This is a genomic window from Streptomyces sp. NPDC104814 (assembly GCF_055583185.1).
In genome coordinates this window covers 343,650-399,696 of record NZ_JBVJOL010000001.1, presented here as the reverse complement: position 1 = coordinate 399,696, position 56,047 = coordinate 343,650, and the positions used below count along the sequence as shown (strand labels likewise).

General features: G+C 74.1%; 50 protein-coding genes (1 of these 50 running past the window's edge). 17 read left to right on the top strand and 33 right to left on the bottom strand.

Annotated features, from left to right (window positions below; genetic code table 11):
• From rfaE2 to ACZ64A_RS01580, 9 genes are all read right to left on the bottom strand, one after another.
• A protein-coding gene (gene rfaE2 / locus ACZ64A_RS01620) for a D-glycero-beta-D-manno-heptose 1-phosphate adenylyltransferase (protein ID WP_469807515.1) crosses the window boundary here: on the bottom strand, window positions 1-960 show its 5' portion. It extends 438 nt beyond the left edge of the window; the window shows 960 of its 1,398 coding nt (coding positions 1-960); the start codon lies at window positions 958-960; its stop codon lies beyond the left edge, outside the window.
• Window positions 961-967: 7 nt separating this feature from the next.
• Window positions 968-1,558 carry a D-sedoheptulose-7-phosphate isomerase gene (locus ACZ64A_RS01615; protein ID WP_469807513.1) on the bottom strand — a complete coding sequence of 197 codons (591 nt, stop codon included), beginning with the start codon at window positions 1,556-1,558 and terminating at the stop codon, window positions 968-970.
• A gap of 98 nt (window positions 1,559-1,656) precedes the next feature.
• Entirely contained in the window at window positions 1,657-2,877 is a 1,221-nt protein-coding gene (locus tag ACZ64A_RS01610) for a glycosyltransferase (RefSeq protein WP_469807512.1), read from the bottom strand.
• On the bottom strand, window positions 2,874-3,806 hold the full coding sequence (locus ACZ64A_RS01605; protein ID WP_469807511.1) for a glycosyltransferase: 933 nt from the start codon (window positions 3,804-3,806) through the stop codon (window positions 2,874-2,876). The genes ACZ64A_RS01610 and ACZ64A_RS01605 overlap by 4 nt, the downstream gene beginning before the upstream one ends.
• Entirely contained in the window at window positions 3,803-4,789 is a 987-nt protein-coding gene (locus ACZ64A_RS01600) for a glycosyltransferase family 9 protein (protein WP_469807510.1), read from the bottom strand. The genes ACZ64A_RS01605 and ACZ64A_RS01600 overlap by 4 nt, the downstream gene beginning before the upstream one ends.
• On the bottom strand, window positions 4,786-5,367 hold the full coding sequence (locus ACZ64A_RS01595; protein ID WP_469807509.1) for a D-glycero-alpha-D-manno-heptose-1,7-bisphosphate 7-phosphatase: 582 nt from the start codon (window positions 5,365-5,367) through the stop codon (window positions 4,786-4,788). The genes ACZ64A_RS01600 and ACZ64A_RS01595 overlap by 4 nt, the downstream gene beginning before the upstream one ends.
• On the bottom strand, window positions 5,364-6,368 hold the full coding sequence (locus ACZ64A_RS01590) for a glycosyltransferase family 2 protein (RefSeq protein ID WP_469807508.1): 1,005 nt from the start codon (window positions 6,366-6,368) through the stop codon (window positions 5,364-5,366). Before ACZ64A_RS01590 ends, ACZ64A_RS01595 begins: the two co-directional genes overlap by 4 nt.
• The gene (locus tag ACZ64A_RS01585) at window positions 6,365-8,014 is read right to left on the bottom strand and encodes a carbamoyltransferase family protein (protein ID WP_469807507.1); all 1,650 of its coding nucleotides are present in this window, start codon (window positions 8,012-8,014) and stop codon (window positions 6,365-6,367) included. The genes ACZ64A_RS01590 and ACZ64A_RS01585 overlap by 4 nt, the downstream gene beginning before the upstream one ends.
• A gap of 149 nt (window positions 8,015-8,163) precedes the next feature.
• A complete protein-coding gene (locus ACZ64A_RS01580; RefSeq protein WP_469807505.1) occupies window positions 8,164-9,126 on the bottom strand; it encodes an NAD-dependent epimerase/dehydratase family protein in 963 nt (320 codons plus the stop codon).
• 131 nt (window positions 9,127-9,257) lie between these two features.
• Between ACZ64A_RS01580 and ACZ64A_RS01575 the strand changes: the two genes are divergently transcribed.
• Window positions 9,258-10,049 carry a polysaccharide deacetylase family protein gene (locus ACZ64A_RS01575; protein ID WP_469807503.1) on the top strand — a complete coding sequence of 264 codons (792 nt, stop codon included), beginning with the start codon at window positions 9,258-9,260 and terminating at the stop codon, window positions 10,047-10,049.
• Between the two features lie 131 nt (window positions 10,050-10,180).
• A complete protein-coding gene (locus tag ACZ64A_RS01570) occupies window positions 10,181-10,624 on the top strand; it encodes an SRPBCC family protein (RefSeq protein WP_469807502.1) in 444 nt (147 codons plus the stop codon).
• Window positions 10,625-10,645: 21 nt separating this feature from the next.
• Here ACZ64A_RS01570 and ACZ64A_RS01565 read toward each other — a convergent pair whose 3' ends face one another.
• From ACZ64A_RS01565 to ACZ64A_RS01550, 4 genes are all read right to left on the bottom strand, one after another.
• The gene (locus ACZ64A_RS01565; RefSeq protein WP_469807501.1) at window positions 10,646-11,302 is read right to left on the bottom strand and encodes a hypothetical protein; all 657 of its coding nucleotides are present in this window, start codon (window positions 11,300-11,302) and stop codon (window positions 10,646-10,648) included.
• A 382-nt stretch (window positions 11,303-11,684) separates the two neighbouring features.
• Window positions 11,685-11,912 (bottom strand): hypothetical protein, encoded by a 228-nt coding sequence (locus tag ACZ64A_RS01560; RefSeq protein WP_469807499.1) that lies wholly within the window; start codon window positions 11,910-11,912, stop codon window positions 11,685-11,687.
• 82 nt (window positions 11,913-11,994) lie between these two features.
• A complete protein-coding gene (locus tag ACZ64A_RS01555) occupies window positions 11,995-13,461 on the bottom strand; it encodes an NCS2 family permease (protein WP_469807498.1) in 1,467 nt (488 codons plus the stop codon).
• A 221-nt stretch (window positions 13,462-13,682) separates the two neighbouring features.
• Window positions 13,683-14,132 (bottom strand): FAD binding domain-containing protein, encoded by a 450-nt coding sequence (locus ACZ64A_RS01550; RefSeq protein ID WP_469807497.1) that lies wholly within the window; start codon window positions 14,130-14,132, stop codon window positions 13,683-13,685.
• A gap of 334 nt (window positions 14,133-14,466) precedes the next feature.
• Between ACZ64A_RS01550 and ACZ64A_RS01545 the strand changes: the two genes are divergently transcribed.
• Both ACZ64A_RS01545 and ACZ64A_RS01540 read left to right on the top strand, forming a co-directional pair.
• Window positions 14,467-16,143: a PucR family transcriptional regulator gene (locus tag ACZ64A_RS01545; RefSeq protein WP_469807496.1), complete on the top strand. Its 1,677-nt coding sequence runs from the start codon at window positions 14,467-14,469 to the stop codon at window positions 16,141-16,143.
• A 131-nt stretch (window positions 16,144-16,274) separates the two neighbouring features.
• A complete protein-coding gene (locus ACZ64A_RS01540; RefSeq protein ID WP_469807495.1) occupies window positions 16,275-17,045 on the top strand; it encodes a hypothetical protein in 771 nt (256 codons plus the stop codon).
• A gap of 50 nt (window positions 17,046-17,095) precedes the next feature.
• Here the strand turns inward: ACZ64A_RS01540 and ACZ64A_RS01535 are convergent, their stop codons facing one another.
• Complete coding sequence (locus ACZ64A_RS01535; RefSeq protein WP_469807494.1) at window positions 17,096-17,941, bottom strand: class II glutamine amidotransferase; 846 nt, start codon at window positions 17,939-17,941, stop codon at window positions 17,096-17,098.
• A gap of 138 nt (window positions 17,942-18,079) precedes the next feature.
• Window positions 18,080-18,844, bottom strand: coding sequence for a GntR family transcriptional regulator (locus tag ACZ64A_RS01530; RefSeq protein WP_469807493.1), 765 nt, complete (start codon window positions 18,842-18,844; stop codon window positions 18,080-18,082).
• 156 nt (window positions 18,845-19,000) lie between these two features.
• Here ACZ64A_RS01530 and ACZ64A_RS01525 point away from each other — a divergent pair, with 156 nt between their 5' ends.
• The gene (locus ACZ64A_RS01525; protein WP_469807491.1) at window positions 19,001-19,834 is read left to right on the top strand and encodes a (2Fe-2S)-binding protein; all 834 of its coding nucleotides are present in this window, start codon (window positions 19,001-19,003) and stop codon (window positions 19,832-19,834) included.
• Window positions 19,835-20,192: 358 nt separating this feature from the next.
• Window positions 20,193-21,236 (top strand): DUF2637 domain-containing protein, encoded by a 1,044-nt coding sequence (locus ACZ64A_RS01520; RefSeq protein ID WP_469807490.1) that lies wholly within the window; start codon window positions 20,193-20,195, stop codon window positions 21,234-21,236.
• A 94-nt stretch (window positions 21,237-21,330) separates the two neighbouring features.
• Here the strand turns inward: ACZ64A_RS01520 and ACZ64A_RS01515 are convergent, their stop codons facing one another.
• The 3 genes from ACZ64A_RS01515 to ACZ64A_RS01505 all read right to left on the bottom strand — a co-directional run bounded on the left by ACZ64A_RS01515 (window position 21,331) and on the right by ACZ64A_RS01505 (window position 25,438).
• Window positions 21,331-21,807 (bottom strand): ATP-binding protein, encoded by a 477-nt coding sequence (locus tag ACZ64A_RS01515; protein WP_469807489.1) that lies wholly within the window; start codon window positions 21,805-21,807, stop codon window positions 21,331-21,333.
• Window positions 21,808-22,109: 302 nt separating this feature from the next.
• Window positions 22,110-23,852 carry a pyruvate dehydrogenase gene (locus tag ACZ64A_RS01510; protein ID WP_469807488.1) on the bottom strand — a complete coding sequence of 581 codons (1,743 nt, stop codon included), beginning with the start codon at window positions 23,850-23,852 and terminating at the stop codon, window positions 22,110-22,112.
• A 68-nt stretch (window positions 23,853-23,920) separates the two neighbouring features.
• Complete coding sequence (locus ACZ64A_RS01505; RefSeq protein WP_469807487.1) at window positions 23,921-25,438, bottom strand: protein phosphatase 2C domain-containing protein; 1,518 nt, start codon at window positions 25,436-25,438, stop codon at window positions 23,921-23,923.
• Between the two features lie 425 nt (window positions 25,439-25,863).
• Here ACZ64A_RS01505 and ACZ64A_RS01500 point away from each other — a divergent pair, with 425 nt between their 5' ends.
• The gene (locus ACZ64A_RS01500; RefSeq protein ID WP_469809022.1) at window positions 25,864-26,847 is read left to right on the top strand and encodes a helix-turn-helix domain-containing protein; all 984 of its coding nucleotides are present in this window, start codon (window positions 25,864-25,866) and stop codon (window positions 26,845-26,847) included.
• A 60-nt stretch (window positions 26,848-26,907) separates the two neighbouring features.
• Window positions 26,908-27,390, top strand: coding sequence for a DUF456 domain-containing protein (locus ACZ64A_RS01495; protein WP_469807486.1), 483 nt, complete (start codon window positions 26,908-26,910; stop codon window positions 27,388-27,390).
• 332 nt (window positions 27,391-27,722) lie between these two features.
• On the opposite strand, the gene ACZ64A_RS01490 is transcribed toward ACZ64A_RS01495, so the two are convergent.
• The 3 genes from ACZ64A_RS01490 to rsgA form a co-directional block, all read right to left on the bottom strand.
• Window positions 27,723-28,211 carry a methylated-DNA--[protein]-cysteine S-methyltransferase gene (locus tag ACZ64A_RS01490; protein WP_469807485.1) on the bottom strand — a complete coding sequence of 163 codons (489 nt, stop codon included), beginning with the start codon at window positions 28,209-28,211 and terminating at the stop codon, window positions 27,723-27,725.
• Complete coding sequence (locus tag ACZ64A_RS01485) at window positions 28,208-29,599, bottom strand: DNA-3-methyladenine glycosylase 2 family protein (RefSeq protein ID WP_469809021.1); 1,392 nt, start codon at window positions 29,597-29,599, stop codon at window positions 28,208-28,210. Before ACZ64A_RS01485 ends, ACZ64A_RS01490 begins: the two co-directional genes overlap by 4 nt.
• A gap of 154 nt (window positions 29,600-29,753) precedes the next feature.
• Window positions 29,754-30,866: a ribosome small subunit-dependent GTPase A gene (gene rsgA, locus ACZ64A_RS01480; protein ID WP_469807484.1), complete on the bottom strand. Its 1,113-nt coding sequence runs from the start codon at window positions 30,864-30,866 to the stop codon at window positions 29,754-29,756.
• 330 nt (window positions 30,867-31,196) lie between these two features.
• Between rsgA and ACZ64A_RS01475 the strand changes: the two genes are divergently transcribed.
• Complete coding sequence (locus ACZ64A_RS01475; RefSeq protein ID WP_469807483.1) at window positions 31,197-32,732, top strand: N,N-dimethylformamidase beta subunit family domain-containing protein; 1,536 nt, start codon at window positions 31,197-31,199, stop codon at window positions 32,730-32,732.
• Window positions 32,733-32,762: 30 nt separating this feature from the next.
• On the opposite strand, the gene ACZ64A_RS01470 is transcribed toward ACZ64A_RS01475, so the two are convergent.
• Both ACZ64A_RS01470 and ACZ64A_RS01465 read right to left on the bottom strand, forming a co-directional pair.
• Complete coding sequence (locus ACZ64A_RS01470; RefSeq protein WP_469807482.1) at window positions 32,763-34,085, bottom strand: radical SAM protein; 1,323 nt, start codon at window positions 34,083-34,085, stop codon at window positions 32,763-32,765.
• 57 nt (window positions 34,086-34,142) lie between these two features.
• Complete coding sequence (locus ACZ64A_RS01465) at window positions 34,143-34,817, bottom strand: pyridoxamine 5'-phosphate oxidase family protein (protein ID WP_469807481.1); 675 nt, start codon at window positions 34,815-34,817, stop codon at window positions 34,143-34,145.
• A gap of 105 nt (window positions 34,818-34,922) precedes the next feature.
• On the opposite strand from ACZ64A_RS01465, the gene ACZ64A_RS01460 reads away from it, so the two are divergent.
• From ACZ64A_RS01460 to ACZ64A_RS01445, 4 genes are all read left to right on the top strand, one after another.
• Window positions 34,923-36,167, top strand: a complete 1,245-nt coding sequence (locus ACZ64A_RS01460) for an FAD-binding protein (RefSeq protein WP_469807480.1) — start codon at window positions 34,923-34,925, stop codon at window positions 36,165-36,167.
• Between the two features lie 121 nt (window positions 36,168-36,288).
• Window positions 36,289-39,150, top strand: a complete 2,862-nt coding sequence (locus ACZ64A_RS01455) for a glycoside hydrolase family 2 TIM barrel-domain containing protein (RefSeq protein ID WP_469809020.1) — start codon at window positions 36,289-36,291, stop codon at window positions 39,148-39,150.
• 150 nt (window positions 39,151-39,300) lie between these two features.
• Window positions 39,301-39,885, top strand: coding sequence for a TetR/AcrR family transcriptional regulator (locus ACZ64A_RS01450; RefSeq protein ID WP_469807479.1), 585 nt, complete (start codon window positions 39,301-39,303; stop codon window positions 39,883-39,885).
• The gene (locus ACZ64A_RS01445; RefSeq protein WP_469807478.1) at window positions 39,878-40,660 is read left to right on the top strand and encodes an alpha/beta fold hydrolase; all 783 of its coding nucleotides are present in this window, start codon (window positions 39,878-39,880) and stop codon (window positions 40,658-40,660) included. The genes ACZ64A_RS01450 and ACZ64A_RS01445 overlap by 8 nt, the downstream gene beginning before the upstream one ends.
• Here ACZ64A_RS01445 and ACZ64A_RS01440 read toward each other — a convergent pair.
• The 3 genes from ACZ64A_RS01440 to ACZ64A_RS01430 all read right to left on the bottom strand — a co-directional run bounded on the left by ACZ64A_RS01440 (window position 40,654) and on the right by ACZ64A_RS01430 (window position 42,334).
• Window positions 40,654-41,421: an isocitrate lyase/PEP mutase family protein gene (locus ACZ64A_RS01440; protein WP_469807477.1), complete on the bottom strand. Its 768-nt coding sequence runs from the start codon at window positions 41,419-41,421 to the stop codon at window positions 40,654-40,656. The genes ACZ64A_RS01445 and ACZ64A_RS01440 overlap by 7 nt on opposite strands.
• The gene (locus tag ACZ64A_RS01435) at window positions 41,418-41,831 is read right to left on the bottom strand and encodes a hypothetical protein (protein WP_469809019.1); all 414 of its coding nucleotides are present in this window, start codon (window positions 41,829-41,831) and stop codon (window positions 41,418-41,420) included. Before ACZ64A_RS01435 ends, ACZ64A_RS01440 begins: the two co-directional genes overlap by 4 nt.
• 128 nt (window positions 41,832-41,959) lie before the next feature.
• The gene (locus ACZ64A_RS01430; RefSeq protein ID WP_469807476.1) at window positions 41,960-42,334 is read right to left on the bottom strand and encodes a VOC family protein; all 375 of its coding nucleotides are present in this window, start codon (window positions 42,332-42,334) and stop codon (window positions 41,960-41,962) included.
• Between the two features lie 95 nt (window positions 42,335-42,429).
• On the opposite strand from ACZ64A_RS01430, the gene ACZ64A_RS01425 reads away from it, so the two are divergent.
• Together ACZ64A_RS01425 and mmuM are read left to right on the top strand one after the other, a co-directional pair.
• Entirely contained in the window at window positions 42,430-43,320 is an 891-nt protein-coding gene (locus tag ACZ64A_RS01425; protein ID WP_469807474.1) for an MBL fold metallo-hydrolase, read from the top strand.
• A gap of 108 nt (window positions 43,321-43,428) precedes the next feature.
• Window positions 43,429-44,352, top strand: coding sequence for a homocysteine S-methyltransferase (gene mmuM, locus ACZ64A_RS01420; protein WP_469807473.1), 924 nt, complete (start codon window positions 43,429-43,431; stop codon window positions 44,350-44,352).
• Window positions 44,353-44,522: 170 nt separating this feature from the next.
• Here the strand turns inward: mmuM and ACZ64A_RS01415 are convergent, their stop codons facing one another.
• The 4 genes from ACZ64A_RS01415 to ACZ64A_RS01400 form a co-directional block, all read right to left on the bottom strand.
• A complete protein-coding gene (locus tag ACZ64A_RS01415) occupies window positions 44,523-46,148 on the bottom strand; it encodes a carboxylesterase/lipase family protein (RefSeq protein ID WP_469807471.1) in 1,626 nt (541 codons plus the stop codon).
• Window positions 46,149-46,444: 296 nt separating this feature from the next.
• Window positions 46,445-46,711 (bottom strand): hypothetical protein, encoded by a 267-nt coding sequence (locus ACZ64A_RS01410; RefSeq protein ID WP_469807470.1) that lies wholly within the window; start codon window positions 46,709-46,711, stop codon window positions 46,445-46,447.
• The gene (locus tag ACZ64A_RS01405; protein ID WP_469807469.1) at window positions 46,708-47,631 is read right to left on the bottom strand and encodes an isocitrate lyase/PEP mutase family protein; all 924 of its coding nucleotides are present in this window, start codon (window positions 47,629-47,631) and stop codon (window positions 46,708-46,710) included. Before ACZ64A_RS01405 ends, ACZ64A_RS01410 begins: the two co-directional genes overlap by 4 nt.
• A 189-nt stretch (window positions 47,632-47,820) precedes the next feature.
• On the bottom strand, window positions 47,821-50,349 hold the full coding sequence (locus tag ACZ64A_RS01400) for an ATP-dependent Clp protease ATP-binding subunit (protein ID WP_469807468.1): 2,529 nt from the start codon (window positions 50,347-50,349) through the stop codon (window positions 47,821-47,823).
• A 397-nt stretch (window positions 50,350-50,746) separates the two neighbouring features.
• On the opposite strand from ACZ64A_RS01400, the gene ACZ64A_RS01395 reads away from it, so the two are divergent.
• Window positions 50,747-51,145 carry a VOC family protein gene (locus ACZ64A_RS01395; RefSeq protein WP_469807466.1) on the top strand — a complete coding sequence of 133 codons (399 nt, stop codon included), beginning with the start codon at window positions 50,747-50,749 and terminating at the stop codon, window positions 51,143-51,145.
• Here ACZ64A_RS01395 and ACZ64A_RS01390 read toward each other — a convergent pair.
• The 3 genes from ACZ64A_RS01390 to ACZ64A_RS01380 all read right to left on the bottom strand — a co-directional run bounded on the left by ACZ64A_RS01390 (window position 51,131) and on the right by ACZ64A_RS01380 (window position 54,227).
• Window positions 51,131-51,826 (bottom strand): helix-turn-helix domain-containing protein, encoded by a 696-nt coding sequence (locus ACZ64A_RS01390; protein ID WP_469807465.1) that lies wholly within the window; start codon window positions 51,824-51,826, stop codon window positions 51,131-51,133. The genes ACZ64A_RS01395 and ACZ64A_RS01390 overlap by 15 nt on opposite strands.
• A gap of 89 nt (window positions 51,827-51,915) precedes the next feature.
• Window positions 51,916-52,851, bottom strand: a complete 936-nt coding sequence (locus ACZ64A_RS01385; RefSeq protein WP_469807463.1) for an AraC family transcriptional regulator — start codon at window positions 52,849-52,851, stop codon at window positions 51,916-51,918.
• Between the two features lie 200 nt (window positions 52,852-53,051).
• Window positions 53,052-54,227, bottom strand: a complete 1,176-nt coding sequence (locus tag ACZ64A_RS01380; RefSeq protein ID WP_469807461.1) for a YihY/virulence factor BrkB family protein — start codon at window positions 54,225-54,227, stop codon at window positions 53,052-53,054.
• 135 nt (window positions 54,228-54,362) lie between these two features.
• On the opposite strand from ACZ64A_RS01380, the gene ACZ64A_RS01375 reads away from it, so the two are divergent.
• Window positions 54,363-55,997, top strand: coding sequence for an acyl-CoA dehydrogenase family protein (locus ACZ64A_RS01375; protein WP_469807460.1), 1,635 nt, complete (start codon window positions 54,363-54,365; stop codon window positions 55,995-55,997).
• Window positions 55,998-56,047 lie beyond the last annotated feature (50 nt).

Below are 56,047 nucleotides of genomic sequence, written 5' to 3'. Positions count from 1 at the left end.
CACGGCGAAGGGGCCGTCGGGTGCTGCGTCACCGGCCGGCGGGGCGGGGGCGGCGGGGGACGGCGGGGTGATCGCGGTGGCGCCCCCGGCCCCGACGAACGCGGTCGCCGCGGCGACGGCTCCCTGGAGCGCCTCGCCCACGAGCAGCCCGTCGGCTAGGAGCCCGGCCGCGGTGGCGGCGAAGCGGTCGCCGGCGCCGCACGGGTCGCCGTCGTGGGCGGCGGGCGCGGGCACGAGCAGCGGGTGGTCGCCGTACGACAGCAGTGCGCCGCGCACGCCGAGGGTGACGGAGACGGCGCCGACCCGCCAGTGCCGGACGAGGGCGGCGGCCTGCCCGGCGGTCCGCCGCAGCTCCCCGCCCGGCGTGCCCGTCCCGGCGTCCGTCTGCCGGGCGAAGCCCTCCGCCTCGGAGCGGGCGGGCGTGACGAGCCGGGTGCCCGGCACCGGCGGGCCGCCGCGCGGATGCGGGTCCCAGACCAGCGGGGGGCGTTCGGCCAGCGCGTCCCGCAGGGCGTCGGCGGCGCCGCGGCCGTAGTCGGACACCAGCACGGCGTGGGCCGCCCGGAGCGCGGCGCGGGCCTCGTCGGTGGCTGCGCGGACGCGTCCGTCGCCGCGGTCCAGGCGGACCACGGGGCGGCCGCCGGCCAGCACACGGGTCTTCTCGGACAGCGCACCGGTCAGCGGCAGTTCGATCAACTCCAGCTGCCCGGCGACAAGTTCGCGCAGCCGCTCGCTCGCCGGGTCGTCGCCGAGGCCGGTGATCAGGGTGACGGGCCGGCCGTCGGCGGCCGCGAGGTACGCGGCGAGCGCGGCGCCGCCGGGCCGGACGCGTTCCTCGCAGCCGGCGACGACCGGCACCGGCGCGTCCGGCGCGAGGCGGTCGGCGCTGCCGGTCAGGTCCCGGTCGAGCAGGGCGTCGCCGACCACGACGAGGGGGGCCTTGGAAGAGCCGTGCGTCATCGTCCGCTCACCTCCCGTGGATGCGCTCCACTGCCGCGTCGAACGCCTGGCAGATCATGTGCACCGCGACCAGATGGAGTTCCTGCACGGTCGCCGTGGACGCGGCAGGCACGCACAGCGCCTCGCCGCTGCCCGCCATCAGCGGATTGGGGGCCGCGCCGGTCAGCGCCCACACGCTCAGCCCGGCCTCGCGGCCCGCGTCGGCGGCGGACAGCAGATTGGCGCTGGCGCCGGACGTGGACAGCAGCATCAGCACGTCGCCGGGGCGGCCGTGCGCGCGGACCTGGCGGGCGAACACCTCGTCCACGCCGTAGTCGTTGGCGATGGCGGTCGTCGCTGAGGTGTCGGCGTGCAGGGCGATCGCGGAGAACGGCGGCCGGTCGTCGCGGTAGCGTCCGACCAGCTCGGCGGTCAGGTGCTGGGCCTGCGCGGCGCTGCCGCCGTTGCCCGCGGCGAGGAGGCGTCCGCCGCCGCCGAGCACCTTGGCGAGCTGCTCGCCCCACCGCTCGGTGAGGCAGGAGCGTTCCTTGAAGTGGGCGAGCGCGTCGAGGAGTTCGTCGCAGTGCGCGGCCACCGGCGACGGTGCGTGGGTGCTCATGCCGCCCCCTTCCGTGGGTGCGGGGGCGCTCGTGGCGCCGCCCTTCGTGGGTGCGGGGGCGCTCGTGCCGCCGCCCCTGGTGTGTGCGGGGGCGGTCATCACGCCACCTCCGTGCGCAGCCCGCGTCCGACGGCGACCTGGCGGTAGACCTGCTCCACGCCGTCCGCGACCCGGTGCCAGGTGTAGCGGGCGAGGACGCGTTCCCGCCCCGCCTGGCCCATACGGCGGCGCAGGCCGTCGTCGCCGAGAAGGTCCCGTACGGCCGCGGCGACCGCCCAGGCGTCGCCCGCCGGGACCCGGCGTCCGGTGACGCCGTCGGCGACGGAGTCCTTGTGGCCGCCGACGTCGGTGGCGACGACCGGCACACCGCACGCCATGGCCTCCAGCGGCACGATGCCGAACGGCTCGTACACCGGTGTGCACAGCACCAGGTCGGCGCTGCCCATGACGGCGGGCATGTGCGCGGGGTCGACGGCGCCGATCAGCCGCACCCGGTCGGCGACACCGGCCCGTTCGGCGAACTTCAGCAGCCGCTGGGCCTCCGGGTCGGTCTCCAGCAGTCCGGGCGGCGGGCCGCCGGCGATGAGGAGTTCGGTGTCGGGGATCCGGGTCAGGGCGCGGATCGCCTTGTCGTAGCCCTTGCGGCGCACGAGGCGTCCGCAGGACAGGATGCGGTGGCGCTGCTCGCGCGGCGGCACATGGCGGCGGTCGCGGGCGCCGGGGTGGAAGTGGTCGGCGTCCACACCGCACGGCACCACGGACACGGTCTGCGGCAGGACGCCCATGCCGGCGAGTTCGTACACCTCGTCGGTGCAGGTGGCCAGGACGCGGCTGCAGGTGCGGCCCAGCTGCCGCTCGATGCCGATGCGTTCGAAGGGGCTGGTGTCGCGGCGGCCCTGGTGGCGCCGCTTGACGGTGCCGAGGGCGTGGAAGGTCTGCACGACGGGGACGCCGTGGGGGTGGGCACCGATGCGGGCGGCCATGCCGGACATCCAGAAGTGGGCGTGCACGGCGTCGGGCCGCTCGCGCTGCCACGCCCGTGCCAGGTGGGCGCCGAATCCGGGCATGTACGGGAACAGCTCGTCCTTGGGGAGGGGCCGCGGTGGCCCGGCCGCCACGAGCTCGACGACGGTGCCGCCCGGCATGGTCACCCGGTCGGGCAGGTCCGTGGAGTCGCGCCGGGTGTGGACGGTGACGTCGTGTCCGCGCGCCGCCAGCTCCTCGCTGAGACGGGCCACGTACACGTTCTGGCCACCGGCGTCGACCCCGCCGAGCACCGCGAGCGGGCTCGCGTGCTCGGACACCATGGCGATCCTCATCGGGTCACCTCCTTGAGCAGCCGCTCCCAGTCGTCGAGGAAGCGGGTCAGTCCGTAGCGGGCGAGCACCGCGGCGCGTGCGCCCTCGCCGACCGCGCGGGCGTGCAGGGGGTCGGCGGCGAAGTCCCGTACGGCGTCTTTCAGTACGTCGATGCGGTTGGAGACCACGCCGGCTCCCTCGGGCACCGCCTCGGTCACCTCGGTGGTGGCGAGCGCCACGACCGGCATCCCCAGGTGCATCGCTTCCAGCAGGGACAGGCCGAGGGAGGTCCAGCGGACCGGGTGGAGGTAGAGCCGGCGGCGCGCCATCTGCGCGTGCAGGTCACGCTGCGGCAGGTCGAAGGTCGCGACGCCGGGCAGCGCCAGCCGGTCGGTCTTCATGCCGAAGACGTCCAGCGGGGCGGCCTCGGCGAAGAAGGGCAGCAGGTCCGTGCCGGTGGTACGGCCGCGGCGGACGGGCTCGTTGACGACGACGGCGGCGTGCGCGACCTCGCCGGTCCACAGCGGGCCGGGATCGACGATGCCGTGTTCGACGACGGCGGTCGGGGCGCTGCCGTTGTCCCACATCAGCCGGTTGAAGTGGGTGACGTGCACGATCGGGACCGCCGACTGGTCCGCCATCGGGTGCCGGGTGTCGGGCACGTCGCCGTGCGGGGCGTTGTGCTCCAGGTAGACCATCGGCGGGCGGCGGCCCAGCCATGCGTCCACGAGGGCGAGTTCGTGCGGGCGTTGCAGGACGACGAGGTCGATCTCCTCCTCGCGCAGCCGCTCGGGCGCCACCTCGAGCACGCTGTCCGGCCAGTCGAAGGTGCGGGCGCGGCCGAGGCCGTCGGGGCCGCGGTCGGGGGTGACCGGGACGAGGTAGGTGTGCGGGCCCTGGACGAAGGACGTCGTCCACGAGCCGTGCACGTGCCAGATGAGGATCCTCATGCCTGCATCACCTTCTCCGCTGCGGCGACCACGTCGTGGGCGGTCACGGACTGAAGACACGGGTGGCCGGGGACGGGACAGGTGCGGGCCCGGCTGCCGGCGCAGGGCGCGCTCTGGTCGCCGAGCAGCACGTACGGCACGCCGTAAGGGCGCCAGCGCTCGGCCGGGACGACGGGGGCGAACAGGGAGACGACGGGGGTGCCGACGGCGGCGGCGAGGTGTGCGGGGCCGGTGTTGCCGGTGACGACGGCGCGGGCCCGGGCGAGGACACCGGCGAGCGTCGGCGCGTCGGTACGGCCACCGAGGTCCAGGCCGGCCTCCCCGGCGACGTGCGCGGTCAGTTCCCGCTCCCCGCGCCCGCCGGTGACGACGACGCGGTGTCCGGCGGCGGCGAGTTCGCGTACGGCCTCGGCGCAGCGGCCGGGGCTCCAGGCGCGGGCGGGGACGCTGGCGCCGGGGTGCAGCACGACGTAGGGCTGCTCGCCGGTCAGTTCGCGGGTGTCGGGCGGGGGCAGGACGGCGAGGCGTCCGTCGTCGACGCGCGGGAAGCCCGCGGCCTCGGCGAGGTCGAGGGCGGCCTCCGCCTCGTGGGCGTGCGGGGCGCGCCGGTGGCGTACGTCGAGCAGGGAGCCGGGGTGGTCCACGCTGTCGGCGGCGAGGTGGCGGACCCCGGCCAGCCGCAGCAGGAGCGCGGTGGGCAGCGGTGACTGGTGGAAGGACGTCAGGATCAGCCCGGTGTCGGCGTCGAGGGTGTCGGCCAGCGCGTCGATCTCGGCGCGCCGTACCGGCGGTGGTGCGAATCCGGCCCAGGGTGCGTCCCAGACGACGACCTCGTCGACGCCGGGCAGCATGCGGGCGGCGGGCTCGCCGAGCGGCCCGCACAACAGGGTGACGTGGTCGGCGCGGGCGGCGACGGCACGGATCGCGGGCCCGGCGAGGAGCACGTCGCCGAAGCTGTCGAGCCGGGTGACGAGCGCTCTCATCGCGCCTCCCAGTAGGCGTGGGCGACGGGGCGTTCGTCGAGCAGGACCCGGCCCCGCGGCGGCCCGTCGAGGAGGGCGCGGACGGCGGTCTCCAGGTTGGGTGCGACGTGTGCGGCGCTCGCCGTCTCCTCGGGGCGGGTGACCGGAGTCGGGACGAGGATGCCGTGGGCGCCGGCCCGGCGGGCGGCCTCGACGTCGGCGCCGATGTCGCCGACGACGGCGAGCCGGCCGGCGGGTGTGCACAGCCTTCCCGCGGCCCACAGGATCATCCCGGGCTGCGGCTTGCGGCACCGGCAGCCGTCGTCGGGGCCGTGCGGGCAGAACGCGAACACGTCGAAGGGGCCGAGGAGTTCGTCCACGCGCTCGTTGACGCGGCGCACGTCGGCCTCGGTGATCAGGCCGCGGGCGACACCGGACTGGTTGGTGACGACGCCGGTGCGGATGCCGTGGGCGCGCAGCAGCTCGACGGCCTCGCGGGCGCCGGGCACGGGGCGCACCCGGTCGGGGTCGCCGTTGTAGGGCACGTCCTCGACGAGGGTGGCGTCGCGGTCGAAGAGCACCGCGCGGATCGCGGTCACAGCGCCACCTCCCGCCAGGGCGCGGCCCCGCGATGCCGGACCAGGCCGTTCAGCCAGTGCCAGGTGGCCGCGGGCGGGATGAGCACGCTGGTGGCGAGCATGGTGCCGACCTCGTGCCGGGTGCGCGGTCCGGGCGCGATGCGCGCCCAGGCGAACTCGGCGGTGCCGGCCGCCCAGCCCAGCGCGGCGAGGACGGCGGCCTGCCGGTGCCCGGTGAGGGCGCAGCCGACGGCGGTCAGGGCGGCGGCGGTGGTGGCGATGTGGCCGCGGATGCGGCCGCGCGGGGCGAGCGCCCGGTGCCACCAGTCGGGGCCGTGCAGGTACCGCATGAGCGCGTCGTCGGCGTTGCCGCGCTGCTGGCGCAGGGACACCCAGCGGTCGGCGGGCCGCACCGGGTGCCGGGTGGTGCGCCGGCCCTGCCGGATGCGCCATCCGGCGTCGAGCACGCGCAGGGCGAGGTCGGCGTCCTCGCGGAAGGCGCGCCGGAAACGTTCGTCGAAGCCGCCGACCTGCTTGAGTGCCTCGGTGCGGTAGGCCATGTCGGCGGTGATCCAGCGGGCCTGCGCGAGGCCGGCGGTGGCGCGTTCCCAGTCGGTGGGCCGCCGGTGCCCGGGCAGGGGAACGGCGATGACGCCCTGGACCGCGCCGGTGTCGGGGGTGGCCTCTTCCAAGTCCTGCACCAGCTGGGCGCACCAGTGCGGGCCGACCTGGACGTCGTCGTCGAGGAAGGCGACCCAGGGGGCGGTGACGGCCTGGGTGCCGGTGTTGCGGGCGGCGGCGGGTCCGCGTCCCCCGCTGGTCACGACGAGGGTGCGCTCGCGCAGGTCGCCGAGGACGCTGAGCGGGTGGTCCAGCGCCGCGGGGTCCGGGTCGGGGCCGGGCCGGTCGTCCACGACGACGATCTCGTCGGGATACGGTCCGGTCGCGGCGGCGAGCGCGGCGAGGCAGTCGGCGAGCGTGTCGCGCACCAGCGACGGGATCACCACGGCGTAGGCGGTCATGCGCCGTGTCCCTTCGCACAGGCCCGGCCGCGGCGCACCGCGTACGGGCCGATGGCCAGCAGGTCCACGGGCGCGGAGCCGAAGCACTCCAGCGCGTCGCGCGGGTCGTCGACCATGGGCCGCCCGGCCGTGTTGAGGCTGGTGTTGACGACGACGGGAAGTCCGGTTCGGCGCTCGAACGCAGCAAGCATGCGGGCGACGAGCGGTTCGCGGCGTTCCTCGACGGTCTGGATGCGGGCGGTGCCGTCGACGTGGACGACGGCGGGGATGCGGTCGCGCCAGTCGGGGTGCACGTCGTGCACGAAGAGCATGTACGGGCTGGGCAGCGGCCCGTCGAACAGGTCGGCGGCGCGTTCGGCGCGGACCATGGGCGCGACCGGGCGGAACTCCTCGCGGCCCTTGACGTGGTTGAGCCGCTCGAGGTTCTCGGCGCGGCCGGGGTGGGCCATCAGCGAGCGGTGGCCGAGCGCGCGGGGGCCGTACTCGCTGCGGCCCTGGAACCAGGCGACGATGCCGTCCCGGGCGAGTTCCTCGGCGACCGTTTCGGCGATGTCGTCGGGCCGCTCGTAGGGCACGCCGGCCGTCTCCAGCCAGGCGCGCAGCTCGTCGTCGCTCCAGCCGCGGCCCAGGTCGGCGCCGGGCATGGGCTCGGTGTCCTCGGCCTGCGCGGCGAGGAAGAGGGCGCCGCCGAGGGCGGTGCCGGCGTCTCCGGCGGCGGGCTGCACCCACACGTGCCGGAAGGGCCCGCGCTGGGCGATCCTGGAGTTGGCGACGCAGTTGAGGGCGACGCCGCCGGCCATGGTGAGGGCCTCACCGCCGGCCTCCCGGTGCAGCCAGTGCACGAGTTCCAGCAGGGTCTCCTCCAGCACGGCCTGGGCGCTGGCGGCGAGGTCGGCGTGGTCCTGCGTCCACGGCTCGTCCTTGCCGCGGGCGGGGGCGAAGGCGGCCCAGTCGACGCCGTGGGCGCGAAAACCGCCGTCGCCGGTGGCGTGGACGTGCTGCCTGAGCCGGTCGAGGAAGCGGGGGGTGCCGTAGGAGGCGAGCGCCATGACCTTGAACTCGTCGCTGGAGCGCAGGAAGCCCAGGTGCGCGGTCAGCTCCTCGTAGACGAGGCCGAGGGAGTCGGGCAGGGCCTGGGTGTGCAGGGTGTCGAGTTTGCCGTCGTCGAAGCGTCCGGCCAGGTGGGAGGCGGATTCGCCGCGGCCGTCCAGGACGAGGACGGCGCTGTCGGGGTGGGGTGAGGCGGGCCCGGCGGAGGCGGCGTGTGCGACGTGGTGGGGGACGAAGACGACCCGCTCGGGGTCCAGGCCGGGCAGCGCCTCGGCCAGGAACTCGGGGGCGCGGCGGGCGTACTCCAGGCGCAGCGGGTCCCAGGGGTCGTCGAGCCCCATGTCGGCGGCGGGCCGGGCGAGCTTCGGGTCGAAGGAGTACGTGACGGCGTCCAGCTCCTCCGGCCGCAGCCCGGCGTGTTCCAGACACCAGCGCGCCGACAGCTCGGGCAGTTCCCAGGCGGAGAACGGCAGGGGCCGTTTGCCGTGCTTGCGACGGCTGAAACGCTCTTCCTCGGCGGCGGCGACGGTGCGCCCGTCCACGACCAGAGCGGCGGCCGGGTCGTGGAACAGGGCGTTGATTCCAAGGATGCGCATGGGGCTTGCTCCGTCCCGGGAGGCGGTCGGGGGCTCTGGGCTGAGCGGGTGCCGCGGTGCAGCTGACTCAAACACTTGGAGACAGCTACGACCGAAATCCGCTGATATTCCACCCTGAGTAAGGACAAATCGACCCCGCGCAAAGCGGCTCAGGCGGCCACGGACCGCGAGAACCAGCCAATCGTGCGCTTCAGGCCCTCGGTCCAGTCGACCTGGGGCCGCCAGCCCAGCAGCTCGCGGGCGAGCAGGGTGTCGGGGCGGCGGCGGCAGGGGTCGTCGACGGGGCGCTCGACGAAGCGGACGCGGGAGGCGGAGCCGGTGAGGTCGATGATCCGGCGGGCCAGCTCCAGCATGGTGATCTCGTCGGCACCGCCGATGTTGACGGGTCCGGTCTCGCCGGAGGCGGCGAGGGCGAGGATGCCGGTGACCGTGTCGTCGACGTAGCACAGCGAGCGGGTCTGGCCGCCGTCGCCGGCGACGGTGAGGGGCATGCCGTCCAGTGCCTGCGCGATGAAGGTGGGCACGGCGCGGCCGTCGCCGGTGCGCATACGGGGGCCGTAGGTGTTGAAGATGCGCACGATGGCGGTGTCGGTGCCGTGGACACCGCGGTGGGCGGTGACGAGGGCCTCGGCGAAGCGCTTGGACTCGTCGTAGACGCTGCGCGGGCCGTTGGGGTTGACGTTGCCCCAATAGGTCTCGCGCTGCGGGTGCTCCAGCGGGTCGCCGTAGACCTCGGAGGTGGAGGCGAGCAGGAAGCGGGCGCCGTCGGCGTGGGCGCGCTCCAGGGCGAGGCGGGTGCCGGTGGAGCCGACGTCGAGGGTCTCCAGGGGCAGCCGCAGATAGTCGGCCGGGGAGGCCGGGCAGGCGAAGTGCAGCACCAGGTCGAACCGGCCGGGCAGGGCCCGCCAGGCGGCGGGCTCCGTGGCGTCGCCGCGCACGAAGCGGAAGCCGGGGCGGGTGTTCAGCTCGGCCACGTTGGCCCGGGAGCCGGTGGCGAGATTGTCCAGGCAGACGACGTCGCAGCCGCCGTCCAGCAGCCGGCCGCACAGATGGGATCCGACGAATCCGGCGCCACCGGTGACCAGCACCCGGCGCCAGGGGTGTGCGCTCACGGGGTCTCCTCACTCTCGCCATTCACTTGCGTGTCCGCGCGAGTAACCCCGTGAGCACCGTCACATACATGCGATCGGGTAGCGATCATGGACTATACACCCTGCGTATACACGCTATGTATAGTCGCCCCATGCCTTCACTGACCAGGAAGACGACAACAACGGGGGCCGCGTTCCGGGGGGCGGCGATTCTTTCGGCCGCCGCCGCGGTGACGCTGGCGCTGAGCGGCTGCACACGGCTGGACACCACCGCGCCGAGCACCGCCCGCGCGCATCCCACGGCCACCGCCCAGGCGGCCCGGTACGGCGCCGTCGACTGCCGCCAGGCCAGGTGCATCGCGCTCACCTTCGACGCCGGGCCCAGCGAGAACTCCGCGCGGCTGCTGGACATCCTGAAGCAGAAGCAGGTGCCGGCGACGTTCTTCCTGCTCGGCGAGCGGCACATCGAGAAGTACCCCGAGCTGGTCAAGCGGATGGCGGCCGAGGGCCACGAGGTGGCCAGCCACACCTGGGACCACAAGATCCTCACCCAGATCGAGCCGGACGAGATACGCGACGAGCTCAAGCGCCCCAACGACGCGATAGAGAAACTCACCGGGCGCAGACCGACACTGATGCGTCCGCCGCAGGGCCGTACCAACGGCACGGTGAACGAGATCTCCAAGGAGATGGGCCTCGCGGAGATCCTGTGGAGTGTCACCGCGAAGGACTACACGACGAACGACTCCGCGCTCATCCAGAAGCGCGTGCTCGACCAGGCGTCCCGGGACGGCATCATCCTGCTGCACGACATCTACCCCGGCACCGTCCCCGCGGTCCCCGGCATCATCGACGCCCTGAAGGAACGTGGCTACGTCTTCGTGACGGTGCCCCAGCTCCTGGCCCCCGGGAAGGCGGAGCCCGGGAAGGTCTACCGGCCCTGACGCCTCGCGGCACACCACCCCGGGAGGCGCAAGGGTGAGCGGGCGGTGGCCGGGCCGCCGGAGGGGACACGCAGGGGGGTCGAACGGACGGGACGGGCCGCCGGACCGGCCGGGTTCTCTAGGATCGCGACGTGGTCCACTTCCGCCTCGAACGCACGGTCCCGCTCCCCCAGGCGGAAACCTGGCGCCGCCTGACCCACTGGCCCCGGCACGGCGACACGGTGCCGCTGACCCGGGTCGGCGCGGTGCCGCCGGGACCGACCCGGCACGGCACGGTGATCGTCGCCCGCACGGGGCTCGGCCCGCTCGGCTTCGCCGACCCGATGGAGGTCACGGCCTGGCAGCCGCCGACGGACGACGCACCCGGCCTGTGCCGCCTGGAGAAACGCGGCCGTGTCGTCCTCGGCTGGGCGGAACTCACCACCCACCCGGGCCCCGGCGGCCGTACCCGGGTGGAGTGGCGCGAGGAACTGCGCGTCCGCTTCCTGCCTTCCCTCGCCGACCCCCTGCTGCGCACGGCATGCCGAAGCGTCTTCGGCCGCACGCTGAACCACCTGCTCAGAACGCCGGACTGACCGCCCGGCTCAGAAGCGGGCCTACGCCGACCCGTCCTGCGGGCGGGGGGACGGCGTCTCCAGCTTGTCCTGGCGGTCGCGGTCCCCGTCGGTGCGGGTGCTGAGGATCGTGTCGCAGACCTCGCGGAGCTTGTCCGTGGCCTGCTTGGAGAACAGCCCGCACAGGCCCGCGATCCCGGCGAAGCCGTAGGGGTTGGTGGCCCCGGGGCCGGAGCTGCCCGTGAACAGGCCGCCGCGCAGCAGGAAGTACACCAGCAGCGCGAGCGCGACCCCGATGCCGGCGCGCAGCAGGTACCACCACAGCCAGCTCGCGTACAGCCGCCGGTTGCCGACGTACGTGGCGAACGACGTGGCCGCGTGCACGAAACTGCCCAGCGCGCTGCAGCAGACGACCGCGAGCAGCATCGCCGTGTCGGCCGTGAGCGCCCAGCCGCCGAGCCCGAACGGCGACCACCGCGCCGTGGCGCCCGGTGCCGCGCCCGCCCGGGCGACGTGGAGCAACGCGGGCCACAGGCTCAGCAACGCCCCGCACACCACGACGAGGTCGGCCAGCAGGAAGACGCCGAGAACCGTGGTCGCCCAGCCCGGCATCCGGCGTATCCGTCCCGGCCCGTGCGCCTCGCCGCCCGGTTCGTCCGCGCTCGGCCCCGGCCGGTCCGCCGCACGCGACCCGACCACACCCTGTTCCTCCGGCACCCCACTCCCCCGTCCCTCCGGTGACAGACGGCTCACCTTGCAGGCCGGCAAGCGGGGCACGCAAGTTCGACCACGAGCCTTCAGGCCACGGCGGCGACCCGGGCCGCGGAGGGTGACGCCTAGGGCCTGTCGTTTGGATCAGGGCGGCCGTGAGCTGCGGTGCGACTCGGCCGACCCGAGCGGGGTCTGGTGCGTGCAGCTGCAAGGCGGAGGAGGGCGCCAACGCGGTGGGGGTCCCCCCTGCTCGGAGAGCTAGGGGGAGTTGGCAACCGACGACAACGCCGCTGGGGGTCCCCCCTGCTCGAAGAGCTGGGGGGAGTGCGTGCCAGACCCCGCGACGCCGGCGTGATCCAAACGACAGGCCCTAGACGGACCCGAACGCCGAGACCGCCCTCGACGATGACGTCGGGGCGGTCGGCAGGACCCGGCCGGTCGATCCGCGGCCGGTGACGATCCGCGCGACCGCCACGGCCTCCCCGCGGGCGGCGGCGGCCGACGCGGTCGCGAGCGCCGGGCGGGCCGTTCGCCGGCCCTCGGGGGTGACGAGGATGCCGGGCACGCCGTCACGGGTCAGGGCCGACGGCGAGGGCATCCACGTCGCTGTGCCCGAAGCGCTCGGACACGGTCTTCCGTCCCCGAGCGCCTGCCGGCACAGCTCGTCGTGGGTCGGGCGGTCAGTGCACGCCCAGCAGGGTGCGCAGTGGGTTGAGGGCGAAGTAGATGATGAAGAGGGCGGTCAGGCCCCACATGAACGGGCCGATCTCCCGCCACTTGCCCTGAGCGACCTTGATGGCGGTGTAGGAGATCACGCCGGCGGCGACACCGGGGGTGATCGAGTACGTGAACGGCATGATCACGACGGTCAGGAAGACGGGGATCGCCACGGAGCGGTCGCCCCACTCCACGTGCCGGGCGTTCATCATCATCATCGCGCCGATGGTGACGAGGGCGGCCGAGGCGACCTCTCTGGGCACGATCGCCGTGAGCGGCGTGAAGAAGAGACAGAGGGCGAAGAACCCACCGGTGACGACCGAGGCCAGACCGGTGCGGGCGCCCTCACCGACGCCGGTGGCGGACTCGATGAAGACGGACTGTCCGGAGCCGCCCGTGACACCGCCGATGACACCGCCGGCGCCGTCGATGAACAGGGCCTTGGACAGGCCGGGCATCCGGCCCTTCTCGTCGGCGAGGTTGGCCTCGGTGCCGATGCCGATGATGGTGGCCATGGCGTCGAAGAAGCCGGCGAGCACGAGCGTGAAGACGATGAAGGTGACCGTCATGTAGCCGACGTCGCCCAGACCGCCGAAGGACACCTTGCCGATGAGCGAGAAGTCCGGCATCGACACCACGCTGCCGTGCAGCGCGGGGCCCTCGCCGTTGGCCCAGGCCTTGTCGTCGACGAGGCCCGCGGCGTTGACGATCATGGCGAGGATCGTGCCGGAGACGATACCGATGAGGATGGCGCCCGGAACGTTCCGGGACTGGAGCATGAAGATCATCAGCAGGGTGACCGCGAAGAGCAGCACGGGCCAGCCGACGAGCTCGCCGCCGTTTCCGAGGGTGACGGGCGTGGCCTGGCCGGCGTGCACGAACCCGGCCTTCACCAGGCCGATGAACGCGATGAAGAGGCCGATGCCGATCGTGATGCCGTGCTTCAGGGGCAACGGGATCGCGTTCATGATCAGCTCACGCAGCCCGGTGACGACCAGGAGCATGATCACGACGCCGTAGGCCACGCACATGCCCAGGCCCTGGGCCCAGGTCAGGTCCTTGTTGCCCATGACGAGGCCGGCCAGCACGCCGGAGACGGAGAGTCCGGCGGCCATGGCGAGCGGGACCTTGCCGAACCAGCCCATGAGCAGGGTGCAGAACGCCGCGCCGAGCGCCGTCGCGGTGATCAGCGCCTTCTGGCTGAGGGAGTCCCCGGACTTGTCCGCTCCGGAGAGGATCACAGGGTTGAGCAGCAGGATGTACGCCATCGCCATGAAGGTGGTGACGCCGCCGCGCACTTCACGCGCGACAGTGGATCCCCGCTGGGATATGTGGAAGTACCGGTCGAGCCAGGACCGTCCGGCCGGGACGCGGCTTCCCGAGCCCGCGTCTTCGGCGGTGGTCCTGGGCTCCACTGACTGCTGGGTCATGGTGCCATCTCCCAAGGTTCACAGGGGCACCCGCGTGGGAACCGACGGCGCCGGATTGGGCCGCGGCTGCGGGATTTGGGAATGGACGCCCGGGGGACGGCCCGAGACGAACGAACTGCAGGTACTTCAAGGCCCGCGAGCGGAGCGGAACTCAAAGGGGGTTCCCCCGGGCGGCGCGTGGAGGGTGTGACGTTCCCTGCGCCGCCCGGAGAGTCTGTGGGTTACGCCGGGCGGGCCGGCTGCCCGGGCCGCACCGAAGCGAGGTCCGGATCGGGGACCGGCGCGGCGGCGGACCGCCGCGCGCACGGCCGGCGCAGGCGAGCGGGCCGGTACCGTCGCGGTCCGTCCGTCTTCGGGACGGCGCGGGTGCCCTGGACCACCGGCTCCACCGCGTGCGCACCGGGGGCGCGCGGGACGAGGTGGGCGCGGCCGGTGGGAGAAGCCGTGCCGAGGCTGCCGCCGGCGCCGCCGCGGTGGCGGATCAGGGGGGAGGCGACCGTCCGGGCGGCGGACGCGCGGCCGGGCAGCTCGGCACGGAGACTGTCGGCGATCTGCGGATACGGGACACGGGCTCCGACCATCACGTCGGTACCCCCGATCGGCACCAGGCCGGGGTGCTCGGCCGTGACGTCGAGCAGTCCCTCCCGGCTGGTGGGGCGAAGGCAGTCCATGACCGGCTCTCTTCTACGTCTCGTGGTCGTGCAGATCAAGTCAATCGGCGTCCGGCGGGGCTGGCTCGTTCACGTCGTGTTCACCGAAGTGGACTCAGTACACCGCCGACAGCTCCATGCGGGTCAGTCACGGAAACCATGAAGGAGTTGGGTGGTCAGAAGAGCCATCTTGTAGATTCGTATGAAGTGAGGGGCTCGGTAACCCCCACGTCTTCCTCTGGCAACAGAAAACACAGCCCAGAAGCCCACGGGGCGTAATCGCCCGGCCTCGCGCCCGGCTCCTCGGCACAAGACTGATCCGAAGCTTTCGAGACAAAGAACGGCGGCGACGAGAATGCGGCTGCGCGCACTGCTGGACACCGATGCGCTGGGCCTGAGGCTCCTCGGCGGCGAGGACGAACTGGACCGCACCGTGCGCGGTGTGATGACCACGGACCTGCGCGACCCCAGCCGCTACCTCTCCGGCGGCGAGCTGGTGCTCACCGGTCTGGCCTGGCGCCGGGACGCCGACGACTCCGAACCGTTCGTCCGGATCCTGGTGCAGGCCGGTGTGGCGGCGCTGGCGGCCGGCGAGGCGGAGCTGGGCGATGTGCCCGAGGACCTCGTCCTGGCCTGCACCCGCCACCGCCTGCCCCTGTTCGCGGTGCACGAGTCGGTGGCGTTCGCGACGATCACCGAACACGTCGTGCGGCAGGTCTCCGGCGAACGCGCCGGCGACCTCGCGGCCGTGGTGGACCGGCACCGCCGCATGATGACCTCGGGTCCCGCGGGCGGCGGCCCCGACGTGGTCCTGGACCTGCTGGGTTCCGACCTCGACCTGCGCGCCTGGGTGCTCTCCCCCACCGGCCGGCTGATCGCCGGCTCGAAGGAGGCCGCACCGGCGCTCCCCGCCGAGGTGTGCGGCCGGCTCGCGGCCCAGCACCTGGCGGCGACCCGCACCGGCCGCCGCGGCCCGCACCGGGTGACGGTGAGCGCGACGACGTACTCCCTGTTCCCGGTGCGCAGCAGCGGCCGCTCCCCGCAGGCCGCCGCCCGGGACGTGCGCGAGACGGTGCTGTCGGACTGGCTGCTCGCGGTCGAGGCGGACGCGTCCGACTGGGCCGAGGAGCGCCTGGACCTGCTGCAGGGGGTCACCCAGCTGATCGCGGTCGAACGGGACCGCCGCGACGCGGCCCGCACGGTCCGCCGCCGCCTGGCCCAGGAGGTCCTCGAACTGGTCCAGACGGGCGCGGCCCCGGCGGAGATCGCCGCGCGCCTGCGGGTGGCCGCCCCCGTGCTCCTGCCCGGCCTGGGCGCGGCACCGCACTGGCAGGTCGTCGTGGCCCGTGTGGAGTGGGACGGCGGGGACCTCGAGGGCGGCCCGGTCGCCCAGTCCCTGCTGGAGGAGATCCTGGTCGACCCGCAGGCGACCGGGCCCGAGCCGTCCGACCGCATCGCGGTCGCCCACACCGGCGACGAGGCGATCGCCCTGGTCCCGCTCCCGGCCGTGGCCACCGAGCACGACGGCACCGAGACCGGCATCCTGGCCGACGCGCTGCTCCAGACCGTACGGGACCCGCTGGCCGCCGGGCTGGACGGCGACGGCCGGGTGACGCTCGGTGTGAGCGCCGCCGTGCACTCCGCGGAGGGGCTGCGCGGCGCGCTGGAGGAGGCACGGCACGCCCGCCGGGTGGCCGCGGCCCGCCCCGGCCAGGTCTGCGCGGCCGGTCACCAGGAGCTGGCGAGCCACGTCCTGCTCCTGCCGTTCGTGCCGGACGACGTCCGCCGCGCCTTCACCGCCCGCCTGCTGGACCCGCTGCGCGACTACGACCGCCGCCACCGCGCCGAGCTGATCCCGACCCTGGAGGCGTTCCTCGACTGCGACGGTTCCTGGACCCGCTGCGCCACCCGTCTCCATCTGCACGTCAACACGCTGCGCTACCGGGTCGGGCGAATCGAGCAGTTGACGAGCCGGGACCTCTCGCGCCTCGAGGACAAGCTGGACTTCTTCCTGGCGCTGCGCATGAGCTGACCGAAGAGCGACCCGACTTTGTGAATTCCTTCACCCACCCCCTTGGCCCGGCACCGCGATTGGTGCTGGAATGCCGCCACTACTCATAGCTCGATGGCGTGCTCGGGGAGGGCAATGTGGCGCATACCGCCATGTCTGGTACCGGAACGACCGCAGCTGACGATCCCCTCCAGACCGCGGTATGGCGGCTGCGCTCCCGCGCATGCTGGTCCGACGCGGCGGAACTGCTGAAGCCGGACACCCCCGCCGCGGCTCTCCAGCGGGCCGCGCTGCTGGCGGAACGCTGCCTGTACACCGAGCGGGGCTGGGAGGACGCGGAGGACGCGCTGCGCACCGCGGAGGCGCTGGCCCACACGGACGAGGAGCGCGGGGCGGCCGCTTGTGAACGCGGGTACGTGGCCTACGCCGCGACCCTGCACGGGGTGCGCGACCGGGCCGACGAGGCGCGCGCCGCGCTCGGCCGGGCGGCGGCCCTGATCCCCCGCGACTCCCACGCCCGGGCGCTGCTGGACTTCCGCCGCGGTCTGGTCGCCCAGAACCTCGGCGACGCGCCTCAGGCGGCGCACGCGGCGTTCCGGCGGGCCCACGCGGGCGCCACCGCGCACGCCGACCCGCTCCTGCTCTCGTTCACCTGGCGCCATCTGGCGGGCCTCGCCCTGCGCGAGGGCGAACTCTCCGAGGCCCGCCACGGCTTCACCGAGTCCCTGCGGCTGCGGGAGGAGCTGGGCTACCTCGTCGGTACGGCGCCGGCGCTGGCGTCCCTCGCGGACACCGAACCGGAACCGGAGGCGTCCCGTCTGCGCGAGGAGGCCCGCCGCCTCTTCCGCCTCCTCGGTGGAGTCCCCACCTGGCTCGCCAAACAGCTGACCCCTCCCCCGGCGACGGAGCCGGCGACGGCGTAGCGACGCGGACGGGCCGGCCGGTGCCCCGCGGCACCCGGCCGGCGCCCGGCTCACCCGTGGGCGACGTCCCGGCGGGGCCGGAAGTCGTGGAGTTCGTCCTGGCCGGGCTGGACGACCCCGTAGCTGCTCTCCGGGACCTCGTTCCAGGCGCCGGGGAGGTCGCCCAGGGGTTCGGACACCACGAGGCGGGTCTCGTCCGAGAGCTCCCTCAGGAACGACACGTCCGGGTGCAGTGCGCGCAGGGCGTCGACCTGCGTGCTGTAGAACAGCGACCGGGAGGCGCGCTCGCTGGAGTAGCGGAAGGCCCATACGCGTGCGCCGTCGGCGACCGCGACCGTCATCTGGAGCGGCTGCGGCACGCCGTGGCGCTCGGCCGTCTCCTCGACCAGGCCGGCCATCCGCGCCACCGCGGCCGGCGGATCGTCCTGCAGGCCGAAGGTGACGGCGAGAAAGAACATCAGTTCCGAATCGGTGGATCCCTCGATGTCCGGGTACAGGGCGGGGTCGACGGCCAGTGCGAGATCCCGGCGCAGGCGGAGGTAGTCGCGGATCGCCCCGTTGTGCATCCACAGCAGGCGGCCGTGCCGGAAGGGGTGGCAGTTGGTCTGCTGCACGGCCGTTCCGGTGGTGGCCCTGATGTGGGCGAAGAACAGCCCCGAGCGGACGTGGTGGGCGACCTCCTGGAGGTTGCGGTTGCTCCAGGCCGGGCCGATGTCCCGCAGCACCGCGGGGGTCGTCTCCTCGGGCGCGTACCAGCCGACGCCGAACCCGTCGCCGTTGGTCGTCTCGACGCCCATGCGGGCGTGCAGACTCTGGTCGATCAGATTGTGTTCGGGTTCGAACAAGATCTGGCTGAGGGGGACGGGCGTACCGGAATAGGCGATCCAGCGGCACATGGAGGCTTCCTTCCGCCGACAGGGGGCGCTGTGCCCGTCGGCGGGTGCGGTGCGACGGCGCCGAGGCCGGCGGACAGGGGTGGTTCCGAGCCATGACCAGTATCGGCCACCCGGGTGAACGGGGCATGCCTGGACGGGTCAGGCGCGCGCGTAGTGCCTCTCCACCAGGGCGCGCACCCGGTCCAGGTCCCCGGCGACCAGGGCGTCCAGCAGGGTGGTGTGTTCGGTGGCGTCGGCGAGCAGGTCGCCGTGGCCCGGACGGCCGGCCCCGGGCCACTGTCCCCGCCGGTGCACGTCGTCGGCGATCCGCACCAGCTGCGCGTTGTCGGCCAGCGACAGCACCGCCCGGTGGAACGCCCGGTCCGACTCCGCGTACGCCGCACGGCAGCCGGTCGCCGCCGCCTGTACCGTCGCCTCGGCCAGCGGCCGCAGGCGGGCCCACCGCTCCACCGGCACCGCCCGCGCGAGCCGCAGCACCACCGGCACCTCGATCAGCGCCCGCACCTCCGCCAGTTCGGCCAGCTCACGTGCGTCGCGCACCACGACCCGGAACCCCCGGTTGGGCACGACCTCCACCGCGCCCTCGAGCGCCAGCTGCTGCATGGCCTCGCGCACGGGCGTCGCCGACACGCCGAACCGCTCCCCCAGCGCGGGCGCGGAGTACACCTCACCCGGTTTCAGCTCGCCCGCGACCAGCGCGCTGCGCAGCGCGTCCAGCACCTGTCCGCGCACCGAGGCGCGCTGCACCACCGGCCGCTCACCGTGCGTGTGCTCACCCCGCACCCGCTCCTCCCGGCCGGCGGCCACCCGGTCCACCTCCGCGGCGGTCGGCTGCTGCGGCACGTACAGCCCCCGGCCGGCGGGCATCCCGGTCCCGGCGGAGTCCTGCGCGCCCTGCTTCACGGGCCCTCCTCCGGGCTGGTCGGTATGTGGGGTCATGACGACAGGTTGTTACTCGTCCGTCAAGCACCTTAGGGCCAGAACCCACCAGCTCAAATCTCGATCACCATCGCGTAAGGTAAGCCTTACCTCAATCCCGCCCAGGATCGGTGGTCAGCCGTGCCCGTCATCTCCTCCCCCACCGCGGACGCCTACGCCCGCCTCGCCGAGGTCCACCCCGGGCTGACGATCACCGAGCGGCACCCGCACGACCCCCTCCCCGACGGCGGCGCCTGGACCCCCGCCGCCGCGCTCGCGCACGACCCGGCCGCCCTGGACGCCTTTCTGGCCTGGGACGACGCCCAGGTGGTGCGCGACTACGGCATCCGTGCCCGCCCGGACGTCGTCGCGAGCTTCGCCCTGCACCGCTACGCCTGGCCGGCCTGCCTGCTGATCACCGTCCCCTGGTTCCTGCAGCGCCGCGTCCCGCGCCTGCCCGTGACCCACGTCTCGTACGACCGCACCGGCGGCCGCATGGCCGTACGCCCCGTCTCCTTCGCCTGTCTGCCCGGCGACCCGGCGGCCGCCCACCCCGCCGCCCGCGTGGTCCCGGACGAGGAGGCGCTGCGGGCCGAGGTGCGCGCGGCGGTCGCCGAGCACGCCGAACCGCTGCTCGCCGCGTTCGGCCCGCGGATGCGGCGCCGCGGCCGCGCGCTGTGGGGCATGGTGACCGACGAGGTCGTGGAGGGCCTGTGGTACGTCGCCCATCTGCTCGGCGAGGAGGAGCGGGCGCGCCACGAACTGGAGCTGCTGCTGCCCGGGGCGACGAAGCCCTACGCCGGCTCGGCGGCGTTCCGCGAACTGACCGGCCCGGACGGCGAGCGGCTCCCCACCAGGGACCGGGTGAGCTGCTGCATGTTCTACACCGTCCGCCCCGAGGACACCTGCGCCACCTGCCCCCGCACCTGCGACACGGACCGGCTCACCAGACTGCTGCGGACCACGTCCGTCTGACACCCGGCGGCGGCCCATCGGACGTTCCTCCAAGCACATCTGACGCCCCCTCGGCCCCCTCCCCCCCGCCAAGTCCCCACCCGCATCCTCTAAGATCAGCCGCGAGTGGGACACGCGCACGGACACAGCCGTTTCACGCCTTCCTCACCACGCGCAGGAAGTTCCCGTGGAACCACCCGTACGGGTAGTCTTATTCGAACTCAACTCCCGCCCCTCACGCGGCAGTTCGAGCAGAACGCCGTCCTGGGCATCCCCTTGCACCTCCTTGGCGGCCTCTTGCCCCGAAACCCCCTGAGGGCCGGCGGGATTGGGCCACTATGGCGGGCGTTACGCCCTATCCCAATGCAAGGGACCCGTGATGAGACTGACCGACATATCGCTGAACTGGCTGCTTCCGGGCGCCGTACTGCTCCTGGGCATGCTGGCGGCGGTGGCGGTGCTCGCGCGCGGAAAGCGCTCCTCCGGGGAGAACGCGAGCGCGGACGACTCGTGGGAGCGCGCCGAGGAGCGCCGCAGGCGCAAGGAGGCCCTCTACGGCACGGTCTCCTATGTGCTGCTCTTCTGCTGCGCCGCGGTCGCGGCCGCGCTCTCCTTCCACGGACTGGTGGGCTTCGGTGAGCAGAACCTCAACCTGACCGGCGGCTGGCAGTACCTGGTCCCGTTCGGCCTGGACGGGGCGGCCATGTTCTGCTCCGTGCTCGCGGTGCGGGAGGCCAGCCACGGCGACGCCGCCCTCGGCTCCCGGCTGCTGGTGTGGATGTTCGCGGCGGCGGCCGCCTGGTTCAACTGGGTGCACGCGCCGCGCGGCATCAACCACGCCGGTGCCCCGCACTTCTTCGCGGGCATGTCCCTGTCGGCGGCCGTGCTGTTCGACCGGGCGCTGAAGCAGACCCGCCGGGCGGCACTGCGCGAGCAGGGGCTGATCCCGCGGCCGCTGCCGCAGATCCGGATAGTGCGCTGGCTGAGGGCGCCGCGCGAGACGTACAGGGCCTGGTCGCTGATGCTCCTGGAGGGCGTGCGCAGCCTGGACGAGGCCGTGGACGAGGTGCGCGACGACAAGCGGCGCAAGGAGGAGTCGCGCCGGCTGCAGCGGGAGAAGGACCGCGTGGAGCGGGCGCAGCTCAAGGCCATCAGCCGCGGGCACGGCGGTTACGCCGGCCATGGCACCGGCCGCGAGGTGGAGGTGCAGGCGGTGGAGCGCGGCGGCAACGAGCTCTCCGCGGAGCCTGCCATATCGACGCCGGAGCAGCTGCCGGTGCGCGCGCGTCCCTCCCTGCAGCCCGTCCGCCGGGCGTCTGACGCGATCACCGTCGACCTCACCGCGGAGGACGACACACAGGCCCTGCCGCGGCTCGACTCCCTGGAGCGCAAGCTCAAGGACCTGGAGCAGCAGTTCGGCTAGAGGCGCTGGGCGCAGGAGTACATGACGGGGCGGGGCCGCGACCGGACAGGGTCGCGGCCCCGCCCCGTGGTGGGCTTCGTGCACCCGTGTCCGCTCACACGGCGTGCAGCTCGAACCAGACCGCCTTCCCCACCCCGTGCGCCCGCACGCCCCAGGCGTCCGCGAGGGACTGCACCAGCATCAGCCCCCGGCCGTGCGTGTCGCAGTCGGCGTCCGCCACGCGCAGCCGTGGTCTGCGGCCGACGAAGTCCCGCACCTCGACGCGCAGGCCGCGCGGCCAGATCGTCGCCGTCAGCACCGCCTCGCGATCGGTGTGCACCAGCGCGTTGGTGACCAGTTCGCTGGTCAGCAGCTCCGCCGTGTCGGCTCCCGCGGTCCTCCCCCACTGCCCGAGCAGCTCCCGCAGGGCTCTGCGGGCCTCGGGCACGGCCCGCAGGTCACGTCGTGCCAGCCGGCGCCGCAACTGCGGCGCCGGTATGCGGTCCCCGCCGCTGTCCGTCCTGTCCTCCACTGCCTCGGCCGAGTAGGCCCCCGTCGTCACCGGTACGCTCCTTCGTGCCTGCCTGGTCATGACCCCCGCCTGCGTGCCGATGGCCGTATCCCTCCTGCTCGAACACGTTCACGGGATGCATGCCCGGCCGGTCGGGAGGCAGTCATCCGGGCTCGGTGACAACCGGATGTTCGGCCACCGCGCGGCCGGGCGGCGTACGCGCTCGCCGAGCCGCCGGGACGGTCACGCCGTGCGCGCACACCCTCCGACCGCCCCCTGCGCGGCGCGCCCGCGGAACGTGGGGCCACAGGGGACACACGGCACCCGGTTCCCGTCCCCGGAACTTGGCCGGATAACGACGTTACGGACGGCGGACGGGACACCTAAGGACGCGGCACATTGCGCAGGTTGGAGCGGGCCATCTGGAGCATGCGGCCGACTCCGCCGTCCAGCACCATCTTCGAGGCGGACAGGGCGAAGCCGGTCACCATCTCGGCGCTGATCTTCGGTGGGATGGACAGCGCGTTGGGATCGGTGACGACGTCGACGAGCGCCGGGCCCTTGTGCCGGAAGGCTTCCTTGAGCGCACCGGCGAGCTGCTTGGGTTTCTCCACCCGGACCCCGTGGGCACCGCAGGCACGGGCGACCGCCGCGAAGTCGGGGTTGACGTTGGCGGTGCCGTAGGAGGGGAGACCGGCGACCAGCATCTCCAGCTCCACCATGGACAGGGCGGAGTTGTTGAAGAGCACGACCTTCACCGGCAGGTCGTACTGGACCAGGGTGAGGAAGTCGCCCATCAGCATGGAGAAGCCGCCGTCGCCCGACACCGACACCACCTGCCGGCCCCGGTCGGTGAACTGGGCGCCGATCGCCATCGGCAGCGCGTTGGCCATCGAGCCGTGCGAGAAGGAACCGATGATCCTGCGGCGGCCGTTGGGCGAGAGGTAGCGGGCGGCCCAGACGTTGCACATCCCGGTGTCGACCGTGAACACGGCGTCGTCGTCGGCGAGTTCGTCCAGGACGGCGGCGACGTACTCGGGGTGGAGCGGGACGTGCTTGTCGACCTTGCGCGTGTACGCCTTCACCACCCCTTCCAGGGCGTCGGCGTGTTTCTTCAGCATCTTGTCGAGGAAGCGCCGGTCGTCCTTGGTCCGCACGCGCGGGATCAGGCAGCGCAGCGTCTCGCGGACGTCCCCCCACACGGCGAGGTCCAGTTTGGAGCGCCGACCGAGGTGTTCGGGCCGCACGTCGATCTGCGCGATCTTCACGTCGTCGGGCAGGAACGCGTTGTAGGGGAAGTCGGTGCCGAGCAGGATCAGCAGGTCGCACTCGTGGGTGGCCTCGTAGGCGGCGCCGTAGCCGAGCAGCCCGCTCATCCCGACATCGAAGGGATTGTCGTACTGGATGAACTCCTTGCCCCGCAGGGCGTGTCCCACGGGGGACTTGATCTTCCCGGCGAACTCCATGACCTCGGCGTGCGCCCCGGCGGTGCCGCTGCCGCAGAACAGGGTGACGCGTGCCGCGCCGTCGATCAGGTCGACGAGCCGGTCGATCTCGGCGTCGCCGGGGCGGACCGTGGGCCGGGCCGTGACCAGGGCGGACTCCGCGGCCCGCTCCGGCGCGGGTTCGGCGGCGATGTCACCGGGCAGGGTGACGACGCTGACCCCGCTGCGCCCCACGGCGTTCTGGATGGCGGTCTGCAGCAGCCGGGGCATCTGCCGGGGGTTGGAGATCATCTCGCTGTAGTGGCTGCACTCGCGGAACAGCTGGTCGGGATGGGTCTCCTGGAAGTAGCCGAGGCCGATCTCGCTGGAGGGGATGTGGGAGGCGAGGGCGAGCACCGGGGCCATGGAGCGGTGGGCGTCGTAGAGGCCGTTGATGAGGTGGAGGTTGCCGGGCCCGCAGGAGCCGGCGCAGGCGGCGAGCCGGCCCGTGATCTGGGCCTCCGCCCCGGCGGCGAAGGCGGCGGTCTCCTCGTGGCGGACGTGGATCCAGTCGATGGCGGGGTTGCGCCGGACGGCGTCCACGACCGGGTTGAGGCTGTCGCCGACGACGCCGTAGAGACGTTTGACGCCGGCGCGGACGACGATGTCGACGAACTGTTCGGCGACGTTCTGCTTGGCCATGGCTGCTCGTTCGCCCCTTCGCTGTCCGGTGATGACTCCCGCCTTCCATGGAGGCACAGCGGGCGCGGTTACGCCTCCCACACGGCGGCGGCCGTACGGTCGTCGGCGTACCCCTTGACCCGCACCTGGGCGTCGGCGAGGAAGGCGGCGAGGCCCGGCGGTCCGGGGGCGGACCACCGGCCGCCGAGGTGGGAGGCGAGGTCCGGCTCGCCGAGGAAGGGCTCGGCGAGGCCCGCGGTGCACATCAGCAGCACATCACCCGGTCGGGCGAGCGAGGCCCGGAACCGGAACGGCGCGCGGGGCGGCTCCGGGGCGGGCTCGTACGGGCTGGGCGGTGTCGGGATGCCGAGGTCCATGGTGAGCCGGTCGCCCTGCGGCGTCTCGGCCGGCGGCGACCCGAACCCGACGACGGCCTCCCCCGTCGGCACCTCGGTCACCCGCGGCTCCAGGTCCTGCCACTCGCCGCCGCGCAGCCGGAACAGTCCGCCGTCGCCGACGCCGAAGAAGACGCGGGTACGGCAGGCCGGGTCGGCGGGCAGCAGCAGGCAGCGCAGCGTGGCGGAGTACTCCTCGGGGGCCAGGCCCTGTTCGGCGGCGGCGGCGCGCAGCTTGCCGAGGCTGCGGTCGGTGAGCCGGTGCAGCCCCGACTTCAGGTCGCCGCGCCGGGCGTTCCGCAGATCCTCGACGAGCCGGACATGGCTGCGGCCCACGGCCCGGCCGATCCACCGGCACACGTCGGCCGCCGCCCGGTGCGCACCCGGCGTGGCACGGGCGCCGGACGCCATCGCCACCAGCAGCAGGGCGTGTTCTCCCTGGCCGAACCGGGCGGTGAGCAGCGCGTCCCGGCGCGGCTCCCCGCGAAAGCGCGCGGAGTCCCCGCGCACCGACACGGCCCGCACGGTGCACACCCCGTACCGGGCCCCGTCCAGCACGGTGTCCGGTACGAGGTCGTCCAGGTCGTCGGGGTCGGCCGCGGGCAGAGCGGTGGGCTCGGCGTCGTAGGTGGGCGGGCCGGAGCCGACGTACGGGCGGGACGCGGGGAGCGGGACCGGGTGGATGGACACGACACCTGTGCCTGCCACGGGGACACCCGGCGCGGAAGCGTCCGCCGTGGCGTCGTCGCTCTCGCGTCCACCACCCACGTCGTACGCCGCCGGCCGCCCTGCCCCCTCCTCGGAGCCGGACCGGACCGGACCCGGCGGGAAGGTCACGGGGCCGGCCGGTGCCGCGGGCGGCGGTTCCCAGGGGGCCCGGGGCCCGGCGGACGGCCGCTCCCACTGCGGCGGCACGGCGGGCGGCGGTGGCACGGCGGGCGGTGGCACGGCGGGCGGCGGCGGCACACCCGGCGCGGGCGGCGGACCGGAGGTGTCCGGGGTGCGGGCGCCCGGGACGCGGGCGGTGTCCGGAGGTTTCGTGTCGGCCGGTGCCTTTTCCCCTCGGTGGCCGAGCGTGCCCGACGCCGAGGCGAAGCGGTCGTCCAGCGAGTCGGGCGCCGCCGTGGGGCCCGTGTCCGTCGTGGCGTCGTCGTACAGCTGACCCCACCAGTCGTCCTCCCGGCCGGTGGGCCTTCCCCCCTGCTGGCTCATGCCCCCAATTGTCCACCGCACGGCCCGGATGAAAACGGGGCATCCGGAAAATGCCGTCCCCGGGGGCGTGTTGGACGGCGTGTCGGGCGACCCGTCGAACACGAGGGCGAACGCCCGCACATCACCCGCGACTTGACGGCCGCCGGGCGGCCCCACCCCCCACGGGAGGACCGCCCGGCGACGACGGGGTGACCGGGCCCCGGATCCCCTGCACGCGGATGCGCGTCCCGGGCCCCGGTCACGTCGAGAGGACGGCCGCGCGGCGGATCGCCGGATGATCACAGGAAGCGGCCGTGGCCACACCTTGGCAGAGGGAGCGGTTCTGCGGCGATGATGTCGGGCGGCGGGTTTGCGCCGTGGCTGTTTTCCGCCACGGCCGGGCACGCCACGGGCTGGTGGATTTCCGACGGGAGGGGCGCACGCTGATGCTGGCGGCGATCGGGCTGGACGAGACGGACGAGTCGGCGTACCGCGCCCTGGTGTCGCTGGGCGCGGCCGACGTACCGGACCTGTCGCGCCGGCTGTCACGGGCCGAACGCGACACCGAGCGTGCCCTGCGCCGTCTGGAACGGCAGGGTCTGGCAGCCCAGTCCTCCGGCCGGCCGGGCCGCTGGGTGGCCGCCCCGCCCGGCGTGGCGCTCGGCGCGCTGCTCACCCGGCGGAGGCACGAGCTGGAGACCGCGGAGCTGACCGCGGCCCTGCTGGCGGAGGAGTACCGGGCGAGCGCCGCCGAACCGGCCGTGCACGACCTGGTCGAGGTGGTCACCGGGGCGGCGGCCGTCGCCCAGCGTTTCCTGCAGTTGCAGCTCGGCGCGACGGAGGAGGTGTGCGCGCTGGTCACCGGCAACCCGATGGTCGTCTCCGGCATGGACAACGACGCCGAGGAGCAGGCGGCCGGCCGGGGCGTGCGCTACCGGGTGGTCGTGGAGCGGTCCGTGCTGGACCTGCCGCACGGCTTCACGGAGCTGACCGCGGCGCTCTCCCGCGACGAACAGATCCGGGTGGTGGACGAGGTCCCGACGAAACTGGTGGTCGCCGACCGCGCCCTCGCCCTGGTGCCGCTCACCTCCCGCCGCGCGGAGCCCGCGGCGCTGGTGGTGCACGCGAGCGGGCTGCTGGAACTCCTCTCCGGCCTGTTCGAGTCGGTGTGGCGGACCGCGCTGCCGCTCAGGCTCGGCCCCGGCGGAGTGCGCGAGGAAGGCCCGGACGGCCCCGACACGACCGACCTGGAGATCCTCTCCCTGCTGCTCGCCGGGCTCACCGACGCGAGCGTCGCCAAACAGCTCGACCTGGGTCTGCGCACGGTCCAGCGCCGCGTGAAACGCCTGATGGAGCTGACCGGCGTGACCACGCGGCTCCAGTTGGGCTGGCACGCGTACGAGCGGGGCTGGGTGGCCCGGGACGCGTAGACGGCCCCGCGCCGCCCCTCCCCACCTGCGCCTTCCCGCTCGCTCCGGCACTCTGGGCAGATGGGAGTGTGGGAACTCCTCCTGGTCGGGGTGGTCCTGCTGCTCGGCCTGTGCGGAGTGCTGGTGCCCGGCGTGCCCGGCTCATGGCTGGTCTGGGCCGCCGTGCTGTGGTGGGCGCTGAAGGACCCCCAGCCGGTCGCCTGGGGCGTCCTGGTCGGCGCCACCACCGTCCTCCTGCTCTCTCAGGCGGTGCGCGGACTCCTGCCGCCACGCCGGCTGCGCGACGCGGGCGCCACCCCCCGCATGGCCGTGTACGCCGGCCTCGGCACGCTGGCCGGTTTCGTACTGCTCCCCGTCCTGGGCGCGATCCCCGGCTTCCTCGGCGGCATCTACCTCGCCGAACGCCTCCGCCTGGGCCGCCACGGCGAGGCCCGGGCGGCCCTGCGCACGGCCATGCGCGCGGGCGGCTGGAGCGTACTCGCGGAGCTGTACGCCTGCCTCCTGATCACAGCGGCCTGGCTGGGCGCGGTCCTCTGGGCCTGACCACCCCACCCAGCGCCCGCCACGACGCTGGTGCACCCGCGTACGGCGGGAAGGGGCCGGGGTGGGGGGTGTCCGCCCGCAGCGTCCGGCACCGTGACACGGCGCCCGCGTCGGATACGGCCGGCCGGACCGAGGACGGACACCCCCCACCGCGGCCCCGCCTTGACCACCGGCCGCAGGCGCTAGGCACGCCACGGCGCGACCAGCCCCCACGCACCCGCAGCCGACAACGCACCCGGCGCCGCAGGCAACGGCGACCAGCCACACCGCACCCGCACAGGCACCGCAGGCAACGGCGACCAGCCACACCGCACCCGCAGACGACACCGCCCCTAAAGAACCCCCTCCAAAGCCAGCAGCCGCGTCTTGCGTTCGAGGCCGCCCGCATACCCCGTCAGCGCCCCGTTCGCCCCGATCACCCGATGGCACGGCCGCAGCACCAGCAACGGATTCGCGCCGATGGCGCCGCCGACGGCCCGCACGGCGGCCCGAGGCGCACCGATCCGCGCGGCGATCGCGCCGTACGTCGTGGTCGCCCCGTACGGGACGGAGTCCAGTGCGTCCCACACCCGCTGCCGGAAGGCGGTGCCGTGTGCCCGCAGCGGCAGGTCGAACTCCGACAGGTCGCCGGCGAAGTACGCGGCGAGCTGCTCGGCCGCCGCGCGGAAGGGGCCGTCGTCGTGCCGCCAGTCCTCCTGGACGGTCCGGCCGCCCTTCTGCTCCGGCACGGACAGCGAGGTCAGCGCGCCGTCCGGGTCGGCGGTGAGCAGCAGCGGCCCGATCACGCTGTCGAGGCGGGTGAAGTACGTCGGGGTGGTCATCGGTTCTCCAACTCCCCTGCGGCGAGCAGGTGCTGTACGGCGTAGGTGCGCCAGGGGCGCCAGGTGTCGGGCAGGGGACGGCCGGGCGGGGCGACGTCCGGGTCGCCGAGCGCGCGGGCGCGGATCACGGCGACGGTGGCGGCGTCGATGCCGGGCAGTGCGCGCAGGGCCTGCTCGGCGTCGTCCCGGTCGACGCCGGGGTCGAGCCGCAGACGGCCGTCGGCCAGGGCGGCGGCGAGCGCCCCGAGGGGGCCGCCGGGCTCGGCCTGCGCGAGGACGGCCGGCTCGGGGAAGAGACGGGTGAGGCCGTGGCAGGGCGCGTCGAGCCGTTTGCCGTACGCGAGGACGAGCCGCTCGGTCCGCTCCCGGCCGGCCAGGGCGCGCACCGCCACCTCTTCGGGGTCGGCGGCGCCGGCTGAGCGCAGCCCGGGGCGGGCGGCGACCAGCGGGGCGAGCCGCGGGTCGGCGCCGAGCCGCTCGTCGACGGCGTACGGGTCGGCGTCCAGGTCGAACAGGCGGCGCAGCCGCTGGACGGCGGTGGTGAGGTCGCGCGGGTCGGTGAGATGGAGCCGCACGTCGAGCCAGCCGCCGGGGTGGGCGGCCGAGGCCCGGGTCTCGGTGCCGGTGCGCTCGGCGACGGCGGCGATTCCGGTGCCGTACGGCAGCCGCAGGGTGCGCCGGTAGGTACGGGCGCCGGGCCGGCCGCTGACCTCCTCGACGCCGGGCACGGCCTCGCGGGCCAGCAGGTCGAAGACGGGGCCCGCCTGGTAGGGCCCGCGGTGGGCGAGCCGCAGCGGGATGCCGGCGCCGGGCGTGTCGCCCCGCCGGGCGCCGGGTGCGGCGGCCCGCAGTTCGCTCGGCGTGGAGGCGTAGATCGCCCTGATCGTGTCGTTGAACTGGCGGACGCTGGCGAATCCGGACGCGAACGCGATCTCGGTGATCGGCAGCTCGGTGGTCTGCAGCAGCACGCGCGCGGTGTGCGCCCGCTGCGCCCGGGCCAGCGCGACCGGCCCGGCGCCGAGTTCGGCGGTGAGCTGCCGCTGCACCTGCCGGGCGCTGTAGCCGAGGCGTACGGCGAGCCCGGCGACGCCTTCGCGGTCGACCACGCCGTCGCCGATCAGCCGCATGGCGCGGCCGACGACGTCGGCGCGGACGTCGTGGTCGGCCGAGCCGGGCACGGCGTCGGGACGGCACCGCCGGCAGGCCCGGAACCCGGAGCCCTGCGCGGCGGCGGCCGTCGCGAAGAACCGCACGTTGCGGCGTTTCGGTGTCACGGCCGGGCAGCTGGGACGGCAGTAGATCCCGGTGGTCTCGACGGCGAAGAAGAACTCCCCGTCGAACCGGGCGTCCCGGCTCCGCACGGCCTCGTACCTGCTGTCCTCGTCCATCACGCAACCCAGTCTCCGCCATCCGGCGCGCCCCGACTGGCGGAAATCGGACGTGAAGGTGATCCCGCGCCCGCGCCCCCCGAAGGGGCCTTCGGGGGGTGTCTCGCCGATCACGCCGGGCTCGCGACGTCCGGCCTGATCGACGAGGCACCGCCTAGCGGTGGCGCCCCCGCTTCGCCTCCATCGCCGCCTTGCCCTCCGCTCCCCGTCGCTTCCACTCCTTGCGGAGCTCCGCGCGCAGCCGGGCGTCGGTCTTGGCGACGATGTACTGGTTCTCCCGCTGGAGCTTGCGGTAGCTCTCCAGCCGCCGCTCGGGCAGCTCGCCCGCCTCCAGGGCGGCCCGTACCGCGCATCCCGGCTCGGTGTCGTGGCCGCAGTCGTGGAACCGGCACTCCTCGGCCAGTTCCTCGATCTCGGCGAAGACCTGGCCGACCCCGTTCCCGGCGTCCCACAGGCCGACACCCCGCAGGCCGGGGGTGTCGATGAGGACCCCGCCGCCGGGCAGGGCGAGCAGATTCCGGGTGGTGGTGGTGTGCCGGCCCTTGCCGTCGAGGCCGCGGACGGCCTGGACGTCCATCACGTCCGCGCCGAGCAGCGCGTTGGCGAGGGTGGACTTGCCGGCGCCGGACTGCCCGAGCAGGACGGAGGTGCCGGCTCCGACGACGGCGGCGAGCACGTCGAGCCCGTCTCCCCGCTCGGCGCTGACGGTCAGCACGGGTACGCCGGGCGCCGCGGTCTCGACGTCCTGGACGAGGTGTCCGAGCGTCACCGGGTCGGGCACGAGGTCGGCCTTGGTGAGCACGACCACGGGCTGCGCCCCGGACTCCCAGGCGAGGGCGAGGAAGCGTTCGATGCGGCCGAGATCGAGTTCCACACCGGCGGAGACGGCGACGACGGCGTGGTCGACGTTGGCGGCGAGGATCTGCCCCTCGGACCGCTTGGAGGAGGTGGAGCGTACGAAGGCGGTGCGGCGCGGCAGGTACGCGCGCACATAGCGGGGGTTGCCGCCGGGTTCGACGACGGCCCAGTCGCCGGTGCACAGGACCCGCAGCGGGTCGTGCGGGGTGACGAAGGCGGTGTCGGCGCGGACCGTGCCGTCGGCGGTGACGACGTCGCACTGACCGCGGTCGACGCGCACGACACGGCCGGGCAGCAGCCCTTCGGCGGCGTACGGCGCGAACGCGTCGGCCCAGTCCTCGTCCCAGCCGTAGGGAGCGAGAGCGGAGAAGACGGAGGAGGTGGAGAAGGAAGCAGAGCTGGCGCTCAAGGGGTGACCCTTCGCAAGGGGCGGCCCCGGCAGGCGCGCGTGTTCGGCGCGGCGGATTCGGTCAGCCGGTGGCCACGGAGGTGGACGTGATGGATTCCTGGATGCGGGCAGCGCCCATCGCAACGACAGCCATCGGTCGACACCTCCTCGTCCTCACATCTGCGGTGGCGGTGGCCGGAAGGCCACCGCTCGGATCGCTCCTCACCCTAGGGAAGACGGGAGTCGGGGCGCCACCGGTTTTCTCGCGGGGCACGCGTCTCCTCTCCGGTTGCGCGTGCCGCCGGGCCCGGCGACGCTGGGCCGGGCGCACTTCCGGGAGGTGACGTGACCGTGGCAGACGGAACGGGCGCGCCGGGCCGGCGCCGCTTCCTTTGTCTGTGCGCCGGCGCGGGCCTCGGCGCCGCCGCGTGCACGGCCGGGCCGGACGGGCACCGCTCCGCCGCGCGCGACGCGGGGCGGCACCGGCCCGAGGCGGAGCGGGACGCTCCGGGTACTGCCGACTGGCGGCTGGGTGCGACGGGGCCGCAGGACGCGGTGGCCGGTTACACCGACCGGGTCAGCGTGACACCCGGCGAGGAGTTCGCCCTGCACGTGTCGACGACCGCCCCGTCCTTCCGGGTCGCCGCGTTCCGGGTCGGCTGGTACGGCGGACGGCAGGCCCGGCTGATCTGGGCCTCGGACCGCATACCCGGTCATGCCCGGCCCGCGCCCCGGCTGCTGCCGAAGACCCGTACCGTGCACGCCGACTGGCCGGCCACCCTCACCGTGCACACCGCCGGCTGGCCCGAGGGGGCGTATCTGCTGCGGCTGGAGGCGGAGAGCGGATACCGGCGCTACGTCCCGCTGGTCGTCCGCTCCGCCGAGGGCGCGGGCCGCACGGTCCTGGTGCACGCCCCGGCCACCTGGCAGGCGTACAACCGCTGGGGCGGCAGCAGCCTGTACGCCGGACCGCTCGGGGACTACGCGTCCCGCTCACTCGCGGTGACCTTCGACCGCCCCTACGACGGCAGCGGCGCCGAGAAGTTCCTGGTGTACGAGCGGGCGCTGGTGGTGCTGGCCGAGCGCGTCGGCATTCCCCTGGCGTACACCACCGGCCTGGATGTGCACCGGGACCCCTCGGTGCTGCGCGGCGCGCACGCGGTGGTGTGCCTGGGGCACGACGAGTACTGGACGCCCGAGCAGCGCGCCCATGTCACCGCCGCCCGGGACGCGGGCACGAACGTCGCGTTCCTCGGCGCCAACACCTGCTTCCGCCGGGTCCGGCTGGAGCCCGGCGCGGCGGCGGACGCGCGCACGGTGGTCTGCTACAAGAGCGCCTTCCGCGCCGACCCCTGCTACGGCTCCCGTCCCGCCCAGGTCACCACCGACTTCCGGCTGCCGCCGGCGCCCGACCCCGAGTCGTCGCTGACCGGGGTGCTCTACGAGGGCTTCCCGGTCGACGCGCCCTACGTCGTCCGCGCGGCCGATCACTGGCTGTACGACGGCACGGGGGTGCGCCCCGGGGAGGGCTTCCCCCATCTCGTCGGCGTGGAGTACGACCGGGTGCCCGAGGGCTCCCCCGCTCCGGGCCCGCTGGAGATCACCGCGCAGTCGCCGCTGGTGTGCCAGGGCCGGGCGAGCCACAGCGACTCGGCGTACTACACGGTGGCGAGCGGCGCCGGGGTGTTCGCGACCGGCACGATGCGCTGGGTGGAGGGCCTGGTGGCGGGCACCGGCGAACTCGGGCACGACCACGGCATGGACGGCCGTACCCGCGCCTTCGTCACGCGGACCACCGAGAACCTGCTGCGCACCTTCGCACTGGGCCCCGCGGCCCACCACGCACCGGCGCCGCGCCCCGACACGGCCACGGTGCACGGCGCCTGAGGACCGGCGCCGTGCCGGCGGCGGGGACCCTCAGCTCACCGGGGCGGTGTCCTGTGCCGGAAGGCTGTCCATGAAGGAGGAGACGGAGAAGACGGCGCGGCCGGGGCCGGGCGGGCCGTAGCCGGGGGGCGAGGAGAGGCCGAAGTCCTCCATGGTCTGCCGGTAGGCCTGGAGCAGCCGGATGTGGTACTCCAGCGGCGCGCCCTGCGGGTTGGCCTTGCCGAGCGGTGTGGTGGGCTCGGGGCACCAGGTGGTGAAGCGGGGCGTGATGCCGTTGGACATGAAGAAGCGCAGGCCCTCGGTGGTGGAGGCGATGGCCTCGTCGACCGTCTTGAAGCCGAAGGGCTCGGCCATCTCCACGCCCGCGACGAAGTTCGGGATGACGTTGCGCGCGCCGAACACGTCGGCCGAGTCGAGGATCCGCCTGTGCCACTCGTCGCGGCCGACGTACCGCTCCTTGCCGGGGCAGTACATCTTGAACAGGTACTCGTCCCACACCTCGTAGTTGGGGTGGTAGATCTGCACGCCGTAGTCCTTGAAGCGCTGCACGTCCGCCTTGGGCAGCGCCTGGGCGACGACCTTGCCGATCCAGCGGCCGGGGAAGCGCTCCTCGATGGCCTTGGCGTAGTGACCGTAGAAATCGGCCTCGTCGCGTCCGGAGACCGTCTTGGTGATCGCGCCGCCGGTCAGCGTGTAGGCGGTGGACGCCTTCTGCGTGTCGTAGCGGTCGATGATCTCCAGGGCCTCGAGGACCTCCTCGACGTCCTTGACCCCGGTGTAGGGCCGTCCGGCGGCCTTGTGCTGGCGCCAGTTGTGGTTGATGTCGCAGTACTGGCACTCCTCCTTGGCGCCGAAGTACTGGCAGACCCGGAAGACGGTGAGGTAGATCAGGTAGCCCCACTGGATGGTGGGGGCCACCTCCATCACGGACTTGCCGTTGGAGAGCTTGTGCCGGTAGTACTCCGGCATCGGCGGCACGCCGACGTCGGCGATGCGCCTGCCGTCGAGGTAGAGGCCGAGCACGCCGTCCTCGCCGGCGGCGACCCGGTAGGGCGAGGCGGGGTTCACCCGGACGGAGACGACCGTGCGGCGCAGGTCGTAGGGGCCTCCGGTGAGGATGATCTCCTCCGGGGGCCGGCGCAGCGCGGCCTCGCCCAGCTCCGGCAGGGTGCCGTGGTCGAAGGAGAAGATGAAGTAGGACTTCGGCTTCACCTCACCGCTCTCGTTGTCGCTCAGCGCCGACGGGTCGAAGGCGACACCGCCGCGCAGCAGGTCCTCCTTGAAGACGGCTTCCCGCGGCACCTGCGGAAACCGCTCCATCAGATCCTCGACCAGCGCTGTACGGCTGCCCATTCGACTCTCCTCCCGGTTCAGGCGTACGACTCCTCACGGTATGCCCTGCCTCTGACATCAGCCGTGCCGGGTCCCCTCCCGCGCCGCGATGTGCCCCGGTACGGGGGTGCCGGCGGCAAGGAGCGGATCGGGAACGGGCGCGCCCCAGACCTGGGTGAGCGGCAGGGTGCCGGCCCACAGGCCCAGCCCGGCGTCGGGTCCTTCGCCGTCGTCGGGCGCGCCGGTGCGGATCTTGACGGAGGCCTCCTCCAGGGACACGGCGAGCAGGGTGGTGGCGGCCAGCTCCTTGCGGCTGGGGCGGCGCGCGTACGACCACTGACCGGGAGCGCAGTGCTCGGTGAGCAGGCGCAGGCCCTCCAGTTTCTCCTCGGAGTCGGTGACGGTGCGGGCCTCGCCGTGGATGACGGCGCTGCGATAGTTGACGCCGTGCTCGAAGACGGAGCGGGCGAGGACCAGGCCGTCCACGTGGGTGACGGTGACGCACACGGGGACGGAGCCGGCGAGGCTGCGGCTGGCGACGGAGCCGTGGACGTACAGCGCGCGCTCGTCGCGGCCGTAGACGGTGGGCACGACGAGGGGACGTCCCTCGATCACCACGCCCAGATGGCAGACGAATCCGGCGTCCAGGATCGCGTCGAGATCGGCCCGGGCCAGGCTGCCCTGATCCCGCAGGCGGCGGTGCCGGGTGCGGTCGGTCTGCGGGAGGGCGGCGGGAAGCGGCTGTGGCGTCATACGGGAAAACTATCGAATACGTACGCCACAGGCGATGGGCACGATGAAAACAGCAGTCTTGCGGCAGGAAAACTACGGAATCAGCAGATGCGGAGGGGCGCCTCGATGGCCGAGAGCGTGACGAACTGGGCGGGCAACATCACGTACACCGCCAAGGAGCTGCACCGGCCGCGCACGCTCGACGCGCTGCGCGCGGTCGTGGCGGGCGGCGACCGGGTGCGGGTGCTGGGCAGCGGGCACTCCTTCAACACCGTCGCCGACCCCGGCCCCGAGGGCGTCCTGCTGGCGCTCGACGCCCTGCCGGCCGAGGTCGAGGTCGACACGGCGGCGCGGACCGTGCGGGTGGGCGGCGGGGTGCGCTACGCCGAACTGGCCCGCCGGGTGCACGCCCACGGGCTGGCCCTGGCGAACATGGCCTCCCTGCCGCACATCTCGGTGGCCGGCTCGGTGGCGACCGGCACCCACGGCTCGGGCGTCGGCAACGGGCCGCTCGCCGACGCCGTACGGGAGGTGGAGATCGTCACGGCGGACGGCTCCACCGTGACCGTCGCCCGGGGCGACGAGCGTTTCGGCGGCGCGGTCACCTCGCTCGGCGCGCTCGGTGTCGTCACCGCGCTCACCCTCGATCTGGAGCCCGCCTTCGAGGTCGAGCAGCATCTGTACACCGAACTGCCGCTGGAGGGGCTGGACTTCGAGTCCGTGGCGGGCTCGGCGTACAGCGTCAGCCTGTTCACCGACTGGCGGGCGCCGGGCTTCACCCAGGTCTGGCGCAAGCGGCGCACCGACCAGCCGCTGCCCGGCTTCCCGTGGGCCGTGCCGGCCAAGGTGGCGCTGCACCCGGTGCCGGGGATGCCGGCGCAGAACTGCACCGGCCAGTTCGGCGTGCCCGGGCCCTGGCACGAGCGGCTGCCGCACTTCCGCGCGGAGTTCACCCCGAGCAGCGGGGCGGAGCTGCAGAGCGAGTATCTGCTGCCGCGGGAGCACGCCCTGGGCGTCCTGCACGCGATCGACGGCATCCGGGACACGGTCGCGGCCGTGCTGCAGATCTGCGAGGTGCGCACGGTCGCGGCGGACGCGCAGTGGCTCAGCCCGTCCTCCGGGCGGGACAGTGTCGCGGTGCACTTCACCTGGGTGGCGGACACGGCCGCCGTCCTTCCGGTGGTCCGCCGGCTGGAGGAGGTCCTGGCGCCTTTCGCGCCCCGCCCGCACTGGGGGAAGGTGTTCACCACCCCGGCGTCGGCACTGCGCGCGGGCTACCCACGGCTCGCGGACTTCCGCGCGCTGGCGCGGGAGCTGGACCCGGCGGGGAAGTTCACCAACGCGTTCGTGGGGGAACTCTTCGCGGACTGAGCACGCGCCCTCGGGCAACCCGGTCATCACCTCCTCCCGCACCGCACACCCGTCCTGACGGCGCCGGGCCGCGCGCCGTCGCTCACCGACCGGAGACCGCACACCCACCGCCTGGAGACCGATCACCTTGCGCACGACCACCGTCGAGTACCTCGAGAACGTCTCTCCCGGCGACGGCTCCCTGCCGCCGCGTGCCTGGTACGCCACCTCGGACGCGGCACGGCTGCCGCTGAACGGCACCTGGCGGTTCCGGCTGTCGGGGACGGCCGACGCCGAAAACGACGCGTTCGCCGAGCTCGGCCACGACACCCGTGACTGGGCGGAGGTCACGGTCCCCGGGCACTGGGTGCTCCAGGGCCACGGCGCGCCCGGCTACACCAACCACCTCTACCCGTTCCCGGTCGACCCGCCCCGGGTGCCCACCGAGAACCCGACCGGCGACCATCTGCGCGTCTTCGACCTGCCCGGCGACTGGCCGGCCGGCGGCGGCGCCGTGCTCCGTTTCGACGGGGTCGAGTCCTGCGCCCGGGTGTGGCTCAACGGCACGGACCTCGGCACCTTCCAGGGTTCACGGCTGCCGCACGAGTTCACCGTCGGACATCTGCTGCGGCCCAGCGGCAACGTGCTCGCCGTCCGCGTGCACCAGTGGTCGGCGGGCTCGTATCTGGAGGACCAGGACCAGTGGTGGCTGCCCGGCATCTTCCGTGACGTGACCCTGCTGCACCGCCCGCCCGGCTGCGTCGCGGACTTCTTCGTGCACGCCTCCTACGACCATGTGCGCGGCGAGGGCACGCTGCGCGTCGACTCCGACACCGACGGCCGGGTCACGGTGCCGGAACTGGGCGTCGACATCGCCACCGGCGAGTCGGTGACCGTCCCGGTGCTGCCGTGGTCGGCGGAGGCACCGCGCCTGTACGACGGGGTGCTGGCGACGCCGGGCGAACGGGTCGCGCTGCGCATCGGGTTCCGCACGGTGGAGCTGCGCGACGGCCTGATCCAGGTCAATGGCAAACCGGTCCTCTTCAAGGGCGTCAACCGGCACGAGTGGCACCCGGACACGGGCCGCGCGCTGGACACGGCCACCCTGCGCGAGGACGTGCTGCTGATGAAGCGGCACAACATCAACGCGGTGCGCACCTCCCACTATCCGCCGCACCCGGCCTTCCTGGACCTGTGCGACGAGCTGGGCCTGTGGGTGATCGACGAGTGCGACCTGGAGACCCACGGCTTCACCGCGCAGGAGTGGCGGGGCAACCCCGTCGACGACGACCGCTGGACGCCGGCCCTGCTGGACCGCGCCGCCCGGATGGTCGAACGGGACAAGAACCACCCGTCGGTCGTGCTGTGGTCGCTGGGCAACGAGGCGGGCACCGGACGCGGCCTGACCGCGACGGCCGAGTGGATCCGCGGCCGCGACACCTCCCGTCTGCTGCACTACGAGGGCGATCGCAGCTGCCGTGACACGGACGTCTACTCGCGGATGTACGCCTCCCACGAGGAGGTCGAGCGGATCGGCCGATGCCTGGACGGCGGCCCGGACAAGCGGCGCGCGCTGCCCTTCATCCTGTGCGAGTACGCCCACGCCATGGGCAACGGTCCGGGCGGACTGGCCGACTACCAGCGGCTGTTCGAGCGGTACGAGCGGTTGCAGGGCGGTTTCGTGTGGGAGTGGATCGACCACGGCATCACCCATCCGGGGCTGGGTTACGCCTACGGCGGTGACTTCGGCGAGGAGCTGCACGACGGCAACTTCGTCTGCGACGGGCTGCTGTTCCCCGACCGGCAGCCCTCGCCGGGCCTTGCGGAGGTGAAGAAGGTCTTCGAGCCGGTCGGCATCGAAGGAGAACCGGACGCCGGCGGCGTGCGGGTGACGAACAAGCAGGACTTCGCCGACCTGTCCGCGCCGGCCTTCACCTGGTCGTTCGAGGTGGACGGCGAGAGCGTCGCACAGGGCCCGCTGGACGTCCCCGCCCTGGGACCCGGCGAGTCGGCCGACGTGAAGCTGCCCGAGCCGCCCGAGGTGCGGCGCCCCGGGGCCGAGACGCAGTGGACGGTGCGCGCCCGGCTGGCGGCGGACACGGCGTGGGCGCCGCGGGGTCACGAGGTGGCCTGGGGACAGTGGACGGTGTCACGGCGCCCGGTGCCGTACGTCGCCGCGTCCGCCCGCCCGCTGCCCGGCGGCGGCCGGATCACGCTCGGCCCCGGCGTCTTCGACGCCCGCACGGGCGCGCTGCTCGCCGTCGGCGACGTGGCCGTGAAGGGGCTGCGTCTGGACGTGTGGCGGGCGCCGACCGACAACGACAACGGCGCCTCGTGGCAGGACCGTGTCCGCCACGGCCCGCTGTGGCGCACGCTCGGCCTGCACCGCATGCGGCACCGTCTCGACGCGGTGGAGACGGCCGACGACGCGCTGACCGTGCGCACCCGGGTCGCGCCCGCCGGACGGGACCTGGGGCTGCGCACGGTCTACCGGTGGACGTCGGACGGGGACCGGCTGAAGCTGACGGTGTCGGTGGGCCCGGAGGGCGACTGGACGGTGCCGCTGCCGCGGCTCGGGATCCGCTTCGGCCTCGGGGCGGCCGACGAGGTGCGCTGGTTCGGCGGCGGCCCGGGTGAGGCGTACCCGGACACCCGCGAGGCGTCCGCGATCGGGCGGTGGCAGTCGACGGTGGACGCGCTGCAGACGCCGTACGTGCGCCCGCAGGAGAACGGCGCCCGCGCCGACGTGCGATGGGCGGAGCTGGGCGGGCTGCGCATCGAGGGCGACCCGGAGTTCTGGCTGACCGCGCGGCGCTGGACGACGGAGGAGCTGGACGCGGCCACCCACCGCACCGGTCTCACACCGGGTGACACGGTCTGGGTGAACCTCGACCACCGCCAGCACGGCATCGGCTCCCAGTCCTGCGGCCCGGGCCCGCTCCCCCGGTACGTCCTGCACGCCGGGCCCGCCGAGTTCGCGTTCGTGTTCTCCGCGAGCGCCTGACGCCCGCGCGCAAGGGCTCCCGCGGCCCAGGGCTCCCGCGGCCGGGGCGCGCTCGGTACCGGCCACGGGGGCCTCGGCCGTTCGTGCTTCACTCGGCGACCTTCCTGGGCTAGGCTCCTACCTAGGACCTCTAGGAAACGGAAGGTGCCCATGGCGCGTGCCGGTCTCACCGCCGACCGTCTCGTCGCGGCCGCGGCCGAACTCGCCGACGAGGCCGGGTTCGAGAACGTCACCCTGTCCGCGCTGGCACGGCGCTTCGGAGTGAAGGACGCGAGCCTGTACTCGCACATCCGCAACCTGCAGGACCTGCGCACCCGCCTCGCCCTGTTGGCCGGCGGCGAGATGATCGACGCGATCGCCACCGCGGTGGCGGGCCGCGCCGGCAAGGACGCGCTGGCCGCCTTCGCCGGCGCCTACCGCGCGTACGCCCTGGCCCATCCCGGACGCTACGCCGCCACCCAGATCCGCCTCGACCAGGCCCTGGTCACCGACTCCCCCGCGCTGCGCCGCACCGCGGAGATCACCTACGGCATGCTGCGCGCCTACGGCCTGCAGGAGCCCGACCTCACGGACGCCGTGCGTCTGCTGCGCAGCACCTTCCACGGCTACTGCGCCCTGGAGGCCGGCGGCGGCTTCGGCGCCCCCAGGGACGTACAGCGGTCCTGGGAGCGGGCGATCGAGGCGCTGCACGTGGCCCTGGAGAACTGGCCCCGCGAAAAGGGCCCGCATGACTGAGCCCTTTCACGACGTGCACGGCAGCGGGCCGGTCCTGCTGGTCGTGCCGGGCGGCGCCGGGCACCCCATGGGGCTGGACGCGCTGACGCGGCGGCTGGCCGAGCGCTTCACCGTCGTCGTCCTCGACCCGCTCGGCCTCGCCCATGGCCGCCTCGGGCACCCCGTCGCCGAGCAGCGGGTCGCGGACTGGAGCGAGGCGGCGCACCGCGCCCTCGGCTCCGTGCTGCCGGCGGACGGGTCGGCGTGCGTCCTGGGGTTCAGCTCCGGCGCCATCGCCGCCCTCGACCTGCTCGCCCGGCATCCCGGGCGGCTGCGGCACGTCGTCGCGCACGAACCGCCGTGCGTGGCCGCGCTGCCCGACGGACGGCTGCGGCACGAGGGGTTCCGCGCCGTGTACGACACCTACCGCCGCGCGGGGCTCGCCGCCGCCGGCGCCCGGCTGGCCGCGGAACTGGACGGACGCCCGGCGCCCGAGCAGGCCGCGGGCCTGCCGCCCGCCGAGGACGAGGAGACGCGGACGCCGATGGGCGTCTTCCTCACCCGTGTCCTCGTCCCGTTCTCCGGGTACGTGCCTCCGGCGGACCTGCCCGGCGGGCGCCTCACCCTCGCGGCGGGCACGGCCTCCCGTGGTCAACTGCCGCACCGGACGGCCGCCTTCCTCGCCGAGCGCCACGGCAGCCGCTTCCTGGAACTGCCCGGCGGCCACCTGGGAGCGGCCGAGCACCCGGAGAAGTTCGCGGACGGCGTCGCCGCAGCGCTCGCCGGCGCTCACTGAGGCGCCGCCAGGGCGCGGATCGCGTCGTACGACGGCGCGGTGCCCTCGGGCGGCCGCCCGGACCGCACCCGCAGCGCCGTCTCCACGGCCGCGCCCAGCGCGTGCCGGTACAGCAGCGAGCCGAGGCTGATCCGGCGTACGCCCAGGTCGGTGAGGTGGGCGATGCCGGGGCCGCCCGGCGTGTACAGGATGTTCAGGGGCGCGGACACCTGCCGTACCAGGGCGGAGATCGCCCGGGGCTCGCTCAGTCCGGGCACGAAGACCCCGTCGGCGCCCGCCTGCCCGTAGAGGTCGAGGCGGCGCAGGGTCTCGGTGAGGTCGCCGCGGTCGCCGTCGCCGAGCCAGTGGGTGTCGGTGCGGGCGTTGACGAAGAGGCCGGGCACCGCGGCCTTGACCGCGGCGATCTTCCGGGCGTGCAGCGTGGCGGACCCCCGCCCGTCCTCCAGATTGATCCCGACGGCTCCGGCCGCCCACAACCGGTGGGCCAGTTCGGCGACTTCACCGGGGTCGTCGCTGAAGCCGCCCTCGGCGTCCACGGTCAGCAGGAACGGGCCCGAGCCGAGGGCGAGCGCCAGCCGCAGGGTCTCCTCGCGGGTCGCCGCCGCCGCGTCGGGCCTGCCCGCGGCCGCGGCGACACCCAGGCTGGTCGTGCCGATCGCCGGGAAGCCCTCCCCGGCGAGGGCGTGGGCCACGGCGTGGTCCCAGGCGCAGGGCAGCAGCATCGGCTCGCCCGTGCGGTGCAGTGCGGCGAACGCGGTCACGTCAGCTCACCCACCGCGTCCGCGTAGTACGCCGACTCAGCGACGTGGAGGGCGAGTTCACGGAAGCTCCAGCCGTCGCCCGGCGAGTGGTCGAGCCGGTCGTCGGTGAGCGCGTCCAGCCGCACGGCCCAGATGCGGGCGAGCCGGGTGAGCCGGCTGCGGGCCTCGTCGAGGTCCTCGCGGGTGAAGGGGGCGAGGTCGGCCGGTGTGGTGACGGCGGAGGCGTGCCAGTGGTCGGGCAGCGGCGGCTCACCGGCCGACCGGGCCTCCAGCTCGGCGAGATGGTCGATCAGATGGTCGGCGACCCGGCGGATCGCCTTGTGCGGGGTGTACAGCCGGCCGTCGGCATGCGCGGGCGTACCGTCCCAGGCGGTCCAGCCGGCGGCGAGCGCGAGCACGTGGTCGACCATGCCGGTGACGGCCTGGGCGGGGGTGCGGTGGTGGGGATCGGTGCGTCGGTTCACACCGGCACGCTAGGCGCGGAACGCTTCGGCACCGGCCGAAGCGTCCGCGCTCCCGCGAGGCCGGCCGACGCAGCTCAGCTGCCCGCGGCGCGCTCCGCGGCACTGCGCTCGACGCAGAACTCGTTGCCCTCGGGGTCGGCGAGAACGGCCCAGCCGGTGCCGTCCGGGTTGCGGCGGTCGGCGACGAGGGTGGCGCCGAGGGCAAGCAGCCGCTCGACCTCCTCCTCGCGGGTGCGGTCCTGCGGCTGGAGGTCGAAGTGCAGCCGGTTCTTGAGCGTCTTCGCTTCCGGCACGGTGACGAACAGCAGGCCGGCGCCCTCGATGAGGGCCTCGGGGTCCCCCGGCTTGTCGTCGTCGTGCAGGGGAAGGCCCAGCACCTCGGACCAGAAGTGGGCGAGCCGGTAGGCGTCGGCGGAGTCGATCGTGGTGTGGCGGATGGCAGAGGTCACAGAGCGATTGTGGGGGACGGCGAGCGGGCGGACCAGGAAATGACGCATGCTGCGGGTGCGGCCGCGGTGGCCGCGGACGGGAGATGGCCGCGGTCATGGGTGACAGGGGATACACGACGGCCGAGTACGGCGAGGTCACCGTGCTCGTGGGTGCCGAGCGGGGTGCGTACCCGTACGCACACTCGCTGCTCGTGCGGGGCACGGCGGAGACCCTGGTCGTCGACCCCTCCCTCTCGCTCGCCGAGGACGCGCCGCCGGCGGACCTGGTGCTCGTCAGCCATGCCCACGAGGACCACATCGCCGGGCTCGGGAGTTACGACGTGCCGGTCCACGTCCATGGAGACGACCTCGCCGCGCTGCGCTCGCGCCGGGCGATGATCGACGCGCTCGGGCTCCCGCCGGACGCGGCCGCCGAGCTGGACGTCACGTTCCGGGACAGCTTCCATGTGCGGGGCCGTGCGGACGCCCGTGCCTTCGCGGACGGCACGGTGTTCGACCTGGGCGGGCGCACGGTGACCGTGGTGCACCTGCCCGGGCACACCGCGGGGCACTGCGGGTTCCTGATCGAGCCGGACGGTTTCCTGTTCGTCGCGGACATCGACCTGACGTCGTTCGGCCCGTACTACGGCGACGCCGGCAGCAGCCTCGCCGACTTCGAGGCGTCGATGCGCCGCTGCCGGGACATCGACGCCCGCTGGTACGGCACGTCCCACCAGAAGGGCGTCATCGAGGGCGCGGCCGAGTTCCGGCGCCGGCTGGACGCCTTCGCCGCCGTCGTGGACAGGCGCGAGGCGGCACTGCTGGCCTTCCTCGGCGAGCCGCGCACCGTCGAGGAGATCGCCGAACACCGGCTGGTCTACCGTCCGCACGTCGAGGGCCCGCACGTGCGGCCGGTGGAGCGCAGGACGGCGGCGCTGCACCTGGACCGGCTGGTGGGCGCGGGGCTCGTGGAGCGGGTGGAGGAGGACCGGTTCCGCGCACGGTAGGCCGTCACGGCATCACCGCCCCGGCATCACCGCCCCGGAGCCGCTCGCGCCCTCCGCGTCCGACCGCACCGGTGTCCGGCGAGGAGGCCGGCGGGTTAGCGTCGGGGCATGACGAGCGACACCCCTCCCCCTCTCGCCGATGCCCTCGCCACCGGGACGGTCGTCCTCGACGGCGGGATGTCCAACCAGCTTCAGGCCGCCGGGCACGATCTGAGCGACGAGCTGTGGTCGGCGCGGCTGCTCGCCGAGCGGCCCGAGGCGATCACCGAGGCGCACCTCGCCTACGTCGAGGCGGGTGCCGATGTGTCGATCACCGCGAGCTACCAGGCCACGTTCGAGGGCTTCGCGGCGCGCGGGATCGGCCCCGAGGAGGCGGCCCGTCTGCTCGGGCTGAGCGTGGAACTGGCCCGGCGGGCATGTTCCCGGGCCCGGGAGAAGGGGGTGACCCGGCCGCTGTGGGTGGCCGCGTCCGTCGGCCCGTACGGGGCGATGCTCGCCGACGGTTCCGAGTACCGGGGGGCGTACGGGCTCACGGTGGCCGAGCTGGAGCGTTTCCACCGCCCCCGGCTGGAGGTGCTGGCGGCGGCCCGGCCCGACGTGTTCGCGCTGGAGACGGTCCCCGACACCGACGAGGCCGCGGCGCTGCTGCGGGCGGTGCGGGGTCTCGGGGTGCCGGCGTGGCTGTCGTACACGGTCGACGGGGACCGCACCCGGGCCGGGCAGCCGCTGGAGGACGCCTTCGCGCTCGCCGCCGACGCGGACGAGGTGGTCGCGGTCGGCGTCAACTGCTGCGCCCCGCAGGACGTGGCCGCCGCCGTCGCCACCGCGGCGCGGGTCACCGGCAAGCCGGTCGTGGTCTACCCCAACAGCGGGGAGCGGTGGGACGCCGAGGCGCGCGCCTGGGACGGCAACTCCACCTTCGCGCCCGAACTGGTGCAGGACTGGCGGAAGTCGGGCGCCCGCCTGATCGGCGGCTGCTGCCGGGTCGGTCCGCAGGCGATCGGGGCCATCGCCCGCACGCTCGCACGGTAACGGGCAGCGACCCGGACCAACTCCCGCCCTTGCAAGGGCTGTTTCAGCGGCGCCGCAGAGCTGACGGCGGCTGCTGCCGGGTCGGTCCGCGGGCGATCGGGGCCATCGCCCGCACGTCGAACGGTGCCAGGCAGAGGCCCGGACCAACTCCCGCCCCCACAGGGGCTGTTTCAGCGGCGCCGCAGGGCTGACGAGCGGCGCAGCCGGCGGACCGCGGAGCGCAGTTCCACGGTCCGGGTGGCCGGGCCGGCCGCCGGGGGCGGCCCGGCGACGGCCGCGGCCGCCTGGGCGGCGGCGTCCAGGCGCCACAGGGCGATCTCCCGGTCGCGCGGCCCATGGGCCGTGTACGGGTCGCGCAGGACGTCCGGACGGCCCTCCTCGCGTGCTTGTGCCGGTTCGCCGAAGATCCGCACCGGATGCGAGAGGTCCCACGGCTCCCAGCCGGGGTCGCCGTCCGCGACGAAGCGCACCCAGGCGCGGTGCATCTGGTCGGCCAGCTCCTGCGGCCCGCCCTCACCGGCCAGTTTGGCCGACTCCGGGACCTCGCCGGTGTCGAAGACGAAGCCCAGTTCGAGGGCGTGGCAGGCGCCGAGACCGGGCAGCAGCGACGGCCAGGCGAACTCGTAGACGTACGACGAGCCGGGCCGGGCGTCGGCCAGGCGGTGCAGCGGGATGCGCAGCAGGTGGTCGGTGACGAGCTGGCCGACGATTTCCGCGGGTCCGGCGTCGGGGTGCAGGGCACGGTAGCCGCGGACGACCTCGTGACCGCAGTGGCAGCGGGCCATGGCCCCGGCGAGGGCGACCGGGCCGAGCCGGTCGACGCGTTCGACGAGACCGCCGGGGACCAGCCACAGCCGGTACTCGTCGCGGGTCCAGCCCATCAGCAGCTCGGCACCGGACGCGGCGTCACCGTCGATCAGGGCCTCCAGCGGGTCGCGGGGCACGAGGTCGCCGTCGACGACGATGCCGAACGACGGCCCGCCCAGCACCGGGCTGCCGAGCCGGCCGACCTCGGCCTGGGTGCGCAGCAGCAGTGCGGGGTCGACGGCGGCGAACGCCTCGGCGGTGGCGGGCACCTTCAGCCGGGCCGCCATCCGGCGCACCATGCGCCGTACCTTGTCCCGGTCGGCGGACTCCGGCGGTCCGCTCTGCATCACGGCCCGCCGGAACAGGCCCTGGGCCTGCGGGGCGGCGATCAGCGCGCCCATGCTGATGGCTCCGGCGGACTGGCCGGCCAGGGTGACGCGTTCCGGGTCGCCGCCGAACGCCGCGATCGCCTCGTGCACCCAGTGCAGGGCGGCGAGCTGGTCGCGCAGGCCCGGGTTGGCGGGGGCGTCCGGGAACAGGCCGTAGCCCTCCACGCCCAGCCGGTAGTTCACCGACACGAGCACCACGCCGTCGCGGGCGAAGGGGCGGCCGCCGTAGACGGGCACGGCCGAGGAGCCGCGGGTCAGGGCGCCGCCGTGGAACCACACCAGCACCGGCAGCCGGGCGGCGGGGTCCGGGTCGGGGGTCCAGACGTTGAGGTTGAGGCAGTCCTCACCCGGCACGACCGGGTCGGACAGATACTTCTCGAAGGCCTCCGAGTACGGCGGTTTGGGCGGCGTCGGCCCGAAGGCCCCGGCGTCGCGCACCCCGTCCCACGGCTCCGGCGGCGCGGGCGGCCGGAACCGGCGCGGCCCGAACGGGGGTGCCGCGTACGGGATGCCACGGAAGACGGCGACGCCGTGCTCGTAGCGGCCGCGTATCCGCCCGTGGGGAGTCGCGACCACCGGGTCCGTCCGGTCCGCCGTCATACGCCCACCAGCCCTTCGCCGCGTTCGTGCTCCGGTCTCACCAGAGCACCACAGCCGCGCGCGGTATTCCGTCGCAGGAGGGCAGCATTGGGCTGTTCGGCGTACGCCGCCTTCCGGCAGCGGGGGTGCGCGCGGGCCGGCGCCTCCCGGTGTCCTCACCTCCGCGGGGCCGCCGCCCTGGAATAGCAAGCGCTTTCAGCCTGCCCGGTGTCGTGTCCGGTCGGCGCCGGCAGGCCCGGCGCCCGGGGGCGACAGCGTCCGGCGCGGAGGATTCGGCGCCGGACGGTGTCGGTGGGTCACCCGTTTTCGTGCCTGCCTGTCGCGCCGACGAGGGCCTGCATCAGGTCCACGGCGCTGCCGTCGTGGTCGCTGCCGGCGGTGCCGCTGCCGGTCTGCAGGTTCGCGGTGCGGTCCACTTCCAGGACCGAGTCCGCCCGGGAGTTGTCGATCACCGTGATCAGGCTGCCGTCGGCCGCCGCGGGGACCGCCGAGGCGCCGAGCACGGCCGCCGCGAGGGCCGCGCCCAGACGCAGCCGCGCGGCGGCCGGGCGGGCCCCGGTCACGCCGGGACGCCCTCGGACTCGGCCTGCGCGACCGCGACCGCGGCCTCCGCCTCGGCGACGGTCTGCCCGGCCGTGGGTGCCGTACGCAGCCGGGCGATGTTGCGCTCCAGCAGCCGGGTGGCGGCCTTGACGCCGACGCCGCTCGCGGCGTCCACCTCGGGCAGCCGGCCGTCGGCCTCCTTGAGCCCGGCGAGCGCGGAGTCCATCGCCTCGTGCGCGGCGAACAGACACGGCGTGCTGTAGATGGCGACGTCGACGCCCAGACCGGACAGCTCGCTCAGCGAGAGCCGGGGCGACTTGCCGCCGGCGATCTGGTTGAACAGCAGCGGCTTGCCGCCGACCACCTCGCGGATGCGGCGGATCCACTCCACGCTGCGCACGCCGTCGACGAGGACCACGTCGGCGTCGGTGGCGGCGAGCCGCTCGGCGCGGTGCAGGATGTCGTCCTCGTCGGTGGCGTCGGTGCGGGCCACCACGACCAGGTCGCGGCGCGTCTTGAGCACCTGGTCCAGCTTGTCGAGGTACTCGTCCAGCGGCAGCACCTGCTTGCCGTCGGCGTGACCGCAGCGGCGGGGCCGCTTCTGGTCCTCCAGGATGACCCCGGAGGCGCCGATGCGCTCCAGACCCTCGACGACATGGCAGGCGACCTCGGGGTCGACGTAACCGTCGTCGATGTCGACGAGCAGGTGGTGGTGCGGGAAGGCGCCCCGCAGCCGCTGCACGAACGCCACCATGTCCGGCCAGGCGATGAAGCCGATGTCGGGCAGGCCGTAGTAGGACGCGGCGAAGCCGAACCCGGAGACGAACATCCCGTCGTAGTGCCGGGCGGCGATCGAGGCGGAGTACATGTCGTACACGCCGATCAGCGGGGTGGTCCCGGGTGCGGCGATCTGCTCGCGCAGCTTGTTCCCGTAAGTCAACGTCCAGCTCCTTGGGTGGGGTTGAACACGTGCGCCCGAAGGACGGCCGCGGGGACCACGGCTGTCCTTTACCAAGACAAAAGAATTCCTATACCGAGCACCTACCGTCTTGTTGAGCGCGCTTTACTCACCCCAATGGCGGAACCGGTTCACCGGAGAAACGTCACTGAAGGGCCGTCCGCCGACCGGTCACGGGGCCGCCGCCGCGGCACCCCCGGCGCCCGGCGCCGACTGCGCGGGACGCTCGACCCGGCACACCAGGGCGTCGTTCACGACGTCCGCGACGATCGTGTCGCCGGGGTCCGCCTCGTCGGCCAGCAGCAGCGAGGCGATCCGGTTGTCGAGTTCGGCCTGGATGGTGCGGCGCAGCGGGCGGGCGCCGAACTCCGGCTGGTGGCCGTGCGCGACGAGCAGCTTCTTGGCCGCCTCGGTGACCTCCAGCTCCAGGCCCTGGGCGCGCACGCGGCGCCGGCTGGCGTCCAGCAGCAGCTCCACGATCCGGTCCAGGTCGGCCTCGGTGAGGGCGTGGAAGACGACGATGTCGTCGATCCGGTTGAGGAACTCCGGCAGGAACCGGCCCCGCAGATCCTGCATCAGCTCGTCCTTGATGGCGCCGACGTCGCCGTGGTGGGCGAGGATGCGCTGGGCGCCGATGTTGGACGTCATCACGACGACGGTGTTGCGGAAGTCGACCGTGCGGCCCTGGGCGTCGGTGAGCCGCCCGTCGTCGAGGACCTGCAGCAGCGTGTTGAACACGTCCGGGTGGGCCTTCTCCACCTCGTCGAACAGCAGCACGCTGTACGGCTGGCGGCGCACCTTCTCGGTGAGCTGGCCGGCCTCCTCGTGGCCGACGTATCCGGGCGGGGCGCCGACGAGCCGGGAGACGGTGTGCTTCTCCTGGAACTCGCTCATGTCGAACCGCACCAGCCGGTTCTCGTCGCCGAACAGCAACTCGGCGAGTGCCTTGGCCAGTTCGGTCTTGCCGACGCCGGTCGGGCCTAGGAAGAGGAAGGAGCCGACGGGCCGGTTCGGGTCGCCCATGCCGGCCCGGTTGCGGCGTACCGCCTGGGCGATCGCGGTGACCGCCTCGTCCTGGCCGACGACCCGGGAGTGCAGGGCGTCCTCCAGTTTGAGCAGGCGCTCCTTCTCGGTCTCCGTCAGCTGGGCCACCGGGATGCCGGTGCGCCGGGAGAGGACCTCGGCGATGTCGGCGGCGGTGACCTCCATGACGCCCTCGCGGCGTTCGGCCACGCCGGCGATCTCGGCCTCCACCTCGGCGATGCGGTCCTTGAGTTCGGCGGCCTTCTCGAAGTCCTCGGCGGCGACGGACTGGTCCTTCTCCCGGTTCAGCTTGGCCAGCCGGTCCTCTCGCTCGACGACCTCGGTGGACTTGCCGAGCGAACGCAGCCGCACCCGGGCGCCGGCCTGGTCGAGCAGGTCGATGGCCTTGTCGGGCAGGAAGCGGTCGGTGACGTACCGGTCGGACAGCTCGGCCGCTGCGGCGAGCGCGTCGTCGGTGTAGCGGACCTGGTGGTGGGCCTCGTAGGAGTCGCGCAGGCCCTCCAGGATCTGCACGGTCTCCTCGACGCTCGGCTCGGGCACCATCACCGGCTGGAAGCGGCGCTCCAGCGCGGCGTCCTTCTCCACGTACCGCCGGTACTCGTCGAGCGTGGTCGCGCCGACGACGTGCAGTTCACCGCGGGCGAGGGCGGGCTTGAGGATGTTCCCGGCGTCCATCGAGCCCTCGCCGGTGGCACCGGCGCCGACGACGGTGTGCAGCTCGTCGATGAACAGGATCGTCGACTCGGCGGCGCCCTTGACCTCGTCGATGACGTTCTTCAGCCGCTCCTCGAACTGCCCGCGGTACTGGGCGCCGGCGATCAGCCCGGTCAGGTCGAGTCCGACGACCCGCTTGTCCTTCAGCGTCTGCGGCACGTCCCCGGCGACGATGCGCTGCGCGAGGCCTTCCACGATCGCGGTCTTGCCGACGCCGGGCTCGCCGATCAGGACGGGGTTGTTCTTCGAGCGGCGGGAGAGGATCTCCACGGTCTGCTCGATCTCCTCGGCGCGGCCCACGACCGGGTCGAGTCTGCCGGCCTTGGCCTCCTCGGTGAGGTCGCGGCCGTACTCGTCGAGGGTGGGTGTCGTGCTCGCCGGGCGCGTCTCGGCCCGTTCCGGGCGTGCGGCGGTCTCGGCGGCCCGGCGCAGCCCGTCGAGTTCCATGCCGGAGCCGGTGAGCAGTCTGGCCGCCGCCGAGTCCGGCGAGTCCAGCAGCGCGCCGAGGACGTGCTCCGGACCGATGTACGACACGCCGGTCGCCTGGGAGCGGGCGTGGGCGCGCAGCAGCACCCGTTTGGCGGCCGGGGTGAGGCCGGGCTGGGCCGAGGGGGTGCCGCTCTCGCCGGGCAGCACGGCGGCGATCCTCTGGGCCAGGTCGTCCGGGTCGATTCCGGCCTGGGTGAGCAGCCCTCGGGCCGGCTCCACCTGGGTGCAGGCCCACAGCAGGTGCTCGGTGTCCAGGTCGGCGCTGCCGTCCTCGGCGGCCTTGCGGGTCGCGCGGTTGATCAGGTCCTGCGCGGACTCGGTCAGCAGCCGCCCGATCGGCACCCGCTGCACCTGCGGCGGGGAGGCCCCCGGGGACATCCCGAAGAACCGGTTGAGGATCTCCGAGAAGGGGTCCTGGCCGCCGTAGGAGGCACCGAAGGGGGACATCGTCATGATCGCCGTCCGGAACGTGGTGGGGGCAGGGAAAAGGGCGGGCAGGAGCCGCGGCGGGCGAGGTCCGTCGGCGCACCGCGCGCACACGGACCGGGCCGGGGCGGCCGCACTCCAGTGGAACAACAGCCCGCCGCCCCCGCAACGCGAGCACCGACGGGAGGGCCGGGGCTTGCTCGCCCCGCGGGCGGGGGGCCGACGGCCGACGAGGGCCCGCGGGGTCGCGGCACGACGGGGAGGCGGACGGGGGGCCGGGCTTGCCCCGCACCCCGAGAGGCGACCGGCATCCGCGGCAGCGCGCCGGCCGACGGCCCCGACGCGCACCCCTCCGGGCCGGTGCCGCTGAGACATGTCCGATTCCTTCAAGACCGGCGGACGGCCCCGTCCCTACGGTGGCCGTATGACTCCACGATTCGATGCCATCGGGCTGGTGGTCTCCGACATGGCCGCCTCCGTCACCTTCTACCGGCGGCTCGGGTTCGCGTTCCCCGAGGGGGCCGAGCGTGAGCCGCACGGCGAGGCCGAGTTGCCCGGTGGGCTGCGGCTGCTGCTGGACACCGAGGACACCGTGCGCTCCTTCCACCCCGGGTGGCGGCCGCCCACGGGCGGCTCCCGGGCGGGCCTCGCACTGCGCTGCGCGAGCCCGGAGGAGGTCGACACGGTGTACGAGGAGATGGTGGGCGCCGGGTACCACGGCGAGCTGAAGCCGTGGGACGCGTTCTGGGGACAGCGGTACGCGGTGCTGCACGACCCGGACGGCACCGGCGTCGACCTGTTCGCGCCGCTAGCCGAGGGCTGAGCCGCGCAGCAGCTCACCGAGCGGCATGCCCGCCAACTCCTTGACGTCCCGGGCGAGATGGGCCTGGTCGGCGTATCCGGTGCGGGCCGCGGTGTCGGCGTGGGGGAGGCCGGAGCGGGCCAGGGCGAGGGCGCGCTGGAGTCGCAGGACGCGGGCGAGGGTCTTCGGGCCGTAGCCGAAGGCGTTCAGCGAGCGACGGTGCAACTGGCGGGCGCTGAGGCCGAGTTCGTCGGCCGTGGCACCGACAGTGCGGCCCGCGTCCAGCGCGCCGACCAGGTGCCGCAGCAGCGGATCGGGGAACTCGCTGTCGGCCGCGCACCGCAGCGCCGTCTCCTCAAGGGCCCGCGCGGGGTCACCGGCGGCGGCGATGCGGGCGGCCAGCCGCCGTACCGTGGCGGCGGCCCACAGGTCGGCCAGGTCCACGCGCCGGTCGCGCAGCGCGTGCGCGGGGACCCCGAGCAGGGCCGGCGCGGTGCCGGGGAAGAAGCGCACGCCGACGTAGGGGGCGGGCGGCCCGGCCGGGACGTACGCGCGGGTGTCGGGCCCGGCGACGATCAGCCGTCCCTCGCTCCACATCAGGTCCATGCACCCGTCGGGCAGCACGGGCAGCGCCCCGCCGCCCGACGGACGGTTCGTCCACACGACGGCCCCGGGCACCCGCGACACCCACTCCGCGTACACACCGCCAGGCTACGCGCGCCTTTTCGAAGACCGACGACCGACGACCGACGGCCACCGAGCCCACCGCGGCGTCCACCGGGACGGGGACGTCATGGCTCACCCGTGCGGTACTGCTGCGGGCTCATGCCGTAGGTCCGTTTGAAGGCTGTGGAGAGGGCGAAGGCGCTGCCGTAGCCGACGTGGTGGGCGATCGCGGCGAGGGTGTCGTCGGTGTCGCGGAGGCGGTCGGCGGCGAGGGCCAGGCGCCAGGCCGTGAGGTGGGCCATCGGGGACTCGCCGACGAGTGCGGTGAAGCGGCGGGCCAGCGCCGCACGCGAGACGCCGGTCCTGACGGCGAGCGCGGCCACCGTCCAGGGGTGCGCCGGCTCGTCCTGGAGCAGCCGCAGCGCGCGGCCGACGACGGGGTCCGCGAGCGCCCGGTACCAGGCGGGGGCCTCGGCCGCCGGACGGGCGAACCACGCCCGGAGCGCGGCGATGACCAGCAGGTCCAGGAGGCGGTCGAGGACGACCTCCTGGCCGGGTTCGTCGCGCACGATCTCGTCCGTCAGGATCGGCGTGAGCGGGCACGGCCACTCGTCGGCGGTCAGCGTCAGCAGCGGCGGCAGGGCGTCCAGCAGACGGCCGGAGACCTCGCCCCGCAGCGGATACGTGCCGATGAGCAGGACCGTCGCGCCGTCGATCCGGCTGCCCCAGCTGCGCACACCGAGGTCCATGGAGCCGTTCAGGGCGCGGCCGTCGGGATAGGTGCAGTGGCCGCCGGGCAGGATGACGGCCTGCGGCCCGGTCGCGGGGTCGTCGGCGCAGACGTAGGCGTCGGGGCCGCGTGCGATGGCGAGGTCACCGGTCCGCAGCAGGACCCGCTCCCCCGTGTCCGGCACGATCCAGGTGTCGCCGCGCACCGCCAGCATCACCGTCAGCGGCGCGCGGTCCTCGACCCGTACGCTCCAGGGCGGGTCGAAGCACGCGCGGATCATGAACGCGCCACGGGCGCGGGGCCCCTCCAGGAGCGATGCGAGGGCGTCCATGGAGGGCAGCGTAGACGGCCGTGAGCGGAACCGGCCGTTCATCCCACCGGGGGCGCCCGGCGGCCGCCGACTCCCGGATCCCGGACTCTTCCGCTCACCGCGCCCGCGACGCCGGGGGCGCCCCCCCTTCCGCTCACGCGCCCGCGGCGCCGGGGCCGGCCCGACCGCTCCGGCCCGCCCGGTCCGGCGCCCCGCCGGGCTCACTTCTCCGCCGCGCCGTCCTCCCCGCCCAGGGGCCCGTGCGGGCCGTGCGGCTTGTGGGTGCTCTTCGCGTGGGCGCGCAGGCGGCCCGTCACGTCCTCCGGGGGGAGGAAGCGGGACCAGCGTTCGGGGAACTCCGACGGCATGTCGGGGTCGTCGGGGTCGAGCTCGCGCGTCGCGGTGGCCCGGGCGACGTAGTCGGCGACCTGGGCCTCGCGCACCCGTTCCTGCGCGGCGCGGGCCGCTGCCGTGGCGGCGGCCGGCCACACCCGGTCGATCGCGGCGTTGACCGCGGCCCCGACGAGGACGGCGAACGCGGACACCCCGATCCACAGCAGCACGGCGACCGCGGCCGCCAGCGAGCCGTAGATCGTCGCGCCCTCGATGGTGTGCTGGAGGTAGATCCGCAGCAGGAAGCTGCCGAGCACCCACATCGCGAGGGCGACGAGCGCGCCGGGCACGTCCTCGATCCACGGCGAGCGCACCGGCACCGACACGTGGTACAGCGTGGTCAGGAAGGCGATCGACAGCACGATCACCACCGGCCAGTAAAGGACTTGGACCACCGTCGTCGACCACGGCAGGATGCCCACCACCGCGTCCGGGCCCGCGACCATCAGCGGCAGCGCGATCGAGCCGATCAGCAGCGCCACCACGAACAGGGCGAACGCCATCAGCCGCGTCTTGACGATGCCGCGCACGCCGTCGAGGCCGTACATGACCGTGATGGTGTCGATGAAGACGTTCACCGCGCGCGAGCCCGACCACAGGGCGAAGACGAAGCCGACGGAGATGACGTCGGGCCGGCCGCCCTTGAGGACGTCGTCGAGGATCGGCTGGGCGATCTCCCGTACGCCCCGGTCGGACAGGACGGTGCGCGAGGCCTCCAGCAGGTTGTTCCTGAGGCTGGTGATGGTGTCCGTGCCGGTCCAGGCGTCGACGTAGCCGAGCAGGCCGATGAGGCTCAGCAGCAGCGGCGGCACCGACAGCAGCGAGAAGAACGCCGCCTCGGCGGCCAGGCCCAGGATGCGGTACTCGATGCAGGAGTTGACGGTGTCCTTCAGCAGCAGCCAGGCGGTCCGGCGCTTGGAGACGTTCCGGTAGAGGGCACGCGCCCGGTGCAGACGACCGGAGGGGCTCGGCGGGGGCTCGGGTGACTGACTTGCTGACTGCACGCCCTAAAGGTATCCGCCGCGGGAGGCTGGGCTCACATCGCAGGTCGCCCCGGCGCCGGACGGGCCGGGGCGAGGGGCGCACGGCCCCGTGTCGGGCGGGTCATGAGCGTGCGACCGGCGGGTAGGTTGCCGTACATGGCAGGCAGCACGCACACCGTGACCAACCAGCCGGAGCCGCTGGCCGGGTACGACGTCTTCTCCGCCGACCGCGCGCTGGTGGCCGCGGTGCGGCGGCACCTGGATCCCGGCCTGCACGAGGAGGCTCTCGGCGATCTGTCCGGGCTGGGCCGCTCGGCGGGGTCGGCGCAGGTGCAGGAGTGGGGCGCGCAGGCCAACGACGACCCGCCCCGGCTGCGTACCCATGACCGCTACGGCAACCGGATCGACGAGGTCGCCTTCCACCCGGCCTGGCACCGGCTGCTCGGCAAGGGCGTCGGGGCGGGCCTGACCTCGGCGTGGAACCGGCCGGGCGGCCATGTGCGGCGGGCGGCCGCGTTCGTCGTGTGGACGCAGGTCGAGGCAGGGAACACCTGCCCGCTGTCGATGACGCACGCGGCCGTGCCGGCGCTGCGCACCGACCCGGAGCTGGCCGCCGAGTGGGAGCCGCGGCTGACGTCCACCGTGTACGACCGGGGGCTCAAGCCGGCGGCGGACAAGGCGGGCGTGCTCTTCGGGATGGGCATGACCGAGAAGCAGGGCGGCAGCGACGTCCGGGCGAACACGACGGCCGCGCGGCCGCTCGCCGAGGACGGGACGTACGAGCTGACCGGGCACAAGTGGTTCTGCTCGGCGCCGATGTCGGACGGCTTCCTGGTGCTGGCCCAGGCGCCCGGGGGTCTGACGTGCTTCCTGGTGCCGCGGGTGCTGGCGGACGGATCGCGCAACGTCTTCTTGATCCAGCGGCTGAAGGACAAGCTCGGCAACCGGTCGAACGCCTCCGCCGAGGTGGAGTTCGCCGGGACGTGGGCGCGCCGGGTCGGCGAGGAGGGGCGCGGGGTGCGGACCATCATCGGGATGGTCGCGGCGACCCGGCTGGACTGTGCGCTGGGCTCGGCGGGGCTGATGCGGCAGGCCGTCGCCCAGGCGGTCCACCACTGCTCCCAGCGCGAGGCGTTCGGCGGGAAGCTGATCGACAAGCCGCTGATGCGCAACGTTCTGGCCGATCTGGCGCTGGAGTCGGAGGCGGCGACGACGCTGGCGCTGCGGCTCGCCGCGGCCTGCGACGAGGACTCCGAGCAGGCGCGGGCGCTGCTGCGGATCGCGGTGCCGGCGGCGAAGTACTGGGTGACGAAGCGGTGCGCCCCGCTGGTCGTGGAGGCCGCCGAGTGCCTGGGCGGCAACGGGTACGTGGAGGAGTCCGGGCTGCCCCGGCTGGTGCGCGAGTCGCCGCTGAACTCGATCTGGGAGGGCGCCGGCAATGTGCAGGCCCTCGACGTGCTGCGGGCGCTGCGGCGCGAACCGGCCGCGCTGGACGCGTATCTGCGGGAGGTCGGGCAGGCGCGCGGCGCGGACCACCGGCTGGACGCGGCGATCAAGGACCTGCTGACGGAACTGGCGGACCTGGAGGGTGTCGAGGCGCGGGCCCGGCGGATCACGGAGCGGCTGGCCCTGGTCCTGCAGGGATCGCTGCTGGTGCGGTTCGCGCCGCCGGCGGTGGCGGACGCGTTCTGCGCCGGGCGGCTGGGGAGCGACGCAGGCGCGGCCTTCGGGACGCTGCCGCACACGCTGGACCTGGCGTCGGTCGTGGAACGGGCCCGGCCCGTCTCCTGAGGGCTGGGTACGGGGGGTGGTGCTGCGCCGACACGGCACCACCCCCGCGC

Excerpts from the sequence above, each read along its gene's own strand:
- ACZ64A_RS01615 (WP_469807513.1), bottom strand. The coding sequence starts at position 1,558 with ATGAGCACCCACGCACCGTCGCCGGTGGCCGCGCACTGCGACGAACTC.
- ACZ64A_RS01610 (WP_469807512.1), bottom strand. The coding sequence starts at position 2,877 with ATGAGGATCGCCATGGTGTCCGAGCACGCGAGCCCGCTCGCGGTGCTC.
- ACZ64A_RS01605 (WP_469807511.1), bottom strand. The coding sequence starts at position 3,806 with ATGAGGATCCTCATCTGGCACGTGCACGGCTCGTGGACGACGTCCTTC.
- ACZ64A_RS01600 (WP_469807510.1), bottom strand. The coding sequence starts at position 4,789 with ATGAGAGCGCTCGTCACCCGGCTCGACAGCTTCGGCGACGTGCTCCTC.
- ACZ64A_RS01590 (WP_469807508.1), bottom strand. The coding sequence starts at position 6,368 with ATGACCGCCTACGCCGTGGTGATCCCGTCGCTGGTGCGCGACACGCTC.
- ACZ64A_RS01585 (WP_469807507.1), bottom strand. The coding sequence starts at position 8,014 with ATGCGCATCCTTGGAATCAACGCCCTGTTCCACGACCCGGCCGCCGCT.
- ACZ64A_RS01575 (WP_469807503.1), top strand. The coding sequence starts at position 9,258 with ATGCCTTCACTGACCAGGAAGACGACAACAACGGGGGCCGCGTTCCGG.
- ACZ64A_RS01560 (WP_469807499.1), bottom strand. The coding sequence starts at position 11,912 with ATGCCCTCGCCGTCGGCCCTGACCCGTGACGGCGTGCCCGGCATCCTC.
- ACZ64A_RS01555 (WP_469807498.1), bottom strand. The coding sequence starts at position 13,461 with ATGACCCAGCAGTCAGTGGAGCCCAGGACCACCGCCGAAGACGCGGGC.
- ACZ64A_RS01550 (WP_469807497.1), bottom strand. The coding sequence starts at position 14,132 with ATGGACTGCCTTCGCCCCACCAGCCGGGAGGGACTGCTCGACGTCACG.
- ACZ64A_RS01545 (WP_469807496.1), top strand. The coding sequence starts at position 14,467 with ATGCGGCTGCGCGCACTGCTGGACACCGATGCGCTGGGCCTGAGGCTC.
- ACZ64A_RS01540 (WP_469807495.1), top strand. The coding sequence starts at position 16,275 with ATGTCTGGTACCGGAACGACCGCAGCTGACGATCCCCTCCAGACCGCG.
- ACZ64A_RS01535 (WP_469807494.1), bottom strand. The coding sequence starts at position 17,941 with ATGTGCCGCTGGATCGCCTATTCCGGTACGCCCGTCCCCCTCAGCCAG.
- ACZ64A_RS01520 (WP_469807490.1), top strand. The coding sequence starts at position 20,193 with ATGAGACTGACCGACATATCGCTGAACTGGCTGCTTCCGGGCGCCGTA.
- ACZ64A_RS01515 (WP_469807489.1), bottom strand. The coding sequence starts at position 21,807 with ATGACCAGGCAGGCACGAAGGAGCGTACCGGTGACGACGGGGGCCTAC.
- ACZ64A_RS01510 (WP_469807488.1), bottom strand. The coding sequence starts at position 23,852 with ATGGCCAAGCAGAACGTCGCCGAACAGTTCGTCGACATCGTCGTCCGC.
- ACZ64A_RS01505 (WP_469807487.1), bottom strand. The coding sequence starts at position 25,438 with ATGAGCCAGCAGGGGGGAAGGCCCACCGGCCGGGAGGACGACTGGTGG.
- ACZ64A_RS01500 (WP_469809022.1), top strand. The coding sequence starts at position 25,864 with ATGCTGGCGGCGATCGGGCTGGACGAGACGGACGAGTCGGCGTACCGC.
- ACZ64A_RS01495 (WP_469807486.1), top strand. The coding sequence starts at position 26,908 with ATGGGAGTGTGGGAACTCCTCCTGGTCGGGGTGGTCCTGCTGCTCGGC.
- ACZ64A_RS01490 (WP_469807485.1), bottom strand. The coding sequence starts at position 28,211 with ATGACCACCCCGACGTACTTCACCCGCCTCGACAGCGTGATCGGGCCG.
- ACZ64A_RS01485 (WP_469809021.1), bottom strand. The coding sequence starts at position 29,599 with ATGGACGAGGACAGCAGGTACGAGGCCGTGCGGAGCCGGGACGCCCGG.
- ACZ64A_RS01470 (WP_469807482.1), bottom strand. The coding sequence starts at position 34,085 with ATGGGCAGCCGTACAGCGCTGGTCGAGGATCTGATGGAGCGGTTTCCG.
- ACZ64A_RS01465 (WP_469807481.1), bottom strand. The coding sequence starts at position 34,817 with ATGACGCCACAGCCGCTTCCCGCCGCCCTCCCGCAGACCGACCGCACC.
- ACZ64A_RS01460 (WP_469807480.1), top strand. The coding sequence starts at position 34,923 with ATGGCCGAGAGCGTGACGAACTGGGCGGGCAACATCACGTACACCGCC.
- ACZ64A_RS01450 (WP_469807479.1), top strand. The coding sequence starts at position 39,301 with ATGGCGCGTGCCGGTCTCACCGCCGACCGTCTCGTCGCGGCCGCGGCC.
- ACZ64A_RS01445 (WP_469807478.1), top strand. The coding sequence starts at position 39,878 with ATGACTGAGCCCTTTCACGACGTGCACGGCAGCGGGCCGGTCCTGCTG.
- ACZ64A_RS01435 (WP_469809019.1), bottom strand. The coding sequence starts at position 41,831 with ATGGTCGACCACGTGCTCGCGCTCGCCGCCGGCTGGACCGCCTGGGAC.
- ACZ64A_RS01425 (WP_469807474.1), top strand. The coding sequence starts at position 42,430 with ATGGGTGACAGGGGATACACGACGGCCGAGTACGGCGAGGTCACCGTG.
- mmuM (WP_469807473.1), top strand. The coding sequence starts at position 43,429 with ATGACGAGCGACACCCCTCCCCCTCTCGCCGATGCCCTCGCCACCGGG.
- ACZ64A_RS01415 (WP_469807471.1), bottom strand. The coding sequence starts at position 46,148 with ATGACGGCGGACCGGACGGACCCGGTGGTCGCGACTCCCCACGGGCGG.
- ACZ64A_RS01400 (WP_469807468.1), bottom strand. The coding sequence starts at position 50,349 with ATGACGATGTCCCCCTTCGGTGCCTCCTACGGCGGCCAGGACCCCTTC.
- ACZ64A_RS01395 (WP_469807466.1), top strand. The coding sequence starts at position 50,747 with ATGACTCCACGATTCGATGCCATCGGGCTGGTGGTCTCCGACATGGCC.
- ACZ64A_RS01385 (WP_469807463.1), bottom strand. The coding sequence starts at position 52,851 with ATGGACGCCCTCGCATCGCTCCTGGAGGGGCCCCGCGCCCGTGGCGCG.
- ACZ64A_RS01375 (WP_469807460.1), top strand. The coding sequence starts at position 54,363 with ATGGCAGGCAGCACGCACACCGTGACCAACCAGCCGGAGCCGCTGGCC.